The 49,009-nt window shown below is 65.3% G+C and carries 46 protein-coding genes and 1 tRNA gene; 31 read left to right on the top strand and 16 right to left on the bottom strand.

Annotation, left to right across the window (positions count from 1 at the left end; translation table 11 throughout):
* From purC to ppk2, 3 genes are all read left to right on the top strand, one after another.
* The coding region (gene purC, locus ACIP0B_RS15525; RefSeq protein ID WP_400833337.1) for a phosphoribosylaminoimidazolesuccinocarboxamide synthase at positions 1-603 on the top strand (603 nt) is incomplete at its 5' end.
* Between the two features lie 84 nt (positions 604-687).
* A tRNA-Ser gene (locus tag ACIP0B_RS15520) sits at positions 688-777 on the top strand.
* Positions 778-944: 167 nt separating this feature from the next.
* Entirely contained in the window at positions 945-1,769 is an 825-nt protein-coding gene (ppk2, locus tag ACIP0B_RS15515; protein WP_400833334.1) for a polyphosphate kinase 2, read from the top strand.
* A gap of 55 nt (positions 1,770-1,824) precedes the next feature.
* On the opposite strand, the gene ACIP0B_RS15510 is transcribed toward ppk2, so the two are convergent.
* The gene (locus ACIP0B_RS15510; protein WP_400833331.1) at positions 1,825-2,016 is read right to left on the bottom strand and encodes a YegP family protein; all 192 of its coding nucleotides are present in this window, start codon (positions 2,014-2,016) and stop codon (positions 1,825-1,827) included.
* Positions 2,017-2,294: 278 nt separating this feature from the next.
* Here ACIP0B_RS15510 and ACIP0B_RS15505 point away from each other — a divergent pair, with 278 nt between their 5' ends.
* The 6 genes from ACIP0B_RS15505 (at position 2,295) to ACIP0B_RS15480 (ending at position 7,955) form a co-directional block, all read left to right on the top strand.
* Positions 2,295-3,263 (top strand): glycosyltransferase family 2 protein, encoded by a 969-nt coding sequence (locus ACIP0B_RS15505; RefSeq protein WP_400833329.1) that lies wholly within the window; start codon positions 2,295-2,297, stop codon positions 3,261-3,263.
* Positions 3,264-3,266: 3 nt separating this feature from the next.
* Entirely contained in the window at positions 3,267-3,977 is a 711-nt protein-coding gene (locus ACIP0B_RS15500; RefSeq protein ID WP_400833326.1) for a class I SAM-dependent methyltransferase, read from the top strand.
* Positions 3,978-3,997: 20 nt separating this feature from the next.
* Positions 3,998-4,360: a GtrA family protein gene (locus ACIP0B_RS15495; protein ID WP_400833323.1), complete on the top strand. Its 363-nt coding sequence runs from the start codon at positions 3,998-4,000 to the stop codon at positions 4,358-4,360.
* Complete coding sequence (locus ACIP0B_RS15490) at positions 4,357-6,453, top strand: DUF6311 domain-containing protein (protein ID WP_400833321.1); 2,097 nt, start codon at positions 4,357-4,359, stop codon at positions 6,451-6,453. Before ACIP0B_RS15495 ends, ACIP0B_RS15490 begins: the two co-directional genes overlap by 4 nt.
* A gap of 71 nt (positions 6,454-6,524) precedes the next feature.
* On the top strand, positions 6,525-7,439 hold the full coding sequence (locus ACIP0B_RS15485) for a LysR substrate-binding domain-containing protein (RefSeq protein WP_400833318.1): 915 nt from the start codon (positions 6,525-6,527) through the stop codon (positions 7,437-7,439).
* 150 nt (positions 7,440-7,589) lie between these two features.
* Positions 7,590-7,955, top strand: coding sequence for a 5-carboxymethyl-2-hydroxymuconate Delta-isomerase (locus ACIP0B_RS15480; RefSeq protein WP_400833317.1), 366 nt, complete (start codon positions 7,590-7,592; stop codon positions 7,953-7,955).
* Positions 7,956-7,958: 3 nt separating this feature from the next.
* Here ACIP0B_RS15480 and ACIP0B_RS15475 read toward each other — a convergent pair whose 3' ends face one another.
* Together ACIP0B_RS15475 and ACIP0B_RS15470 are read right to left on the bottom strand one after the other, a co-directional pair.
* Positions 7,959-8,894, bottom strand: coding sequence for a LysR substrate-binding domain-containing protein (locus ACIP0B_RS15475; protein ID WP_400833314.1), 936 nt, complete (start codon positions 8,892-8,894; stop codon positions 7,959-7,961).
* Between the two features lie 208 nt (positions 8,895-9,102).
* Positions 9,103-10,287: a cyanate transporter gene (locus ACIP0B_RS15470; protein ID WP_400833312.1), complete on the bottom strand. Its 1,185-nt coding sequence runs from the start codon at positions 10,285-10,287 to the stop codon at positions 9,103-9,105.
* Positions 10,288-10,746: 459 nt separating this feature from the next.
* On the opposite strand from ACIP0B_RS15470, the gene ACIP0B_RS15465 reads away from it, so the two are divergent.
* The 4 genes from ACIP0B_RS15465 (at position 10,747) to ACIP0B_RS15450 (ending at position 14,990) form a co-directional block, all read left to right on the top strand.
* Positions 10,747-12,396 (top strand): phosphoethanolamine transferase, encoded by a 1,650-nt coding sequence (locus ACIP0B_RS15465; RefSeq protein ID WP_400833309.1) that lies wholly within the window; start codon positions 10,747-10,749, stop codon positions 12,394-12,396.
* 131 nt (positions 12,397-12,527) lie between these two features.
* On the top strand, positions 12,528-13,661 hold the full coding sequence (rnd, locus tag ACIP0B_RS15460) for a ribonuclease D (RefSeq protein WP_400833307.1): 1,134 nt from the start codon (positions 12,528-12,530) through the stop codon (positions 13,659-13,661).
* Positions 13,658-13,951 (top strand): YcgL domain-containing protein, encoded by a 294-nt coding sequence (locus ACIP0B_RS15455; RefSeq protein ID WP_085585079.1) that lies wholly within the window; start codon positions 13,658-13,660, stop codon positions 13,949-13,951. Before rnd ends, ACIP0B_RS15455 begins: the two co-directional genes overlap by 4 nt.
* Positions 13,952-14,057: 106 nt before the next feature.
* Positions 14,058-14,990 carry a D-2-hydroxyacid dehydrogenase gene (locus tag ACIP0B_RS15450; RefSeq protein ID WP_400833304.1) on the top strand — a complete coding sequence of 311 codons (933 nt, stop codon included), beginning with the start codon at positions 14,058-14,060 and terminating at the stop codon, positions 14,988-14,990.
* A gap of 173 nt (positions 14,991-15,163) precedes the next feature.
* Here the strand turns inward: ACIP0B_RS15450 and ACIP0B_RS15445 are convergent, their stop codons facing one another.
* Positions 15,164-15,757, bottom strand: coding sequence for a nitroreductase family protein (locus ACIP0B_RS15445; RefSeq protein WP_085585075.1), 594 nt, complete (start codon positions 15,755-15,757; stop codon positions 15,164-15,166).
* 280 nt (positions 15,758-16,037) lie between these two features.
* On the opposite strand from ACIP0B_RS15445, the gene ACIP0B_RS15440 reads away from it, so the two are divergent.
* Positions 16,038-16,487, top strand: a complete 450-nt coding sequence (locus ACIP0B_RS15440) for a YcgN family cysteine cluster protein (RefSeq protein WP_400833301.1) — start codon at positions 16,038-16,040, stop codon at positions 16,485-16,487.
* Positions 16,488-16,515: 28 nt separating this feature from the next.
* Positions 16,516-17,745 carry a hypothetical protein gene (locus tag ACIP0B_RS15435; RefSeq protein ID WP_400833300.1) on the top strand — a complete coding sequence of 410 codons (1,230 nt, stop codon included), beginning with the start codon at positions 16,516-16,518 and terminating at the stop codon, positions 17,743-17,745.
* A 221-nt stretch (positions 17,746-17,966) separates the two neighbouring features.
* Here ACIP0B_RS15435 and ACIP0B_RS15430 read toward each other — a convergent pair whose 3' ends face one another.
* From ACIP0B_RS15430 to ACIP0B_RS15420, 3 genes are all read right to left on the bottom strand, one after another.
* Positions 17,967-18,344: a DUF2892 domain-containing protein gene (locus ACIP0B_RS15430; RefSeq protein WP_400833298.1), complete on the bottom strand. Its 378-nt coding sequence runs from the start codon at positions 18,342-18,344 to the stop codon at positions 17,967-17,969.
* Positions 18,345-18,424: 80 nt separating this feature from the next.
* Complete coding sequence (locus tag ACIP0B_RS15425) at positions 18,425-18,895, bottom strand: RNA methyltransferase (RefSeq protein ID WP_085585067.1); 471 nt, start codon at positions 18,893-18,895, stop codon at positions 18,425-18,427.
* Between the two features lie 275 nt (positions 18,896-19,170).
* Positions 19,171-19,542, bottom strand: a complete 372-nt coding sequence (locus tag ACIP0B_RS15420; RefSeq protein ID WP_085585065.1) for a YajD family HNH nuclease — start codon at positions 19,540-19,542, stop codon at positions 19,171-19,173.
* A 139-nt stretch (positions 19,543-19,681) separates the two neighbouring features.
* Between ACIP0B_RS15420 and ACIP0B_RS15415 the strand changes: the two genes are divergently transcribed.
* On the top strand, positions 19,682-19,966 hold the full coding sequence (locus ACIP0B_RS15415; protein ID WP_400833294.1) for a hypothetical protein: 285 nt from the start codon (positions 19,682-19,684) through the stop codon (positions 19,964-19,966).
* Here ACIP0B_RS15415 and ACIP0B_RS15410 read toward each other — a convergent pair.
* Positions 19,963-20,436: a cyclic nucleotide-binding domain-containing protein gene (locus tag ACIP0B_RS15410; RefSeq protein WP_400833291.1), complete on the bottom strand. Its 474-nt coding sequence runs from the start codon at positions 20,434-20,436 to the stop codon at positions 19,963-19,965. The two genes, ACIP0B_RS15415 and ACIP0B_RS15410, sit on opposite strands and share 4 nt — an antisense overlap.
* 203 nt (positions 20,437-20,639) lie before the next feature.
* A complete protein-coding gene (locus ACIP0B_RS15405; protein WP_400833290.1) occupies positions 20,640-22,694 on the bottom strand; it encodes a S9 family peptidase in 2,055 nt (684 codons plus the stop codon).
* Positions 22,695-22,920: 226 nt separating this feature from the next.
* Here ACIP0B_RS15405 and ACIP0B_RS15400 point away from each other — a divergent pair, with 226 nt between their 5' ends.
* Genes ACIP0B_RS15400 through ACIP0B_RS15390 form a run of 3 tightly spaced genes read left to right on the top strand, consistent with a single transcriptional unit; the run spans position 22,921 to position 24,767 of the window.
* Entirely contained in the window at positions 22,921-23,421 is a 501-nt protein-coding gene (locus tag ACIP0B_RS15400; protein WP_400833287.1) for an MFS transporter, read from the top strand.
* A gap of 16 nt (positions 23,422-23,437) precedes the next feature.
* Positions 23,438-24,214, top strand: a complete 777-nt coding sequence (locus ACIP0B_RS15395; protein WP_400833286.1) for a class II glutamine amidotransferase — start codon at positions 23,438-23,440, stop codon at positions 24,212-24,214.
* A gap of 10 nt (positions 24,215-24,224) precedes the next feature.
* Positions 24,225-24,767, top strand: a complete 543-nt coding sequence (locus ACIP0B_RS15390) for a DUF2937 family protein (protein ID WP_400833284.1) — start codon at positions 24,225-24,227, stop codon at positions 24,765-24,767.
* A 127-nt stretch (positions 24,768-24,894) separates the two neighbouring features.
* Here ACIP0B_RS15390 and ACIP0B_RS15385 read toward each other — a convergent pair whose 3' ends face one another.
* A complete protein-coding gene (locus ACIP0B_RS15385; protein ID WP_400833282.1) occupies positions 24,895-25,809 on the bottom strand; it encodes a LysR family transcriptional regulator in 915 nt (304 codons plus the stop codon).
* Between the two features lie 146 nt (positions 25,810-25,955).
* Here ACIP0B_RS15385 and ACIP0B_RS15380 point away from each other — a divergent pair, with 146 nt between their 5' ends.
* The 4 genes from ACIP0B_RS15380 to ACIP0B_RS15365 all read left to right on the top strand — a co-directional run bounded on the left by ACIP0B_RS15380 (position 25,956) and on the right by ACIP0B_RS15365 (position 29,692).
* The gene (locus ACIP0B_RS15380; protein WP_400833280.1) at positions 25,956-27,242 is read left to right on the top strand and encodes an MFS transporter; all 1,287 of its coding nucleotides are present in this window, start codon (positions 25,956-25,958) and stop codon (positions 27,240-27,242) included.
* 76 nt (positions 27,243-27,318) lie between these two features.
* Positions 27,319-28,071: a 5-oxoprolinase subunit PxpA gene (locus ACIP0B_RS15375; protein WP_400833277.1), complete on the top strand. Its 753-nt coding sequence runs from the start codon at positions 27,319-27,321 to the stop codon at positions 28,069-28,071.
* Positions 28,068-28,772, top strand: a complete 705-nt coding sequence (pxpB, locus tag ACIP0B_RS15370; protein ID WP_400833275.1) for a 5-oxoprolinase subunit PxpB — start codon at positions 28,068-28,070, stop codon at positions 28,770-28,772. The genes ACIP0B_RS15375 and pxpB overlap by 4 nt, the downstream gene beginning before the upstream one ends.
* Entirely contained in the window at positions 28,769-29,692 is a 924-nt protein-coding gene (locus tag ACIP0B_RS15365) for a biotin-dependent carboxyltransferase family protein (protein WP_400833272.1), read from the top strand. Before pxpB ends, ACIP0B_RS15365 begins: the two co-directional genes overlap by 4 nt.
* Positions 29,693-30,008: 316 nt before the next feature.
* Here the strand turns inward: ACIP0B_RS15365 and ACIP0B_RS15360 are convergent, their stop codons facing one another.
* The 3 genes from ACIP0B_RS15360 to ACIP0B_RS15350 form a co-directional block, all read right to left on the bottom strand.
* The gene (locus tag ACIP0B_RS15360) at positions 30,009-31,187 is read right to left on the bottom strand and encodes a VWA domain-containing protein (RefSeq protein ID WP_085585044.1); all 1,179 of its coding nucleotides are present in this window, start codon (positions 31,185-31,187) and stop codon (positions 30,009-30,011) included.
* Positions 31,188-31,199: 12 nt separating this feature from the next.
* The gene (locus ACIP0B_RS15355; protein WP_085585042.1) at positions 31,200-32,045 is read right to left on the bottom strand and encodes a MoxR family ATPase; all 846 of its coding nucleotides are present in this window, start codon (positions 32,043-32,045) and stop codon (positions 31,200-31,202) included.
* 241 nt (positions 32,046-32,286) lie between these two features.
* Complete coding sequence (locus ACIP0B_RS15350; protein WP_400833269.1) at positions 32,287-33,366, bottom strand: DUF748 domain-containing protein; 1,080 nt, start codon at positions 33,364-33,366, stop codon at positions 32,287-32,289.
* A 139-nt stretch (positions 33,367-33,505) separates the two neighbouring features.
* Between ACIP0B_RS15350 and cysK the strand changes: the two genes are divergently transcribed.
* The 3 genes from cysK (at position 33,506) to ACIP0B_RS15335 (ending at position 36,915) form a co-directional block, all read left to right on the top strand.
* The gene (gene cysK, locus ACIP0B_RS15345; RefSeq protein ID WP_400833268.1) at positions 33,506-34,480 is read left to right on the top strand and encodes a cysteine synthase A; all 975 of its coding nucleotides are present in this window, start codon (positions 33,506-33,508) and stop codon (positions 34,478-34,480) included.
* Between the two features lie 187 nt (positions 34,481-34,667).
* A complete protein-coding gene (locus ACIP0B_RS15340) occupies positions 34,668-35,606 on the top strand; it encodes an aspartyl/asparaginyl beta-hydroxylase domain-containing protein (protein ID WP_400833265.1) in 939 nt (312 codons plus the stop codon).
* Between the two features lie 448 nt (positions 35,607-36,054).
* Positions 36,055-36,915: a DMT family transporter gene (locus ACIP0B_RS15335; RefSeq protein WP_400833263.1), complete on the top strand. Its 861-nt coding sequence runs from the start codon at positions 36,055-36,057 to the stop codon at positions 36,913-36,915.
* A 96-nt stretch (positions 36,916-37,011) separates the two neighbouring features.
* Here ACIP0B_RS15335 and ACIP0B_RS15330 read toward each other — a convergent pair whose 3' ends face one another.
* Both ACIP0B_RS15330 and ACIP0B_RS15325 read right to left on the bottom strand, forming a co-directional pair.
* On the bottom strand, positions 37,012-37,920 hold the full coding sequence (locus ACIP0B_RS15330; RefSeq protein WP_400833260.1) for a DMT family transporter: 909 nt from the start codon (positions 37,918-37,920) through the stop codon (positions 37,012-37,014).
* An 84-nt stretch (positions 37,921-38,004) separates the two neighbouring features.
* Entirely contained in the window at positions 38,005-39,630 is a 1,626-nt protein-coding gene (locus tag ACIP0B_RS15325; RefSeq protein WP_400833259.1) for a methyl-accepting chemotaxis protein, read from the bottom strand.
* Between the two features lie 426 nt (positions 39,631-40,056).
* On the opposite strand from ACIP0B_RS15325, the gene aceK reads away from it, so the two are divergent.
* The 5 genes from aceK to ACIP0B_RS15300 all read left to right on the top strand — a co-directional run bounded on the left by aceK (position 40,057) and on the right by ACIP0B_RS15300 (position 48,232).
* On the top strand, positions 40,057-41,778 hold the full coding sequence (gene aceK, locus ACIP0B_RS15320) for a bifunctional isocitrate dehydrogenase kinase/phosphatase (RefSeq protein ID WP_400833256.1): 1,722 nt from the start codon (positions 40,057-40,059) through the stop codon (positions 41,776-41,778).
* Between the two features lie 156 nt (positions 41,779-41,934).
* A complete protein-coding gene (hrpA, locus tag ACIP0B_RS15315; protein ID WP_400833254.1) occupies positions 41,935-45,846 on the top strand; it encodes an ATP-dependent RNA helicase HrpA in 3,912 nt (1,303 codons plus the stop codon).
* Positions 45,847-46,182: 336 nt separating this feature from the next.
* Positions 46,183-47,304 carry a beta-ketoacyl-ACP synthase III gene (locus ACIP0B_RS15310; RefSeq protein ID WP_400833251.1) on the top strand — a complete coding sequence of 374 codons (1,122 nt, stop codon included), beginning with the start codon at positions 46,183-46,185 and terminating at the stop codon, positions 47,302-47,304.
* 83 nt (positions 47,305-47,387) lie between these two features.
* Entirely contained in the window at positions 47,388-48,002 is a 615-nt protein-coding gene (locus ACIP0B_RS15305) for an RNA polymerase sigma factor (RefSeq protein ID WP_400833249.1), read from the top strand.
* On the top strand, positions 47,996-48,232 hold the full coding sequence (locus tag ACIP0B_RS15300) for an anti-sigma factor family protein (RefSeq protein WP_400833247.1): 237 nt from the start codon (positions 47,996-47,998) through the stop codon (positions 48,230-48,232). Before ACIP0B_RS15305 ends, ACIP0B_RS15300 begins: the two co-directional genes overlap by 7 nt.
* A gap of 272 nt (positions 48,233-48,504) precedes the next feature.
* Here ACIP0B_RS15300 and ACIP0B_RS15295 read toward each other — a convergent pair.
* The coding region (locus ACIP0B_RS15295; RefSeq protein ID WP_400833244.1) for a putative porin at positions 48,505-49,009 on the bottom strand (505 nt) is incomplete at its 5' end.

The following is a 49,009-nucleotide window of genomic DNA, read 5'->3' as shown; positions in this document are numbered from 1 at the left end:
AAGCGCATCGAACAGCTCGACCGCAAGGGCATGGTGAACAACAAGTTCAACGCCTTCATCATGCAGAAGCTCGAAGCGGCCGGCATCCCGACCCAATTCGACAAGCTGCTGGGCGACAACGAGTGCCTGGTGAAGAAACTCGACATGATCCCGGTCGAGTGCGTCGTGCGTAACTACGCCGCCGGCAGCCTGGTCAAGCGCCTGGGCGTCGAAGAGGGCATGAAGCTCAACCCTTACACCTTCGAACTGTTCCTGAAGGACGACGCCAAGGGCGACCCGTTCATCAACGAATCCCACGTCGTGGCGTTCGGCTGGGGCACCGCCGAGCAACTGGCGCGCATGAAGGAACTGTCCCTGAAGGTCAACGACGTCCTGAGCAAACTCTTCGACGACGCCGGCCTGCTGCTGGTGGACTTCAAGCTTGAATTCGGCGTGTTCAGCGACGGCTCCATCGTCCTGGGCGACGAATTCAGCCCGGACGGCTGCCGTCTGTGGGACAAGGACACCAAGAAGAAAATGGACAAGGACCGCTTCCGCCAAGGCCTCGGTGACGTCATCGAAGCCTACGAAGAAGTGGCCAACCGTCTGGGCGTACCGCTTTAACCGACGCAAGCATCTGATAGCACGGAAAAAATTTGCGTCAGGGGGTTCGCTTCCGGCAAAAGTGTTGTTATGATGCGCGCCGTTGGAGAGATGCCAGAGTGGCCGAATGGGACGGATTCGAAATCCGTTGTACCTTCGCGGGTACCTAGGGTTCGAATCCCTATCTCTCCGCCATTATTTGAAAAGCCCCGTAGCTGAGAAGCTACGGGGCTTTTTGTTTGCGCCGAAGAAAGCCGGCCGTACGCGGGCTTGCCTTTCGCGATAACTGACTAAACTTTCCTGTTCAAGGTCAAAGGCCGCCGGCCTCTTCCGGCAGCCATTTCAATCCGTGAGGTTTGGCCATGGCGAAAAGCAAGAAGAAGGACGTCGAAAAGGGCAGGACGGGCGAAAAGACGAAGCTGTCGAACAAGGACTACCTGGCCGAACTGCGCCGCCTGCATGTCGAGCTGGTGAAGATGCAGGAGTGGGTGACGGCCAAGGGCATCAAGGTCTGCATCATTTTCGAGGGCCGTGACGGGGCGGGGAAGGGCGGGACGATCAAGGCGATCACCGACCGGGTGAGCCCGCGGGTGTTTCGCGTGATCGCGCTGCCGGCGCCGACCGACCGCGAGAAGAGCCAGATGTACATCCAGCGCTACCTGCCGCATCTGCCGGCGGGCGGTGAGGTGGTGATCTTCGACCGCAGTTGGTACAACCGCGCCGGGGTCGAGCGGGTGATGGGCTTCTGCACCGACAAGCAGGTCGAGAAGTTTCTCCAGACCGTGCCGCTGGTGGAGCGGGCGATCGTCGATTCGGGGGTGATCCTGCTCAAATACTGGCTGAACGTCAGCCAGGAAGAGCAGACCCGAAGGTTGGAAGAGCGCATCTCCGACGGGCGCAAGATCTGGAAGCTTTCGCCCATGGACCTGAAGTCCTACAGCCGCTGGTATGACTACTCCAGGGCCCGTGATGAAATGATCGAGGCGACCGACACCGGTTATGCGCCATGGCTGGTGGCCGACTCGAACGACAAGCGCCGGGCGCGCCTGAACATCATTTCCGACCTGCTCAGCCGCATCCCCTATGAAGACGTGCCCCGGGAAAAGGTTGTCCTGCCCAAACGGCAGAAGCCTGGCGGCTACCGGGAGACGGACTACCCCTTCAAGCACATTCCGGAACGCTTCTGAAGCCATGGGCCGCTGACGCCGCCAGGGTCGGCGGCTTCGGCGGCCTGTCCTGCCGTCAGATTTCCTTGATGGGCGTCTCGCCCTGCACGCCTTTGATCAGCTCGATCACGTGCAGGCAATCCGCCTTGTTCACATACGACTCGCCGCTGGCGATCGTCTCGTGGTTTCCCGCCCTCAGTCTCCAGCGCCACTGGCCTTTGCCGGTGCTCGGGGTGCCTTTGGATTGTCTGTAGATCTCGAAATACATTCAGTTCGCTCCATGCGATTGGTTCATGGCGACACGCTGTGCCGCACCGGTGCAAGCCTAGCGGAGCGGGACTTTTTGGCTATCGGGCATTTGTTTCCAATCGTTGGCGAATGTTTCTGCAAGGCCCGGAATAGAGCCGGCGGATCGGCGTCCGGTTTGGCGGCAATGCCCTTGCTTCACCCTTGCGCCGCATCCGGCGGTGCTGCTTAATGGCAGGCGGCTCATGGCGTCGGCTCCTGTTCGGCGACCGATCGACACTATAAGAAAAGAGCAGGCCCTTGAATCATCCGCACGGAACGCAAACCGCGGGGCAGGTGACGTTGTCGCTGGTGATCCCCGTCTTCAACGAAGAGGACAGCCTCGACGGCTTTCTCTCGCGCATTCGGCAGGTTTTCGAGCGCGAGGCGCAGATCGACCTGGAACTGGTGTTCGTCAACGACGGCAGCGGCGATGCGACGCTTGAGCGGCTGCTGCAGCGCCAGTCGGAGGATGCGCGCATCCGCATCGTCGACCTGAGCCGCAATTTCGGCAAGGAGGCGGCCCTGTCCGCCGGCCTGCAGACGGCCACCGGGCAGATCGTGGTGCCGATCGACGTCGACCTGCAGGATCCGCCCGAAGTCATCCTGCAGATGATCGCCCTCTGGCGGGAGGGCCATGAGGTGGTGCTGGGCCACCGCATCAGCCGCCGCAGCGATTCCTGGGCCAAGCAGACCTCCGCCAACTGGTTCTACCGCTTGCACAACAGGATCGCCGACCAGCACCTGCCGGAGAACGTCGGCGATTTCCGCTTGATGGACCGTTGCGTGGTGGACGCGCTGCTGACCTTGCCGGAGTCGAGGCGCTTCATGAAAGGCCTGTTCGCCTGGGTCGGGTTCCGCACCACCCATGTCGATTACGAACGCCCGGAGCGCGCAGCGGGCAAGAGCAAGTTCAACGGCTGGCGGCTGTGGAACTTCGCGCTGGAAGGCATCACCAGCTTCAGCACCGAGCCGCTGCGGATCTGGACTTACCTGGGCGCGGCAGTGTCGCTGGTGTCCTTTGCCTTTGCGATGTTCATCGTGGTGCGCACCCTGATCTACGGCATCGACCTGCCCGGCTATGCGTCGCTGATGGTTGCCGTGACCTTCCTCGGCGGCCTGCAACTGATCGGCATCGGGGTGCTCGGCGAGTACCTGGGCCGCACCTACATCGAAGCGAAGCGCCGGCCGGTTTTCCTGGTGCGCCGCGTCTACGACCCCAAGGACTGACACATGGATCTCAAGGAAACCGACATCCTCGGCGACAGCATCGGCGAGCATTGGTACTACTGCTCCAAGGCGGCCGCGACCCGCCGGCTGCTGGGCGATGCGCCGATCGGACGGATTCTCGACGTCGGTGCCGGCTCAGGCTTCTTTTCCCATCACTTGCTGACCCGCACCGCCGCCCGCGAAGCCTGGTGCGTGGACATCAGCTACCCCGCCGACTCCAGCGCGAGCGCCGCCGGCAAACCGGTGCATTACCGCCGTTGCGTCGAGGCTGTGGACGCCGATCTGGTGCTGCTGATGGATGTGCTGGAGCACGTCGGTGACGACCTCGGGCTGCTCAAGTCCTACGTCGACAAAGTCCCGTCCGGCAGCCGCTTCCTGATGACCGTGCCCGCCTTCCAGTTCATGTGGAGCGGGCACGATGACTTCCTCGAACACAAGCGCCGCTACACCCTGGGGCAGTTCGAAGCCCTGGCCGCCGATGCGGGATTGCGGGTGGAGCGGGGCGCTTACTACTTCGGTGCGGTGTTTCCGCTGGCGGTGGCGTCGCGCTTGCTGCCCGGCGGCAGCCGGGGCTCGGCGCCGCGCTCGCAACTCAAGCGCCACCATCCTGTCGTCAATGCGTTGCTCAAGGCCCTGTGCAGCCTTGAGCTGCCGTTGATGGGCGTGAACCGTCTGGCCGGCCTGAGCGTGTTCGTGCTGGCGCGCAAGCCGTGACGGTCGCCGACAGAGCGGCCTTGCTCCGCCGTGGCTTGCGCTTCGCCGTGACCGGGTTGTTCGTCACGGCGCTGCATGCGCTGGTGGCGGTGCTGTTCATCAATTTCGTCAGCCCCCAGCCGCCGTTGGCCAACGGCGTGGCCTTCGCCGTGGCGACGGTGGTGTCGTATGTGATCAACACCACCTGGAGCTTTTCCGCGCGGCTGCACGGCAAGACCCTGATGCGCTTCCTGCTGGTCTCGGCGGGCGGGTTTCTGTTGGCGATGTTCGTGGCCTGGGCCGCGCAGCTTGCCGGCCTGCACTACCTGCTGGGCATCGTGGCGGTGGCGCTGACGATTCCGGCATTCACTTTCGTGCTGCACAACTTCTGGACGTACCGATGAAGGATTCACGAGCGCATCCGGCGTTTGCCGTTCTGCCTTTGCTGTTGGGCGTGCTGGCGTTTTTCCTGACGGTCGGGCCGCAGGTGCTGAACCCGCAGAACATCGCCTGGCTGGAGCAGGGCGACATGGCGACGCACTATCTGGGGTGGGCGTTTTTCCGTCATGCGCCTTGGGCATTTCCCTTGGGGCTCAACCCGTTCTATGGGCTGGAGCTGGGCAGCTCGATCATCTTTTCCGACTCGAACCCGTTGCTGGCGCTGGTGTTCAAGCCGTTCAACGCCTGGTTGCCGGACACCTTCCAGTATTTCGGGTATTGGCTGCTGGCGTGTTTTGTCCTGCAGGCCTGGTTCGGCTGGAAACTGATCGGGCTGATGACGGATCACCCGCTGATCCGTTTGCTGGGAACGGGATTGCTGCTGCTTTCACCGCCGATGCTGTTGCGCATGGGCGGGCACCTGTCCCTGGCCGGGCACTTCCTGATTCTGGCCGCGCTGTACCTGGCGCTGTTGCCGGACCTGCGCCGGCGTCGCCTGGCTTGGGGAGCGCTGCTGGCGGTGACGGCGTTGGTGCACGCCTACCTGCTGGCGATGGTGGCGCTGATCTGGGTGGCGGACCTGCTGGGCAAGGTCTTCGCTCAGCGGTTGAGCCGGCGCCAGAGCCTGATCGAGGGTGTGTCGCTTCTGGCGCTGGTCAGCCTGTGCTGCTGGCAGGCGGGCTACTTCGCCATTGCCGACGGTGTGGTGGCCGGCGGTTTCGGGCTGTACCGGATGAACCTGCTGTCGCCGGTGGATCCTGCGGGCTGGTCGCAGGTCCTGCCGAACCTGCCGAAGGCCGGCGGTGACTATGAAGGCTTCAACTACATGGGGCTGGGCGTCCTGTTGCTGGTGCCGCTGGCGCTGGTGGCGTGGCTCCGCGACCGGCAACCCTTGAACGGCACCTTGGCCGCCCGGCCATGGCTGCTGATGGCCTTGGCCGGGTTGTGGCTGTTCGCCTTGTCGAACCAGATCGGCATCGGCGCCTGGACCTTCGGGTATCCGCTGCCGAAAGCGATCCTCGGGTTGGCCAACGTCTTCCGGGCCTCGGGCCGGATGTTCTGGCCGGTGTTCTACGCGCTCATCCTGGCCGTGATTTTTTTGGTGGTGCGCGGCTATCGGCCGCGCGTCGCGATGGGCTTGCTCGCATTGGCCCTGTTGGCCCAGGTCGTCGACAGCCGCAGCGGCTGGACGGGCCTGAGGGACGGAAAAGGGGTGGCCCCCGCATCGGCCTGGGCCAGCCCGATGCGCGATCCGTTCTGGGCCGACGCCGCGGCGCGCTACGCGAACGTGCGCAGCCTGCTGCCGCAGAATCAGGGCGAGCGCTGGCAGGTGATCGCCGGTTTCGCCGCGGCCCACGGCCTGAAGACCGATGCGGTCTACCTGGGACGCATGAGCACCTCAGCGCTGGAGCTGGCGCAACAGAAGGCCCGGCGCATGCTTGCGTCGGGGCGGTATGACCAGGACTCGCTGTACATCCTCGACGATGACGTCTTGGCCGATGCCGCCAACAGCATCGTCAGCGACAACGATCTGCTGACCCGGGTGGACGGGCTCGTTGTGCTCGCGCCGGGCTGGAAGCGTTGCACGTCGTGCGTGCAGGTGCCGGACGAGGGGCGGCGGATATCGTCGGTTCCGCTCCTGCGTGCGGGTGAGGCGCTGATGTTCGATCACAGAAGCCGGCATCTGGCCGAGGGCTGGTCGACGCCGGAAAGCTGGGGCACGTGGACGGAAGGCCGGCAGGCGCAGATCGCATTGCGGGTGCGGTCCGGGGCGACCTCGATCGGGATCGAGGCATTGGCGTTCGTCCAGCCCGCGCATCCCGGCCAACGGGTGATCGTGAGCCTGAACGGCGAGCCGGTGCTGTCCACGAACCTGACGCAGTTCCAGGGCAACCGTCTTGAGATCCCGATCAGCGCCGAGCTCGGTGAGCGCCTTGCGCACGATGACCGGCTCGTGATCGGGCTGCAGCTGCCGGATGCCGTCAGTCCTCGGCAACTGGGGATCAACGACGATGCGCGGGTGATGGGCCTGGGGCTCAAGCGTTTGACGGTGAATTGACGCGCCGTTTCGATGGACGGCGCCCCCCGGGCCTTTCTACACTGCCGCCATCTGGGGACGGGGGGTGAGGGATGAACCGAAATGAACTGCGCAAGGCCGACATCAACCTGATGGTGGTGTTCGAGACGCTGATGCTCGAACGCAACGTGACCCGGGCCGCCGAGAAGCTGTTCCTCGGCCAGCCGACCATCAGTTCGGCGCTCAACCGCTTGCGCACGATGCTCAACGATCCATTGTTCATCCGCGTCGGCCACCGCATGGAGCCGACGGCCCGGGCCGAAGACATCTTCCGCCACCTCAAGCCGGCGCTGGACTCCCTCTCGGTGGCGCTGAGCCTGACCCGCGATTTCGATCCTGCCGTCAGCACCATGACCTTTCGCATCGGCCTGTCCGACGACGTCGAGTTCGGCCTGCTGCCGCCGGCGTTGCGCGCGCTGCGCCAGGAGGCGCCGAACGTGGTCTTCGTGGTGCAGCATGTCGACTACTGGCGGATCCCCGACCTGCTGGCCTCGGGCGACATCACCGTCGGCATCAGCCAGACCCGCGGCCTGCCGGCCAACGCCAAGCGCAAGCTGCTGCGGCACATCCAGCCGAGCATCCTGCGGGCGGACGCCAGCGCCACGCCGCTGACCCTCGATGAATACTGCGCCCGCCCGCACGTGCTGGTGTCCCACACCGCCAACGTCAGCGGCTACGCCGACGAGTGGCTGGCGGACATCGGCCGCACCCGTCAGGTGGTGCTGTCGGTGCCGCAGTACAGCGCGTTGCCGGCTCTGCTGGCCGGCACCGACCTGATCGCCAGCCTGCCGGACTACACGGCCGACGCGATGGCCGCCTCGGGGCTGCTGTTCAAGGAGCCGTTCCCGTTCAAGACGCCGACCCTGGACCTGTCGATGGTCTGGCTCAGCCATGTCGACAGCGACCCGGCCGAACGCTGGCTGCGCTCGCGGCTTGAGGCGTTGATGAGCGAACGGCCCGCGACCTGATCGACACCGCAGCACCTGTAGGCGCGAGCCTGCTCGTGATGGCGGCCCTGCAGTCGCAGCGATGCCACCGGTTTATGCACGGGCAGACCCGTTCCCACAGCGATTAATGATATATGTACGGCCTCTGCGCCCAATGAATGGAGTTCCCCCATGCCGCACCTGCACCTGGAATACAGCGCCAACCTGCCGCAACTGAATCCCGACCTGGCGCTGATCCGGCTCAACAATACCCTCGTGGCTTCCGGTCAGTTCGCCGCGGAGTTCGACATCAAGAGCCGTGCGGTGAAGGTCGAGACGTTCAAGGTCGGCACCGCGCCGGGCGAGCGGGCCTTCGCCCATGTGAAGTTGGCGCTGCTCAGCGGACGTTCGCCGCAGATCAAGCGGCAGCTGTCGGAGAGCCTGCTGGCGGCGCTGCAGGAGCTGTGCGAGTGGCCGGCCGGGGTCGAAGTGCAGTTGTGCGTGGAGCTGCTGGACATCGACCGCGAGTCCTACACCAAGACCGCCATCGGCGTTTGACGCTCAGGCGGCTTCCAGTTCCGAGCAGGTCTTGATGACCTGCTCGCGCAGCCAGAGGTTGGCGCTGTCCTGGTCGGCGTTGCGGCTCCATTGCATGTCGAGGGTGAAGCCGGGCAGGCCGTTGGGCGCCTCGCAGTGGTTGAACACCGCATCGTTGGTCAGCAGGCGCTGGATGCGCCGGGGCAGGGTGAGGATGAAGTCGGTGCCGGTGATCATCTTCAGCGCCGCGCTGTAGCTGTTGGAGCGGGCGACGATCTGGCGCTTCTGCGCCTGGCGCGCCAGCCAGCCGTCGACCATGTTGGTGGTGGACATCCACGGCGTGGGGAACACGTGCCGGCGCTCGGTGAAGGCCTTGAGGCTCAGGCGCGGCTCCAGCGGCGTGGCGCGCTTGTCGAAGACGCAGACCAGGTCGTCCTCCAGCAGCATGCGCGATTTCAGGTCGGCGTGCTGGCGGTGGAAGTGCGGGCCGAAGCAGATCACCAGGTCGAGGCTGCCGTCGCGCAGATCGTCGGCGGGGACGTCGGTCTCGAACTTGTGCATGTTGACCATCACCGGCAGGTCATCGAAGTCGAAGCGCTTGAGCATCCGCGGCAGGATCAGTTGCTCGAAGTATTCCGGTGCGCAGATGTTGAAGGTGACCGCCTGGGCCGTCGGATCGAAGATCGGGGCGCCGGCGTGGCACAGGTTGATGCTTTCGAGGATTTTCTGCACATGGCCGTACATGCTGTCGGCCTTGTAGGTCGGGCGCATGCCCGTGCGGGTATTGATGAAGAGTTCGTCCTCGAAACTGGTGCGCAGTTTCTTCAGGCAGTAACTGACGGTGGACTGGCTGACGAACAGCGCCTCCGACACGTCGGTGACACTGCTTTGCTCGTACACGGCGACGAACACCATGAGATCCTGCATGTCGAGCTTTCTAAGCAAGTTACTGTTCAGCATCCGTTCCGTCCTGCAGTGCTCCTTGCGCCGAACCGCGCAAACGTGTGCGGACGATGCTAACGGAACGATGGTGCCAGGAAAAACCCCCGTAGGACATTTTACGGTCAGTTGTGGGACAGAAAGTTCCAGCAATACGACGTGCTGAAGCAAACCCGGAAAAGATGGCCAGAGGCCTTGCATTCGCCGTGGCCCGGCCGAGCCATTCGGGTCAGCGGATATGGCGGGCGTAATGCTGCGGGTCGAAGCGCTGAACCATCAGCAGCATCACCGCCATCACGGCGGTCAGCGACCACCAGGCGCCTTCGAAGCTGCCCGAGCTATCGCGGATGACCCCGGCCAGCAGCGGCGAGAGGCCGGCGATCAGGTAGCCGATGCCTTGCACGAACGCGGTCAGGTTGCCTGCGCGTTGCGGGTCGTCGAGATGGTCGAGCGACACGATCAGGCTCATGGGGAACAGGCCGCCGATCCCGAGGCCCAGCAGGCAGGGCCAGAGCAGGCTCAGGTGTTGCGGGCTGAGGATCAGGCCGCAGAAGCCGGCGATGATCAGACCGAGCAATGCGCTGAGCACCCGGCGCCGGTCGCGGCTGCGGTTGGCGATGGCGGGCACCGCCAGGCCGGCGATCACCTCCATGGCGGTCAGGAAACCCAGCACCAGGCCGGCGTGCTGCTCAGTGAAGCCCTGCTCCATGTAGTACGGCGCCAGCCAGGCCAGCACGCAGGTGTAGGACGCCGTGCCCAGGCCGAAGAAGAGGGCCAGCCACCAGGCGCGGGTGTTCGAGAAGAACGTGTCTTTTCCGACGCGGGCAGCGGTGACGGATGACGTCCCCGCATCCTGGATCCACCAGGCCAGTGCGGCGAACAACGCCAACGCCGCCCAGACCGCCAGCCCTTCGCGCCAGCTGCCGCCGTGCAGCATGACCAGCGGAGCGAGCGAGGCGGCCAGCGCGGCGCCGCCCATGATCGAGGTGACGTACAGGCCCATGCACAGCGCGACGTTGTCGGCGAAGCGTGCCTTGATCAGCGCCGGCATCAGCGCCTGGATCAGCGCGATGCCGATCCCGGCCAGCACCGCGCTGACGATCAGTTGCGGCGCCGAGTCGAGAAACAGCCGCGACAGGGTCGCCAGGCCGATGACCAGCAACGACAGCAGCACCGTGCGTTGCTCGCCCAGGCGCCGGCTGACGCCGAGGCCGAAGAACATGGCCAGCCCCATCGCCATCACCGGCAACATGGTCAACAGGGACGCGAGGCTGAAACTCAGCGGGATGTCGCCGCGGATGGCCGACAGCAAGGGGCCCACCGCCGCCATCGACGGACGCAGGTTGAGGGCGACCAGCACGATGCCGAGCATCAGCCAGACGGCGGGACGGGAGGTGGTGCGCACGCTTTCCATTGGCAGGCCTTTGAGCGGGAGGCTGTCGATTAGGCGCGCGGGGCCTGCGCAGGGGCAAATCAGAAAGTCCGAAGTGGTATTTAAAAAGTCGATATCACTGCGTGGCAGTCGCCCAGGTGTCGGTTGTGCCCGCGATGGCAGTAGGTCAGGCACAGAGACATCAGCAGTGCCGGCCTCATCGCTTGCAGGCAAGCTACCACAGGGTTTTGCGATGTACGGGGAATTTGTGGGCGCCGGGATTCTCTGTGGGAGCCAGCCTGCTGGCGATGGCGTCAGAGATGGCGCCACACATTCTGGGCAAAACTTGTGAGCGAATTGTTCTCAAATACTTCAGGCCAACTAATCGTTGGCTTCTTTTTCACAAAAAATTGATGGTTGCCTGCTTAAAGTTTTCCCCGCCTTGATCAATGAAATTTTCACAATTGATCACAGCGCTTCTTTCAGGAAATGCCTCTTTTTATGTTGAAGTTAAAAGCCGTGCGCCCGGAATGGGTGACGTTGTTGGCCAGTGCCTTTCTTTTGCTCGGATTCAACGGCGTGCTCTGGCAGCATCTGTCCGATATCACGTCGGCGGACGGCAAAGGCATCGCCATGCGCATCGCGTTCGGCGTGATGATCTTCGCGGCCTACAACATTGTGCTGACGCTGCTGGCGTTCCGTGCGGTGATGAAGCCGCTGCTGAGCCTGATGTTCCTGGTCAGCGCCGGCGTGGCCTACTTCATGAGCCAATACGGTGTCCTGATTGATGCCGGCATGTTTCGCAACTTCGCCGAAACCAACGCCACGGAAGTTCGCGACCTGCTGTCCCTGAAGTTGTTTGTTTATATTCTCCTGCTCGGTGTCCTGCCGTCCTGGCTGTTGTGGAAAGTACCGGTCAACTACCGAAAGTGGCACCGGGAACTGTTGAGCAAAGTTATCGTGGGCGTCGCCTCGGCGGCGGTCATCGGCGGGGTGGCGCTGGCCAACTACCAGGGCCTGTCTTCGTTGTTCCGCAATCACCATGAACTGCGCCTGATGCTGGTGCCGAGCAACTACATCGGCGCCTCGGCCGGTTACCTGCGCGAGCAGGTCGCCTCGGCGCAGCAGCCGTTCGTCAAGATCGGCGAAGACGCCCAACGCAATCCGTCGGTGCAGAACCGTCCGCGCAAGTCCCTGACCGTGCTGGTGGTGGGGGAGAGCGCCCGTGCGGAGAACTTCGGCATTCTCGGCTATGACCGGGACACCACGCCGCAGCTGAACAAGGAAGCCGGCCTGATCGCCTTCACCGACGTGCATTCCTGCGGCACCGAAACCGCCGTGTCGGTGCCGTGCATGTTCTCCGGCATGGGCCGCCAGGACTACGACGCCAGCAAGGCGAAGAACCAGGAAGGGTTGCTGGACGTGCTCAAGCGCGCCGGCCTCGACGTGATCTGGCGCGACAACCAATCGGGCTGCAAGGGCACCTGCGACCGGGTCACCGTGCAGGACGTCAGCAACCTCAAGGACCCGGCGCTGTGCGCGAACAGCGAGTGCCGCGACGAAATCCTCCTGCAAGGCTTGCAGGGCTTCATCGACCGCCTGGACAAGGACACCGTGCTGGTGCTGCACCAGATGGGCAGCCACGGCCCGGAATACTTCAAGCGTTACCCGAAGGAATATGAGCACTTCACCCCGGTGTGCGAAAGCAATGCCCTGAACAACTGCAGCCGCGAAAGCATCGTCAACGGCTACGACAACACGCTGGTCTACACCGACCATGTGCTGTCGAGCCTGATCGACGTGCTGCGCAGCAACCAGGACAAGGTCGACACCGCCATGCTGTACCTGTCCGACCACGGCGAGTCCCTGGGCGAATACAACCTGTTCCTGCACGGCACGCCGTACATGCTCGCGCCGGAGCAGCAGAAGCACGTGGCGATGCTGGCCTGGTTCTCCGACAGCTACCAGAAGGCCTTCTCGGTCGACACCCACTGCCTGCAACTGAGCCGCGACAAGCCGTTGAGCCAGGACAACCTGTTCCACTCGATGCTCGGCCTGCTGGAAGTGCAGAGCAACGTCTACCGGCATGACCTGGACCTGTTCGCCGGATGCCGCGGGGCGGTGATCGACGGCGTGCTGGCCAAGGACTGAGCCTTCAGATACGTCCTGTCAGACTATTCTTGCTCTCAAGCAGGAGATTTCATCCAAGCTCCTGCCCTGCAGAGGCGCGGAAAGCGCCGGCGGCGATATATACTGCGCGCCATTCTTCAAGGGAGAGCCGTGTGGCCATCGATATTCACTGGATTCGCGACAACGATAGCCTGGCGCGCCTGTGCGCCGAGTGGCAGCAGTTGCCCTTCGTGGCCCTCGACACCGAATTCATGCGGGTCGACACCTTTTACCCGATCGCCGGCCTGCTGCAGGTCGGCGACGGCCGGCGCGCCTACCTGATCGACCCGCTGACCATCGACGCCTGGCAGCCGCTGGCCGCGCTGCTGGAGAACCCGGCGGTGGTCAAGGTGCTGCATGCGTGCAGCGAAGACCTCGAGGTCCTGCTGCGCCTGACCGGCAGCCTGCCGGCGCCGCTGTTCGACACCCAACTGGCCGCCGCCTACCTGAACCTGGGTTTCTCCATGGGCTATTCGCGGCTGGTGCAGGAAGTGCTCGGCATCGAGTTGCCCAAGGGCGAAACCCGTTCCGACTGGCTGCAGCGGCCGTTGTCCGAAACGCAGATCAGCTACGCCGCCGAAGATGCCGTGCACCTGGCGGAAGTGTTCGTGAAGCTGCGTCCGAAACTGTCCGACGAACGTTGCGCCTGGGTGCTGGAGGACGGTGCGGAACTGGTCGCCAACCTGCGCCGCGAAACCGATCCCTACGACGCCTACCGCGAGGCCAAGCTGGCGTGGAAACTGTCCCGTGCGCAACTGGCCGTGCTGCGTGAGCTGTGCGCCTGGCGCGAGCGGGAGGCCCGGGCCCGCAACCAGCCGCGCAACCGCATCGTGCGCGAGCAGTCGCTGTGGCCGCTGGCCCGCACGCAGCCGGACAACCTCGGCGCCCTGGCCAAGATCGAAGACATGCACCCGCGTACCGTGCGTCAGGACGGCGAATTTCTGCTTGATCTGATCAAGCGCTCTGGCAGTGTCTCTCCTGACCAGTGGCCGCCGGCCCTGCCCGAGCCGCTGCCGATCGAGGCCGCCGCGCTGATCAAGCGGTTGCGCGCCATCGGCCAGGCCGAGGCCGAGCGCCTGGCGATCGCGCCGGAACTGATGCTGCGCAAGAAAACCCTCGAAGCGCTGGTCAAGAGCGGCTTCCCCGAGGGGCCCTACCAATTGCCTGATTCGCTGCGTGGCTGGCGCCGCGAATTGATGGGCCAGAAGCTGCTCGACAGCCTGGCCTCCGCCGGAGAACAGCCTTGAAACAGATTTGCTCGATCTACCGCAGCCCGAAGAAAAACGAAATGTACCTGTACGTGCTCAAGAGCGACGCGCTGGAGCGCGTGCCGGAGCCGCTGCTGGCCGCTTTCGGCAAGCCGCAGCACGCCTTTGACCTGGTGCTGACCCCGGAGCGCAAACTGGCGCGCGAGGACATCGCCGTGGTGCTGGAGAACCTCGACAAGCAGGGCTATCACCTGCAGATGCCGCCGGCCGAGGACGAGTACATCGAACACCTGCCCGAAGAGTTGCTGCGACGCAACGACCCGGTCTGATCCGCGGGGCCCGGTCCCGGGCCCCGGCTTCCCCTGGAACTGATTTTCACGGCGATGGCTGCCACGAAGCGGGCGGCCGTCTGCACGGTTTGCGAAAGGTTTGAACATGCGCGTTCTGATTGCCGAACACGACCACGCGGTATATGCCCGACTGTTGCGTCAGGCGGCGCCCGGGCTTGAGGTGCTGACCAGCGGCGACTCCGCCGAGCTGGCCCGCCAGGCCGTCGACTGCCCGGTGTGGCTGGGCCAGCCGGACCTGTTGGCGACCCTGCTGCGCCAGGGCCACCGGCCGCGGTGGCTGCAATCGACCTGGGCCGGCATCACGCCGCTGCTGGCCGACGGCCTCAACCGGGATTACCGGCTGACCCGTGCGGTGGGCATCTTCGGCCAGGTGATGGCCGAGTACGTGCTGACCTACATGCTCGGCCACGAGCGCGAAGTGCTGGCGCGGCTGGTCAGCCAGGTCGAGCGCAAGTGGGACAGCCGTACCGGCCAGAGCCTGGTGGGGCGCAAGGTGCTGATCGTCGGCACCGGCGACATCGGCCAGAGCGTGGCGCAGTTCCTGCGGCCGTTCGGCGTCGAGCTGTACGGCATCGCCAGCAGCGCCCGGGAGCAGGCGCCGTTCGTCGAGGTCGGTTCGATGGCCGATCTGCCGCGCCTGGTCGGTGAGGTGGATTACGTGGTCAACCTGCTGCCGAACACCCCGCAGACCCACGATATCTACGATGCGGCGCTGTTTCGGCAGTTCAAGCCGACGGGGCTGTTCATCAACGCCGGACGCGGCGTGGCGGTGGTCGACGGGGATCTGGTGGAGGCCTTGAAGGAAGGGCACCTGGCCGGCGCGGTGATCGACGTCTGCCGTCAGGAGCCGTTGCCGCAGCGGCATCCGTTCTGGACCGCCTGGGGCCTGCTGCTGACCGGGCACAGCTCGGCGCCGACCTCGCCGCCGATGATGGTGCAGCTGTTCCTGGAGAACCTGAAGGCCTATGAGGCCGGAGAGCCGCTGCGCGGAGAAGTGGACTTCGCTCGGGGCTACTGATGCGCGATGGACGATAGACGCGGTGGGGGCTGACTTGCCTGCGATCACGGCGTGTCAGTCACCGCTGAGGTGTCTGGCGAATCGCGATCGCGAGCAGGCTCGCTCCCACATGGGATCTGCATCCCTGTGGGAGTCAGCCTGCTGGCGATGGCGTCAGCGAGGAAGCAAAGGCCTCAGAGGGTGAAATCGCCCTCGGCGGCCAGCTCGCTCAGCGGACGGCGCGGGCTCGGCACCTCGCGGGCTTGCAGGTATTCGGCCAGGGTGGCCTTGTCGCCCAGCTTGCCCACGGCAACGGCCGCGTGCAGCGCGTAACCTTCCGGAATGTTCAGCTCCTTGCGGGTCAGCTCCTGGTCGAAGCCGGCCATGCCGTGGGTGTGCCAGCCGCTCAGGCTCGCCTGCAGCGCCAGGTGGCCCCAGGCCGAACCGGTGTCGAAGGTGTGCCACAGCGCCGGGGTCTCTTCGGCGGCGCCCGGTGCGGTGAAGGTGGTCTTGGAGATCACGATCACCAGGGCCGAGGCGTGCTGTGCCCAGGCGCGGTTGAATTCGTTGAGCAGGCCCAGGTAACGCTCCCAGTTCGGCGTGTCGCGGCGGGCGTAGAGAAAGCGCCACGGCTGCGAGTTGTAGGCCGACGGCGCCCAGCGCGCGGCTTCGAAGAAGCTCAGCAGGGTTTCCTCCGGGATCGCTTCGCCGGTGAAGGCACGGGGCGACCAGCGGTCGGTGAACTGCGGGTGAATGGCGTAATCGGCAACGCGAGGGTTGGCACTCATCAAGAGATTCCTTGCTACGTTTGAGTAAGAGAGTCGAACCGGAACCCGGCGGGACCAGGCGGACTGGTCGATGGGGTTCCGTTGAGCCGTGCGGTTCGCCGGACGGCAACGCGGTCGAGCGTTGATGGCACCCGGGCGGGGCTTGTTGCGACAGGCAAAGCTACTTGGCCCCGCGGGAACTGACAAGCCCGGCGCAACCGGCAGTCGCCGACGCTTGGTCCGCCGGGCCTTGGGCACTAGACTGGCGGCCTTTTCACCACCTGATGTTGATGCTTGAGCCATGGCCGCCAAAGTCGAACCGTTCTGGATACGCAAAACCCTCGATCAGCTCGATCCGGAGGAATGGGAATCGCTGTGCGACGGCTGCGGCCTGTGCTGCCTGCAAAAGCTTGAGGACGAAGAGGACAACAGCGTCTACTACACGCGCATCGCCTGCAAGCTGCTGGACCTCAAGACCTGCCAGTGCAGCGACTACCCCAACCGCCGCGACTTCGTGCCGGACTGCATCCAGCTCACGCCGGGCAAGGCCGACGAGTTCAAATGGCTGCCGCCGACCTGCGGCTACCGCCTGGTCAGCGAAGGCAAGGACCTGCCGTTGTGGCACCACCTGGTGTGCGGCGACCGCGACGCGGTGCACCACGAACGCATTTCCCAGTCCGGGCGCATGCTCGCCGAAGGCAGCGTGCCGGAAGACGACTGGGAAGATCACCTGATTTTCCGCGCCGGATAAACCTTCACGGATTCGCAAGGGAGTATGCATGGCTTCGGGATGGCGTCAGGTAATGGCCGCAGGCCTGCTGGTTGTGGGTGCACCGGTATGGGCGGCGCAGAAAGTCGAACTGGATTACCGCGTGCGCCTGTTGCCGCAGAGCGACCAGGCCGAAGTGCGCCTGACCCTCGCCAAGGGCGAGGCGGTGCGCAGCCTGGATTTCGACCTCGGCGACGGCAGCCGCTACAGCGATTTCAAGGCCGACGGCCAATGGCAGCTGAATCCGGGCAAGCAGGCGCGTGGCGTATGGCGTCCGGCGGCGGACAAGGCCAGCCTGACCTACCGCGTGCGCATCAGCCACGGCCGCAAGAGCGGCAGCTTCGACACGCGCATGACCCCGGCCTGGGCGCTGCTGCGCGGCGATGAACTGGTGCCGCCGGCCCGGCTCGATCAGCAGGACGGCACCGAGCTGGTCTCGCGCCTGCAATTCGATTTGCCCGACGGCTGGAAAAGCGTCGAGACCGCCTGGCCGCGCATCGGCAAGGACAAGTTTCGCATCGACAACCCGTCACGCCTGTTCGACCGCCCCACCGGCTGGATGCTCGCCGGTCACCTCGGCAGCCGCCGCGCCCGGCTGGGGGAAACCGAAGTCACCGTGGCCTCGCCCAAGGGCCAAGGCATGCGGCGCATGGATGTGCTGACGTTGCTGACGTTCGTTTGGCCGCAGGTGCAGGCGCTGTATCCGCAGCATCCCGGCAAGCTGCTGATCGTCGGCGCCAACGACCCGATGTGGCGCGGCAGCCTGGGGGCTCACGGTTCCGTTTACCTGAACACGCGTTTACCGCTGGTCAGCGAAAACGGTGCCAGCGCCGTGCTGCGCGAACTGAACCAGGTGATGGGCCGGATCAACGACGGGCAGCGCAGCGACTGGATCAGCGAAGGGTTCGCCGAGTATTACGCCGTCGAACTGGTGCGCCGCGCCGGCGGCATGAGCGACGACCGGTATCAGGCCTGGCAGGCGAAGCTGACCACGGACAGCCATGGCGTCACCACGTTGCGCGGCGCCCAGGCCAGTGCGGCGCAGGTGGCCAAGGCCGTGCTGCTGTTGCAGGAACTGGACCGCGAGATCCGCCTCAAGACCCGCAACAAGCGCTCGCTGGACGATGTGCTGCGCGGGGCGATGCAGGCGGGGCGGGTGGATGCCCCGGCGTTCGTGCAACTGGCCGAGGGCGTCATCGGCGAGTCGTCCAGGGTGCTCGACAGCGCATTGCTCCAGTAACGCCGCCATCGCCAGCAGGCCGGCTCCCACAGGGTTGAGTGGTGCACACCGATTCTGCAGACACTTGCATTCTCTGTGGGAGCGGGCTTGCCCGCGATGGCTGCAGCCCACCCAGCATCGATGCATCAGACAGAAATCGCCGGCAGGCCGGCTCCCACCCTTTCCCCTGTGGGAGCCAGCCTGCTGGCGATAGGGCCATTCAGCTCAATGCAGGTCCCGGGTCAGACCCCGGCCTTCGGGGACTTCACCGACTCGTTGCCGGTCACCGTCGCCGTGCGGGTCGCGGCCTCGGCATTGGCCTTCAAGGTGCGCAACTCTTCGCCGGCCCGCTCGATCTTCGCCCGCACGTTGTTCATGTCCTGACGGCTCTTATCCAGCAGGCTCTTCACCGAACTGTGGCCGGTGAGGCCGCGGGCCATGGCCGCGCCGCCGATGGCCACCTGGATCAGGCCGAACACGCCGCCGCGGCGCAGGCCCTTGCCGACCATCAGCACGCCGCCGGCCAGCGAGCCGATGCGTTCCCAGCCCTGGACGTTCTGTTCGGAACGGCTCTGGAACGGGGTGGATTCGATGCGTTCGACGCGTTTGAGTTCGCTCATGATCTGTCTCCGGGCGTTGGGTGGGGATATTCAAGCTGACTGCACGGGCGGTCGGCTCGTTCCGTCGGATGTGCGGCGCCTCAGCGGAATTTCGGCCCGGAGCGGGTGTTCAGGCCCTTGGCCATGCGGTCGTAGAGCACAACGTTGACCGTGGCGGCCAGGTTCATGCAGCCGGTGGTGGGGATGTACACGACGTCTTCGCACCAGTCGCGGATCTCCTTGTCCAGCGAGCCGTCTTCGGGGCCGAAGATGTACAGGGCGCGATCCGGGTGGGTGTACTCCGGCAGGGCGCGGGCGCCGTCCACCAGCTCCACCGCGACCGGCACGCAGCCCAGCGGCAGGATCTTCTTCAGGTCGTCGATGCCGATCAGCGGGATGTCGTAGTGCACGCGCTTGGTGTCGGTGACGAAATCGGCGGCGCGCTCATAGCGCTTGCCGGTGTAGAACACCGACGCCACGCCGTAGCAGCCGGCGGCGCGCATCACCGAGCCGACGTTCTCCGGTGATTTGGGGTTGAACAAACCAATGCAGCTGTACCGTTTGTCTGCCACGAGCGGGGTGCCTTCGGAAAAAAGAGGGCGATTATACGGGGATTGGGGAGGAGGGGGGCAGGTTCGGGATCTGTGGTGTCTGTCCCGGCCCCATCGTCGGATCGCCGCCCGCGGCAAGCCCGCTTCGGCATGGGGACTGATGCCGGACATGAAATGTGGGAGCCAGCCTGCTGGCGATGGCGTCAGTGAGGGCGCCATCGCCAGCAGGCTGGCTCCCACAGTGTCATGTGCACCGCCGTTGGCCTGTGACGAAGCCTGCAAGCCAGCGAAGAACCTCAGTCGTCCTTCTTCATCATCCCGGCCAGCGCCGCAAACGGGTTGTGCGTGGCCTTGGCGATCTTCGGCGTGCTCAGCGAGCCTTCGCCGAAGTACTGCTGATCGGTGTAGCGCGAATGTTCGTTGTCGTGGCAGTACAGGCACAGCAGCTCCCAGTTGGAGCCGTCCTGCGGGTTGTTGTCGTGGTTGTGGTCGCGGTGGTGCACGGTCAGTTCGCTCAGGCGCTTGCCGGAGAACTCCCGGGCGCAGCGTCCGCACACGTGCGGGTACATCTTCAGGGCCTTGTCGCGGTAGCCCATTTCCTTGTCGCGCTGGTTGTCGGCGAGGATGCGGTCCAGTTTCGAGGTGTTGGTCGGGGTCGACGAACTCATGGGTTCACCTTGGTAAAAGACTAATGACGGTTACAGCAGAGTTTAGCCCAGGGGCCGCAGGATCCTGCAAGAAAGGACAGGCAGCCGGATCCGGTTGGGAGTAGCCTGTGCACAGACTCAGGCCAATACGGAGCCCTGAATGAAGCGCACCATTCTAGCGGTCATTGCGATGGCCGCAATCTCGATCCCGCAGGTCCAGGCCCAGCAATCGGTTCCGGTGGCGCCGCCCGGCCAGCCCGGTTCGCCCGGCACCGCGACGCCGACCCCGTACCCGCAGATCAGCCCTGTGCCGGTGCCCAAGACCGGGCCCGGCAGCGGCGGCCCGCCGCTGGTGCCGATCGAAATGCCCAGCCCGCCGACCAAGGATCAACCCTTGCCTGGGCTTGAGCCGAATGACGCCAAGGGCAAGTCCCCCGGCGGCTAGATCTGCTGCGCCGCCAGTTGCCCGTCGGCCATGCGCAGGCGTTTGGACAGCGAGACGGCGAGGGCGCGGATGATCTTGGCGGCGATCTTGGGCGCGTCGTTGAGCATCTTCTCCAGGGAGTCCTTGCCCAGGTTGAGCAGCTGGCAGTTGCTCGCCGCCACGCAGGTGGCCGAGCGGCGTTCGCCGTCGAGCACGGCCATTTCGCCGAAGGCCCGGCCGCTGCGCAGGGTGGCCATGGTCACGGTCTGGCCGTCGCCGTTGGTCTTCTGCACCGCCACCTGGCCTGTGTGAATGATGCACATGAAGCTGCCGGCATCGCCTTCGCGGAAAATCGCTTCGCCTTCGGCCACGGTGCTGATGCTGAAGTAGCCCGAGGCGGCGGCGAAGTCCGCCGGCTGCAGTTGGTCGAACAGGCCGCAGTCCATCAGCCAGTCGCGGATTTCGTTGTTGAGCAGGGTCGGTTCTGACATGTCGTCGCGGTCTTTTTTGTTTTCACGGTTTCCAGGCATCGCACAGCCCGTTGCAGGCGCAAGCCTGCTCGCGACAGCGTCCTGCCAGTCCCCCTCGAGGTGAATGACAGATGGCTATCGCGAGCAGGCTCGCTCCCGCAGGGCTGTATGAACTATCGGCCTGCGGTGTCGGGAATTAAGACCCGACTGACCGGCGGAGTTCCTCAGGCGATCCCCAGGACCTTGAAGAGAAATGCATATTCGAGGGCTGCGTCACGCAATCCCTGATAGCGCCCGCTCATGCCGCCATGGCCGGCGCCCAGTTCGGTCTTGAGCAGCAGGAGGTTGTCGTCGGTCTTGGTGGCGCGCAGTTTCGCCACCCACTTGGCCGCTTCCCAGTACTGCACGCGGCTGTCGTTGTAGCCGGCGATCACCAGTGTAGCGGGATACGCCCGGGCGGTGACGTTTTCGTAGGGCGCGTAAGCCTTGATCCGCGTGTACACGTCCGGCTCCTCGGGGTTGCCCCACTCGTCGTATTCGGTGACGGTCAGCGGCAGCTCCGGGTCGAGCATGGTGTTGAGCACGTCGACGAACGGCACTTCGGCGATCGCCGCGCCGAACAGTTCCGGACGCTGGTTGAGCACCGCGCCGATCAGCAGCCCGCCGGCGCTGCCGCCGCTGATCGCCAGTTGCGGCGAGGAGGTGAAACCCTCGGCGATCAGGTGCTCGGCGCAGGCGATGAAGTCGCTGAAGGTGTTGTGCTTGTGCTCCTGCTTGCCGGCGCGGTACCAGGCCTCGCCCAGTTCGCCGCCGCCGCGCACGTGGGCGATGGCGAAGGCCATGCCGCGGTCCAGCAGGCTCAGCCGTGCGTGGGAGAACCACGGGTCGAGGCTCGAGCCGTAGGCGCCGTAGCCGTACAGGTACAGCGGCACCGGCTGGCCGAGCTTCTCACGTTTGACCACCAGGCTGATCGGCACCTGGGTGCCGTCCGGCGCCGTGGCCCACAAGCGCTGGCTGACGTAGGCGTCGGCATCGAACGGGCCGAGCACCGGGGTCTGCTTGAGCACGGCCTGTTCGCCGCTGGCCAGGATCAGTTGGCGCACCTGGGCCGGTCGGTTGAGGGCTTCGTAGCGCAGGCGGATGCGGTCGCTGTCGAACTCCAGGCTGTTTTGCACATAGAGGCTGTAGGCCGCGTCCGGCAATTGCACGCGGTAGGGCGCAAGGCCCTGCGGGCGGACTTCGATGACCGGCAGGCCGCCTTCGCGCAGGCTCAGGGTCAGGGCGCCGGCGTTCAGGCTCAGGCCGTCGAGCATCACCGTGTCGCTGTGGGGGATCAGGTTCCGCCAGTCGGCTTCGACCGGGGCGCGGCCGGTGTCGGGGGCCTGGTACAGCGCGAAGTTGATGCCGTCGCGGTTGGTGCGGATGAACCACGTCCACTGGCCGTCGAGCTGGCCGTGGTCGACGTCGTACTCGTGATCCTCGACCCGCGGCGCCAGGCAGGCGAACGCCTGCTGCGGCTGGTCGGCATCGAGCGCCCAGACTTCGCTGGTGGTCTTGCTGCCCAGGGACAGCAGCAATTGCCGCTCGGAGCTTGCCCGGTAGCAATGCAGGAAGAAGCGCCCGTCCGGCTCGTGGAACACCTCTTCGGCGGCGGTGCCGTCCAGCCGGTAGCGGAACAGCTTGTACGGGCGGTGGGTGTCGTCGAGCGTGCCGAAGAACAGGGTCAGGCTGTCGTTGGCCCAGGTCATGCTGCCGTCGCAGTCCTGGAATTCCAGTTCGCTGACCTTGTCGCTGGACAGTTCCTTGACGAACAGGGTGTAGATCTCATCCCCCGAGGCATCGACGCTGTAGGCCAGGCGCTGATGGTCCGGGCTGACGCTGAAAGCGCCGAGGGAGAAGAACCCGCCGTTGGCCAGCGCATTCGGGTCGAGCAGCAGTTGCTCGCGGCTTTCGTCCAGGGTCAGGCTGCCGTCGGCCGGGCGCGGGCAGCGGTAGTGGCGGGCGTATTCGTCGCCGGCGGTGGTGCGGGTGTAGTACAGGAACGGCCCCCAGGGCGAGGGCAGCGACAGGTCGGTTTCCAGGATGCGGCCCTTGATCTCCTCGAACAGGGTTTCGCGCAGGCCTTCCTGATCGGCGGTCTGCGCCTGCTGGTAGGCGTTTTCGGCCTTGAGATAGTCGAGCACCGCGTCGGTGTCGCGCTCCTGCAGCCAGGCGTAGGGGTCGGCTCCGGGGGCCTTGCGGGCGATCGGGGCGCTGGGGGCGTTGACGGATGCGGGCATGGAGGGCTCCAGGACAAAATTCGGAAATGGGGTGTTCGCAGGCCGGGCCGGCATGGCCGACCCCTTGGGAGCCCGCCTGCCGACGGTGGCGGACAGCCAGGCAGCATCGGCGCCGAATGCGCCGGCCTCATCGCCGGCAGGCGGACTCCCGCAGGTTGCATGTCTTATGGAGCAAGCCTGCCGTGCGAAAAGCCGTTACTATAAGCGCCTCTTTGCCTGCCTTGCCATGGACACCATGACCGAGAACGACTATCTGATCGCCTGGGGCCTCTACGCCTTCGCCGCCTTGGGCTGCCTGCTGGTGTGGATGCGCATGACCCGTTGGATGTGGCGCTGGCTGCGCGAGCCGCTGCGGCTGCTGATGGCCGTGCTGCTGTTCGCCCCGACCATCATCGACCCGGTGAAGGAAAAATACGCCCCGGCGGTGGCCATCACCGCGTTGGACCTGCTGTTCAAGGTCGGCAATAACGCCTGGCGCGCGATTTCCGAACTGCTGATGTACGGCATGATCGCCTTCGGCATCTACCTGATTTTCGTGCTGATCCGCTTCCCGATCGAACGGGCCTCCAACGCCCGCAAGGAACAGGCCGAAGCCGCCCGTGCAGCGGCCCGCGCCGAAGACGAGCGGGACGCCGACCGACCGTTCGGCGGTGCCGGCGACGACCGCTACGGCCGTCCGCCCGTGCCGGGCAACCCGCAGCGCATGCGGGTCGAGCCGCGTCTGTAACCACGGGAATCCGCACATGTGTGAACTATTGGGCATGAGCGCCAACGTGCCGACCGACATCGTGTTCAGCTTCACCGGGCTGATGCAGCGCGGCGGCCGCACCGGGCCGCACCGCGACGGCTGGGGCATCGCGTTCTATGAAGGGCGCGGGCTGCGGCTGTTCCAGGATCCGGCGGCCAGCTGCGAGTCGGAAGTGGCCAACCTGGTGCAGCGTTACCCGATCAAGAGCGAAGTGGTCATCGGCCACATCCGCCAGGCCAACGTCGGCAAGGTCTGCCTGTCCAACACCCATCCGTTCGTCCGCGAGCTGTGGGGGCGCAACTGGTGTTTCGCCCACAACGGCCAGTTGGCGGACTTCGCGCCGGTGCAGAGCTTCTACCGCCCGGTCGGCGACACCGACAGCGAGGCGGCGTTCTGCGATTTGCTCAACCGCGTGCGTGCAGCTTTTCCGGAACCGGTCGATATCGAAGTGCTGCTGCCGGACCTGGTCGCCGCCTGCGCCGAATACCGCGGCAAAGGCGTGTTCAACTGCCTGCTCAGCGACGGCGACTGGCTGTTCTGCTATTGCTCGACCAAACTGGCGCAGATCACCCGGCGCGCGCCGTTCGGCCCGGCGCGGCTCAAGGACGTCGACGTGATCGTCGATTTCCAGGCCGAAACCACGCCCAACGACGTGGTCACGGTGATCGCCACCGAACCCTTGACCGAAAACGAAACCTGGACCCGCTACGAACCGGGCCAGTGGAGCCTGTGGCGGCGCGGCGAATGCGTCAGCCACGGCAAGACCGAATAAGGATCCTGCGATGTTGCTCAGTTATCTGCGGCTGGTGTTGTTTGCGGCGGGCCTGTTGGTCGGTGTCCAGGTGCCGGGGTTCATCAACGACTACGCCAAGCGGGTCGAGGCCCACCTGATCGAGGCGCAGACCGGTCTGCGCGGCTTCCAGGGCACCGCCGAGCAGTTCTTCAAGGGTGACCTGCAGGCGCTGGTCGCCCACTACCGCGCCAGCGAAGACCCGGTGTTCCGCAGCGACGCCGACAGCCTGAGCACCTTGCTCAACCGTCAGCTCGCGCTGGACAAGCAGTTCCAGGCGATGCAGGGGCCGTGGTACATCCGCTTCCTGCAAGTGGTGCTGGCCGCCGACCCGGACATCCGCAAGGAAACCTGGAACGGCTACAGCTACCAGATCCTGCTGACCCCGGAGGCGATGATCTGGGGCATGAGCGGGGCGATGCTGCTGTCGTTCGGCCTGGAATGCCTGTTCCGCCTGATCGACTGGGTGGTGCTGGGCGGCAAGCGCCTGCGCCAGAGCCGGCCGATCGAGGAGCGCGACCTGCGCGGCCTCTGACCAAGGGAGCTTGCCGTAGTGAGGGGCTTGCCGTGGCGAGGGAGCTTGCTCCCGCCGGACTGCGCAGCAGGCCCCTTTCTTTGCGGCTGCTGCGCACCCGAGCGGGAGCAAGCTCCCTCGCCACAGGTCATTTCGACAGGACGATGTAACCCTCGCCGACCTTGCGCGCATAGGCCTCCAGCACTTGCTGGCACAGGGTCACGATCTCCTCGACCCACTCCACCCCGATCCGCCACGACACCACCACCTGCAAGTCCTGCGGCCGCTGCCCGATGTCGAGCAGGGTCAGTTCCCCCCGCGCCAGTTCCTCGGCCACCAGCACCGGCGGCAGGGCGCCGATGCCGAAGCCGTCGCGCAGCAGGCGGGTGATCGCCGACACCGAGTTCACGCAGTTCAGCCGAGGCGCCGGCACGCCCTCGGCCTGCATCAGCGCGAGGATGTCCTGGTGGGGCCGGGAGTTCTTCGAGTAGGTGATGATCCGTTCCTGCGCCAGGTCCGCCAGGCTGGTGTAGTCACGGTTGTAGATCGATTGGCTGGCGACGATCCAGCCGACGGGATGGCTGGCCAACGCCAGGCTGCGCACGCTTTCCTGGCGCACCAGGTCAGTCTGCAGGATCAGGTCAAGAAAGCCTTTTTGCAGTTGATCGCAGAGGTTCAGCGACGTATCCGCCACCAGCTCGATTTCCACCCGTGGATACAGGTCGGTCATCTGCGCCACCAACGGGCTGAGCCAGGTGTGGATCACCGTGTCCATCACGCCGATGCGCACCCGGCCGACCTTGCTGGAGCGGGTTTCGATCGACTGCTTCAGCGCCTGCATCGTGTCGAGCATCCGCTCGGCGTACTCCAGCACCTTCAGGCCTTCGGGCGTCAGGCTGACGCCCCGGGAGTCGCGCACGAACAGTTTCACCCCGAGTTCGCCTTCGAGCACCGCGATGCGGCTGGAAATCGAGGCCTGGGTGGTGAACAGCTTGTCGGCGGTCAGGCGAAAGCTCTTCAGGCGGGCGACCCAGACAAAGGTCTCGAGAAACTTCAGGTTCATGGGATCAAATTTTTCTTATGGCTAGGGCGGGTTTTTATTCGTTGGACGCAGCAGGGCGGTGCGCCCAAGAATCGGCGCATGCGGTTCCCACGATAGGCGTCGTCGGGACTACGAACAAGACCAATAAAAGCCTGCGGAGACTTGCCATGAGTGCGCCCGACACCCTCGACCTCCCCAAGACGACGGCCCGCCCCGGCCCGTTCGACTGGTACCGCAACATCAACCAGCAAGAGCGCCGCACCTTCTGGAGCTGCAAGATCGGCTACGGCCTCGACGGCATGGACACCCAGATGCTCAGCTTCGTGGTGCCGACCCTGATCGCCATGTGGGGCATCACCACGGGCCAGGCCGGGCTGATCCACACCAGCACCCTGATCGCGTCGGCCATCGGCGGCTGGGTGGCGGGGATCCTCTCCGACCGCATCGGCCGTGTGCGCACCCTGCAACTGACGGTGCTGTGGTTCGCCTTCTTCACCTTCCTCTGCGGCTTCGCCCAGAACTACGAGCAACTGCTGATCGCCCGCACCTTGATGGGTTTCGGTTTCGGTGGCGAATGGACCGCCGGCGCCGTGCTGATCGGCGAGGTGATCCGCGCCAAGGACCGCGGCAAGGCCGTGGGCATGGTGCAGTCGGGCTGGGCCCTGGGCTGGGGGCTGACGGCGATCCTGTATGCGCTGCTGTTCTCGGTGCTGCCGGCCGAAGACGCCTGGCGGGCGCTGTTCATCCTCGGCATCGTGCCGGCGGTGTTCGTGATTTTCGTCCGGCGCCTGGTGAAGGATCCGGAGATCTACCGCGAAGCCAAGGCCGCGCAAACCCCGGAGAACCCGTCGAAGTTCTATGAGATCTTCGCCCCCGGCATGCTCTTCACCACGTTCCGCGCCTCGTTGCTGACCACCGGTGCGCTCGGCGGCTACTACGCCATCACTTCCTGGCTGCCGACGTTCCTGAAGAACGAGCGCGGCTTGAGCGTGCTCGGCACCGGCGGATACCTGGCGATGGTGATCGTCGGCTCCTATGCCGGCTACGTGATCAGCGCCTATCTGACCGACCTGCTGGGGCGCAAGAAGAACTTCATCCTGTTCGCGGTGGGTTCGTTCACCATCGTGCTGCTCTACACCCAGGTGCCGGTCAGCAATGGCGTGATGCTGTGGCTGGGGTTCCCGCTGGGCTTCTTCGCCTCGGGGATCTTCAGCGGCATGGGCGCGTTCCTGACCGAGCTGTTCCCGACCCGCATCCGCGGCTCCGGCCAGGGTTTCTGCTACAACGTCGGCCGGGCGCTGGCGGCGCTGTTTCCCTTGCTGATCGGCCTGCTGAGCCAGAAGGTGCCGCTGAGCCTGGGCATCGGCGCCTTTGCGGCGGTGTCCTACGGCGTGGTGATCCTCGCGGCGCTGAGCCTGCCGGAAACCCGTGGCAAGCAACTGGACGCGCAGTAACTGATAACCTGCGGGACGCGGCCTGATGGCAAGCGTCCTACGGCAGAAAAAGATCAAAGCTACAGGAGTGTTCACCGTGAACCGCCTGCTATTGAATTGCGACATCGGCGAGAGTTTCGGCAGCTGGACCATGGGGCTGGATGCCGAAGTGATGCCCTTCATCGACTGCGCCAACATCGCCTGCGGTTTCCACGCCGGCGACCCCGGCATCATGCGCAAGACCGTGAGCCTGGCCCTGAGCCACGGGGTGAGAATCGGCGCGCACCCGGCCTATCAGGACCTGGTTGGGTTCGGCCGGCGCTCCATGGCCTACAGCGCCCAGGAACTGCAAGACATCCTGCATTACCAGATCGGCGCCCTCGACGGCATCTGCCGCGCCCAGGGCGGGCGGGTGAGCTACGTCAAACCCCACGGCGCGATGTACAACGACATGATGGCCAACCCCGCCCAGCTGCGGGCGGTGATCCAGGCCGTGGCGGCGTATGACCGCTCGCTGCCGCTGATGCTCATGGCCACCCGCGACAACTCGGCGGCGCAGCAGTTGGGCGACGAGTACGGCGTGACGCTCTGGTTCGAGGCCTTCGCCGACCGCGCCTACGACAGCGCCGGGCGGCTGGTGTCGCGCCAGTTGCCGGGCGCGGTGCATCACGATCCGGAAACGGTGGTGCGCCAGGCGCTGACCATCGCCCGCGCAGAGCCCCTCGTCGCCAGCGACGGCACGGATCTGCTCCTGCACGCCGACACACTGTGCGTGCACGGCGACAACGCCGCTTCCGTGGCCGCCGTGCAGCGCATCCGCCAGGCCTTGAACGAGCAGGGCGCAGCATGAACCCACGGGTGGAAGTGGTGGCGCTGGATTGCCTGATGGTGCGCCTGTTCGATGAGATCGCCGAAGCCAACATGCCGTGGATGCTGGCCGCCGCCGAGCGGTTGCGCGCGGTGTTCGGCGAAAGTCTGATCGATCTGGTGCCGTCCTACACGACGCTGATGGTGCATTACGACCTGACGGCCCTGAACCCGGTCCAGGCGCGGGAGCGGATCGCCGAGGCCTTGCGCGGGCTGTCGCCGAACACGGGTTCCGCAGGCCGCTGCCATGTGCTGCCGGTCTGGTACGACCTGAGCGTCGGCCCGGAGTTGAGCCTGCTGTCCCGGCGCAGCGGGTTGGCGGTGCAGGAGGTGATCCGCCGCCACAGCGCGCGGGAATATCAGGTGTTCGCCCTCGGTTTCGCCCCCGGTTTCGCCTTCATGGGGCTGGTGGAAGAGGTGCTGGCCGCGCCGCGGCTGGACACGCCGCGCAAGAAGGTCGCCGCCGGCAGTGTCGGCATCGCCGAGCGCCAGACTGCGGCGTATCCGGCGGTGTCCCCCGGCGGATGGAACCTGATCGGCCGCACCCCGGCCAGGCTGTTCGACCGTGACCGCGAGGGTTACAGCCTGATGCAGCCCGGCGACACCGTGCGGTTCGAGGCGGTGGACCATGCCGAGTTCATCCGCCTCGGCGGTGACGACACGCCACTGGAGGCCCTGGCATGAGCCGACTGTCGATCGAAGCGAGCACGCCTTTGTGCCAGTTGCAGGATGCGGGGCGGTTCGGTGTGCGCCATCTTGGGGTGACCCAGGGCGGCGCGGCGGACTGGCGCTCGATGGCCTGGGCCAACTGGCTGCTGGGCAACGGGCTTGACCGGCCGGTGATCGAGATCACCCTCGGCGGTTTTGCCGTGGCGGCGCAACAGGACTGCGTGCTGGCGCTGGCCGGGGCCGACCTCGGCGCCCGGATCGACGGCGAGCCGCTGTTGCCCTGGCGCAGCTTCACCTTGCGTCGGGGGCAGACGCTGCAGTTCACCCAGCCGTTGAGCGGCGCCCGCGCCTATCTGGCGGCGCCCGGCGGTTTTGCGGCGGCGCAGGTGCTGGGCAGTTGCTCGACGGTGGTGCGCGAAGAACTGGGCGGTCTGGAGGGGCGGGGATTGCCGTTGGCCAGAGGCGCGCTGCTTGACTGTCACGACGCCACGTTGCCGCTGCGTGAGGTGCCGCCGGAGCATCGGCCGGACCTGGCCCTGAAGGCGCCGCTGGATCTGGTGCTGGGCGCGCAGATTGGCGAGTTCAGCGGGCAGAGCCTGTTCGATGCGTTCAACAGTGCCTGGACGCTCGACAGCCGGGCCGACCGCATGGGTATCCGCCTGCTGGGCACGCCGTTGCAGTATCAGGGCCGGCCGATGATTTCGGAGGGCATTCCCCTGGGGGCGGTGCAGGTGCCGCCGGACGGCCAGCCGATCGTGCTGCTCAATGACCGGCAGACCATCGGCGGTTACCCGCGGCTGGGAGCGTTGACGCCGTTGGCGCTGGCGCGGCTGGCGCAGTGCCTGCCGGGGGCGCAGGTGCGGTTGCGACCGGTGGTGCAGGAAACCGCGCACCGTGAGCAGGTCGAGTATCTGCGGCGTTTCGTCGAACGCTGAGCGCTTAGCCGGCAGGTTCTGTCGGCGGGCAACTGTTGCGGCGTCATCACCGACGCCATCGCCAGCAGGCTGGCTCCCACAGGTTTCGTGGCGTACGCAAGGTTTGTGGACGGCCGGGATCACTGTGGGAGTGGCGGTGCGACGATTCGACTTGCCCGCGAAGAGGCCGGGGCATCCGGCACCGGGGTGTCAGACCGGTCGCCATCGCCGGCAGGCTGGCTCCCACAGGTTTCGTGGCGTACGCAAGGTTTGTGGACGGCCGGAACCTCTGTGGGAGCCAGCCTGCTGGCGATGACGTTCGTCCGGGCGACCAGGATTATTTGGACAGGAACCGCATCCCTTCCTCCAGCCCGCGCAACGTCAGCGGGTACATCTGATCCTCGATCAGGTCGCGCACGATGTTGGTCGAGGAGGTGTAGCCCCAGGTGTCTTTCGGGTACGGGTTGATCCAGATGAGCTTCTTGTACTTCTCCATGAAGCGCTGCATCCACACGTAGCCCGGCTCTTCGTTCCAGTGCTCGACGCTGCCGCCGGCCTGGGTGATCTCGTAGGGCGCCATGGCGGCGTCGCCGATGAAGATCACCTTGTAGTCGGCGCCGTACTTGTGCAGCAGATCCATGGTCGAGGTGCGCTCGGAGGTGCGGCGCATGTTGTTCTTCCACACCGACTCATAGATGAAGTTGTGGAAGTAGAAATACTCCAGGTGCTTGAACTCGGTCTTGCAGGCCGAGAACAGCTCCTCGCAGATCTTCACATGGGCGTCCATCGAGCCGCCGATGTCGAACAGCAGCAACAGCTTGACCGTGTTGCGCCGCTCCGGACGCATCTGGATGTTGAGCAGGCCGGCGTCGCGGGCGGTGTGGTCGATGGTGCCGTCGATGTCCAGCTCCTCCGCTGCGCCCTGGCGGGCGAACTTGCGCAGGCGGCGCAGGGCGACCTTGATGTTGCGGGTGCCCAGCTCCACGGAGTCGTCGAGGTTCTTGTACTCGCGCTGATCCCAGACCTTCACGGCCTTGCCCTGGCGCTTGCCGGCGTCGCCGACCCGGATGCCCTCGGGGTTGAAGCCGCCGGAACCGAACGGGCTGGTGCCGCCGGTGCCGATCCACTTGTTGCCGCCGGCGTGGCGTTCCTTCTGTTCTTCCAGACGCTTCTTGAACTCTTCGATCAGCTTGTCGAGGCCGCCGAGGGATTGGATCTGCGCGCGTTCCTCGTCGGTCAGCGAGCGCTCGAACTCCTTGCGCAGCCAGTCTTCGGGAATCAGCGCCTGGAGGTGGTCGTCGAGCTTCTCCAGGCCGTTGAAGTAGGCGCCGAAGGCCCGGTCGAACTTGTCGAAATGGCGCTCGTCCTTCACCAGGATCGCCCGGGACAGGAAGTAGAACTCGTCCATGTCGGCGAAGGTCACGCGCTGCTTGAGCGCGTTGATCAGGTCCAGCAGCTCGCGCACCGACACCGGCACCTTGGCTGCGCGCATTTCGTTGAACAGGTTGAGCAGCATGGCGTCAGCCTCTTAGCGGGTGCCGCGACGGCTCATGAAGGCCAATCGCTCAAGCAGTTGCACGTCCTGCTCGTTCTTGACCAAGGCGCCGGCCAGCGGCGGGATGGCCTTGGTCGGATCGCGCTCGCGCAGCACCGCTTCGCCGATGTTGTCGGCCATCAGCAGCTTGAGCCAGTCCACCAGTTCGGAGGTCGAGGGCTTCTTCTTCAGGCCCGGCACCTTGCGCACGTCGAAGAACACGTCCAGCGCTTCGCTGACCAGGTCCTTCTTGATGTCCGGGTAGTGCACGTCGACGATTTTCTGCAGGGTGGTGCGGTCGGGGAAGGCGATGTAGTGGAAGAAGCAGCGGCGCAGGAAGGCGTCCGGCAGCTCCTTCTCGTTGTTGGAGGTGATGATGATGATCGGGCGCTTCTTGGCCTTGATGGTCTCGTCGATCTCGTAGACGTAGAACTCCATCTTGTCGAGTTCCTGCAACAGGTCGTTGGGGAACTCGATGTCGGCCTTGTCGATCTCGTCGATCAGCAGGATCACCCGCTCCTCGGACTCGAAGGCTTCCCAGAGCTTGCCCTTCTTCAGGTAGTTGCGCACGTCGTGCACCTTGTCCACGCCCAGCTGCGAGTCGCGCAGGCGGCTGACCGCGTCGTACTCGTACAGGCCCTGGTGGGCCTTGGTGGTGGACTTGATGTGCCAGGTGATCAGCTTGGCGCCGAACGACTCGGCCAACTGCTCGGCGAGCATGGTCTTGCCGGTGCCCGGTTCGCCCTTGACCAGCAGCGGCCGCTCCAGGGTGATGGCGGCGTTGACCGCCAGCTTCAGGTCATCGGTGGCGACGTAGGCCTGGGTGCCTTCGAACTTCATCTGCTAATCCTCGAACGGTGACGCCGGCCTGAACGGGCAGGGCGGGGGCGAAAAAAACGGATGACCCGACTATAACGCGCAGCCCGGCCGACTGTGAACGCAGACGGCGTATTCAGTCTCTGAATGGGGCGTCACATGTTGACTGGGTTTCGGCCGATGGATGGCATCGGCGACGGCGGCTTGAACGGTCTGCCCCTGTGGCGAGGGCGCTTGCTCCCGCTGGGCTGCGCAGCGGCCCCCGTCAGTCACCCGCATCGGGTTTCGGCCGTTCATACCGGGCATTGAACGCCTGGATGAAGCCGTTGCGCAGGATCTGCACAAACGCCTCGAACGCGCTGATGTCCTGGCGGTGGACGCTGCCGTTGAGTTCGACGCGGGTGGCGAACTGGTTCTTGCCCTGGTTTTTCAGCACGGTTTCGGTGCCGCCCACCAGCGCTTCCCAGATCGAGCGGAACAGGCCTTTGTTCTGGTCTTCCACGTCCTGCTGCCAATTGAACACGTCGACGTCGCGCAGCAGCGGCTTGATGTAGCCGCTGAGCCGGGCCTTCTCGGCCCGGGCCTCGATCACCACGTCGCCGTGGCCGGCGTTGAAGTCGAATTTGCCGTAGGCCGAGGCGAAGTCGTTCAGGCGCCTGAGTTCGATGTCGCGGGCGCGCAGGCGGAACTCGAAGTCTTCGAAGTTGCTTAGGGGATCGAACGTCGCCAGGGTTTCCAGCGGCGCGTGGCCCAGCAGCAGGGCCTTGCCCTCCAGGCGGGCGTCGCGCTTGCCTTGGGTGTCCGCCACGTTGGTGAGGTTGCGCACGCTGGCCTGGACGTGGGTGGCGCTCATGTCGACCGGTGGCTTGGCGTTGAAGTTGCGAAAGCGGATGCGTCCGTCGTCGATCTGCACTTCGTCGAGGGTGATCGGCAGCAGCTTGCCCAGTTGGGCGCGCCAGTCGGTGCCTTGGCCGGTCTGGGAATTCTGCTTGTTGGCGCCGCCATCGACGAAGTTCACCTCGGGTTTGACGAATTTGACCCGTGCCACCACCGCATGGTCGTGCCACAGCGAACGCCAGCTGACCGACAGGTCGATCAGCGGCGCGTCGACGAACGGCACCGGCACCATGCCCGTGACCTTGACGATCTTCAGGCCGTTGATCTTGTAGGCGCCGCGCCACAGGGCGAGGTCGACGTCGGTGATCCGGCCGCGGTAGTCGCCCATGTCCGCCAGTTTGTCGTTCAGGTAGTCGCGCACCAGCCAGGGCAGGGTGACGTGCAGGGCGACCAGCAGCGCCACGACGGTGGCGAACGTCCACAGGGGCCAGCGGTAGCGGCGCTTCATGACGGCAATTCCCGCAGGGTTTAAAGCGATTGACTGCCGCCCGCCGCAGTCGTTCGGCCGGATGGGGCCGGGCTGGACTGGCCGGTGCAACAGGCTTACCTTGGAGAGCTGAATTCAACGCTGTCTTAAGGACCCAGCCATGAGCCGCATTTTCGCTGACAACGCCCACTCCATCGGCAACACGCCGCTGGTGCAGATCAACCGGATCGCCCCGCGCGGCGTGACCATCCTGGCCAAGATCGAAGGGCGCAACCCGGGCTACTCGGTCAAGTGCCGGATCGGCGCGAACATGATCTGGGACGCCGAAAGCAGCGGCCGGCTCAAGCCGGGCATGACTATCATCGAGCCGACCTCGGGCAACACCGGCATCGGTCTGGCGTTCGTCGCGGCGGCCCGCGGCTACAAGCTGATGCTGACCATGCCGGCCTCGATGAGCATCGAGCGGCGCAAGGTGCTCAAGGCGCTGGGCGCCGAGCTGGTGCTCACCGAGCCGGCCAAGGGCATGAAGGGCGCCATCGAGAAGGCCAACGAGATTGCCGCCAGCGATACGGGCAAGTACTTCATGCCGGCCCAGTTCGACAACCCGGCCAACCCGGCGATCCACGAGAAGACCACCGGCCCGGAGATCTGGAACGACACCGACGGCGCCATCGACGTGCTGGTGGCGGGGGTGGGAACCGGCGGAACCATCACCGGTGTCTCGCGGTATATCAAGAACACCCAGGGCAAACCGATCCTGTCGGTGGCGGTGGAGCCGGTGGCGTCCCCGGTCATCACCCAGGCGCTGGCCGGCGAGGAGATCAAGCCCAGCCCGCACAAGATCCAGGGCATCGGCGCCGGTTTCGTGCCCAAGAACCTGGACCTGTCGATGGTCGACCGGGTCGAGCAGGTCACCGACGACGAGTCCAAGGCCATGGCCCTGCGGCTGATGCAGGAAGAGGGCATCCTGTGCGGCATTTCCTGCGGCGCGGCGATGGCGGTGGCGGTGCGGTTGGCCGAGACCCCGGAGATGCAGGGCAAGACCCTCGTCGTGGTGCTGCCGGACTCCGGTGAGCGTTACCTGTCGAGCATGCTGTTCAGCGATCTGTTCACCGATCAGGAGAACCAGCAGTAAGGCCAAGGTTGATTCAAGTCAGCCAAGGTTCAGGACGCGTATGTTAAGAAGTGCTTTGTTGCGCAATCCTTAACACTGAATCTTGGCTTGGGCGGGTTTTTCCCGGCGCCGGTAGTGTTTATCATGGCCGGCTGCCATGTCGGGCAGATGGCATTGCGCAGCGTTGTCTATTTTCAAGGAGTTGTTGATGACCTTTCCGTTGGCCGCCAAGGTGTCGGTGCTGTTGCTGTTTGTGGGCAGCATTCTCTACGTGCATTTGCGCGGCAAGGCGCGTTTGCCGGTGCTGCGTCAGTTCGTCAACCACTCGGCGCTGTTCGCCCCGTACAACACGTTGATGTACCTGTTCTCGGGCGTGCCGTCCAAGCCGTACCTGGACCGCAGCAAGTTCCCTGAGCTGGATGTGCTTCGCGACAACTGGGAAACCATCCGCGACGAGGCCATGCACCTGTTCGACGAGGGCTACATCCGCGCCGCCGAAAAGAACAACGACGCCGGTTTCGGCTCGTTCTTCAAGAAGGGCTGGAAGCGTTTCTACCTCAAGTGGTACGACAAGCCGCTGCCGTCCGCCGAGGCCCTGTGCCCCAAGACCGTGGCGCTGGTGAGCGCGATCCCCAACGTCAAGGGCGCGATGTTCGCGCTGTTGCCGGGCGGCAGCCACTTGAACCCGCACCGCGATCCGTTCGCCGGCTCCCTGCGCTACCACCTCGGCCTGTCGACGCCCAACTCCGACGATTGCCGGATCTTCGTCGACGGCCAGGTCTACGCCTGGCGCGACGGTGAGGACGTGATGTTCGACGAGACCTACGTGCACTGGGTCAAGAACGAGACCGACAAGACCCGCGTCATCCTGTTCTGCGACATCGAACGTCCGCTGAGCAACCGCCTGATGACCCGCATCAACCGCTTCATCAGCGCCTGGCTGGGCCGGGCCACGGCTCCCCAGAACCTGGACGACGAACGCGTCGGCGGGATCAACCAGGCCTACGCCTGGAGCAAGAGCTTCAGCGACACGTTCAGCGGCGCGGTCAAGCAATGGAAACGCCGCAACCCCAAGGCCTACCGCGTGATGCGGCCGGTGCTGGCGGTGGTGGTGCTGACGTTGCTGGGGTATTGGCTGTTTGGGTGATACCCGGCCGGAAACGAAAAAGCCGCTCCCGACGAGCGGCTTTTTCATGCCCGCGAATCCGGGGCGACGTGCGCGGCGTTCGGTCGTCGCGCCCAATCGTTGCATTCTGTGTCACCGGCTGGTTATAGTCGGCCTCCGTGAGCCTTCGGCTCACCCTCTCAATCTGCAAAGAAGATCAGCCCAGATGCCTGCATCCCCTGTCAACGCGGTAGTCGATCCGGCGGTCAACGCTGGCGTCGTGCCGTGCGGGAACCGGCAGCCTGTGCAGATCAGTCATTACCCTCCACCACCTGTCAGTGGCACGCCGGTGCGCGCAGTCGCACCGCCACCGGGCGTCGTGGTTTCGGGCTGATCGGCGTTTTCTGCCGTCTCCCGTGCCCGCCCGGAAAAACCTACTGAATTTCAGCTTCGGCTGAGTTGGCTATTTGCCTGACTACAGGTGGCATGCATGTTTGTCCTTTCGAAAAAATCCGCGCTCGCGGCGGCGTCCACGAGCCTGTTCGTCCTGCTGTGGAGCAGCGGGGCGATCTTCTCCAAATGGGGCCTGGCCCACGCGTCGCCCTTTGCCTTTCTCCTGCTGCGTTTTGTGATCGCCCTGTGCGGGCTGGCGTTGCTGGTGCCGTTGCTCAAACTGAGGCTGCCCAAGGGCGGCAAGCCGATGCGGTATGCGATGGCCACCGGCGTGGTGTTGCTGGGGGCTTACCAGATCTTCTATCTGCTGGCCCTGGACTGCAAAGTCACGCCGGGAGTAATGGCGACGATCATGGGGGTGCAGCCGATCCTGACGGTGGTGATCATGGAGCGGCAGCGCTCGGCCTCACGGCTGTTCGGTCTGGCGCTGGGGCTCGCGGGGCTGGTCATGGTGGTCTATCAGGGCATCGGCCTGGCCGGCCTGTCGTGGGCCGGCATGCTGTTCGGCCTGCTGGCGCTGGCGAGCATGACGTTCGGCTCGATCATGCAGAAGCGCATCACCGACAACCCGCTCGGCACGCTGCCGGTGCAGTACCTGGCCGGGTTGCTGCTGTGCGGGATCTTCGTGCCGTTCCAGCCGTTCCACTTCGAGCGCACGGCCGGGTTCGTCGTGCCGGTGCTGTGGATGGGGCTGGTGGTGTCGGTGCTGGCGACGCTGTTGCTGTACCGGCTGATCGCCCGGGGCAATCTGGTGAACGTCACCAGTCTGTTCTACCTGGTGCCGGCGGTGACGGCGGTGATGGACTATCTGATCTTCGGCAACCGTTTGGCGATGCTGAGCGTGCTGGGGATGGCGCTGATCATCGTCGGCCTGGCGTTCGTGTTCCGTAAGGCCTGATGACGGTCGTCGCTCGCAGGCAGGTTCCCACAGTGTTCTTGCGATCTCTGTGGGAGCCGGCCTGCCGGCGATGACTGATTCGGTGCCTCTGCCGGTCTAGCGTGCCGGCGCTTCGGCAGGTTTCACCGCCGCCGGCTTCAGCACCAGCCACAACGCCACCGCAATCAACACCCCGCCATACACGTGCGCCATCGACAGCGGCTCATCCAGGAACAACGCCCCCCACAGCACGCCGAACGGCGGAATCATGAAGGTCACGGTCATCGATTTGACCGGGCCGATCGAACTCAGCAGGCGGAAATAGAGGATGTAGGCGAAGGCGGTGCACGCCAGGCCCAGGCCCAGCAGCGACAGCCAGACGTTCCACCCGCCCCAGCTCGCCGGCGGCTGGGTGAGGGCGCTGTAGCCGAACAGCGGCAGCAGGAACAGGGTGGCGCCGAGCATGCTGCCCAGCGCCGACAGGCGGCTGTCGAGCCCGCCGGCCTGATCCAGCCAGCGCCGCGCCAGGAACCCGGCAAAGCCGTAGCAGGTGGTGGCCAGCAGGCAGGCGAGGGCGCCCATCAGCAGCGGCAGGTCGAACGCCACCGGGCCCGCGCGGGTGAGCACGCCGACGCCGAACAGGCCGAGAAACACGCCGCCGAGCTTGGCCGCCGTGAGTTTTTCGCTGAAGAACAGCCCGCCGATCAGCACGCCCATCAGCGGCGTGGTGGCGTTGAAGATCGCCGAGTACCCGGCCGGCAGCACCTGGGCGGCCACCGAGTACAGCGTGGCCGGGATCCCGGAGTTGATCAGGCCCAGCAGCATCACCGTCTTCAGCTTGCCCTTGAAATCCCAACTGATGCGCATCAGGCCGAGGATCACCAGCAGCCCGACGGCGGCGATCGAAACCCGGAAGAACGCCGTGGGAATCGTGCCGATCACCGGCGCGATGATGCGCATGAACAGAAAACTGGCGCCCCAGATGGCCGCCAGCGACAGTAACCGGAAAATATCGACGGGGCTCACGGCGCACCTCCTCCTGCAAAAGGGACGAGAGTGTTGCCGACGGCCCCGGCGATGGCAACCGCTGTTCGGGCATTTAATTCCCGGTCAGAGCACGAAGCGCGTGACCAGGCCGTTGAGATCCACCGCCAGGCGCGACAGCTCCTGGCTGGCGGCGGAGGTCTGGGTGGCGCCGGCGGCGGTCTGGGTCGAGAGGTCGCGGATGGTCACCAGGTTCTGGTCGACCTCGCGGGCCACCAGGGCCTGCTGTTCGGCGGCGCTGGCGATCACCAGGTTGCGCTGGTTGATCTGCGAGATCGAGGCGGTGATCTTCTCCAGCGCCTGGCCTGCGCTGTTGGCCCGGCGCAGGGTCTGGCCGGCCTGTTCGGCGCTGCTTTGCAAGGCGCTGACGGTGGCGTCGGTGCCTTGCTGGATGCTGCTGATCATCAGCTCGATCTCTTCGGTGGAGTTCTGGGTGCGCTGCGCCAGCGAACGGACCTCATCGGCGACCACCGCGAACCCGCGCCCGGCCTCGCCGGCCCGTGCCGCTTCGATGGCGGCGTTGAGGGCCAGCAGGTTGGTCTGCCCGGCGATGCCGCGAATCACCTCCAGCACTTTGCTGATGTCCTGGGCCTGGGCCGCGAGGCCCTCGGCCTGCCCGGAGGCGCCGAGCACGGCAGTGACCAGCGCCTGGATCGAGCGGACGGTTTCGCTGACCTGCACGTGTCCGTGCTTGCTGTCTTCGTTCGAGGCTTCGGACGCCTCGGCGCTGGACACCGCGTTGGCGGCCACTTCGTCCACCGCCGTGCTCATCTCGGTGACGGCGGTGGCGGCCTGTTCGATCTGATCGTTCTGCTGTTGCAGGCCCCGGGTGCTTTGCTCCATCACCGAACTCATTTCCTCGGCGGCGGAGGCCAGTTGCTGCGCCGATTCGCCGATGCCGCGGATGGTCGAGCGCAGGTTGTCCTGCATGCCGGCCAGGGCGTCGAGCAGTTGGGTCGCCTCGTCCTTGCCGGCGCTGTCGATCCGGCCGCTGAGGTCGCCGGCGGCAATCCGCCGGGCCACGTCCAGGGCCTGACCGATCGGCGCGGTGATGCTGCGGGTCAGCAGCCAGGCCAGCGACAGCGTGACGATCAGCGCGATGCCCATGATCGTCCCGACGATCCACAGCGCCCGTTGGTACAACGCATCCGCTTCGTCGGAGGCCGCGTCAGCGCCTTGCTGGTTGAGGCCGATCATGGCTTCGAGCAGCCGGTCGAGCACCGCGCCCTGGGGCGCCAGCTCATTGTTCAACCGCGCATTGGCCTGTTCGCCCTGGCCTGCATCGATCTGCACGACGATCTGGTCGAGGATGCTCAGGTACTTGCCGACGGCGCCCTTGAGCTCATCGAGCATCGCGCGCTCCTGCGGATTGGCCACCAGCGCCTGGTGATCGTCCAGGCGCTTGAGCAGCTCCTGGCGCTGGGCCTTGAGGATGGCTTTGCTCCTTTCGCGGATGGCGGGTTGGGCGGTGGCGATCAGGCGCAGGGATTCGAGGCGGATGCTGGCGATGTTCGCCGCGCTGTCGTGAATGCTCTCGATGCTCGGCATCCACGATTCTTCAATCACCACGGCGCTGGCGCGCAGGGTTTTCATCTGGCCCAGGCCGAACAGGCCGACCACTGCCAGCAGGCTGGCCAACACGGCGAAACTCAGGCTGGCGCGCAAACCTATGCGCAGATTCCGGATAGACATCAATGTGCTCCTTGGGCGAATGAGGGGGGGGCGTCCCCGTGACCGAGGATCTTGTTGTGGGGCAGGCAAGGCGATGGCTGTATATCAAAGTGCCACTATCTTGGTAAGGGCCGTTCCGCAGGAGTCCAGGCCAAGAGGGCGGCCAGGGGAAACACGCGACAAAGGCTTGTCCCAGAGCGCTCGGCGATAGATTGGATCCGAAACCCAGGGAATCCGCGGGCTGGCGATGAATCGATTCAGGGCAGGCGGTGGCGGCGCAGCGCTTTAATTTGACCGAACGGTCGATTAAAAAAACTTTGATAAAAACTGTGTCGCTGTACAACCCGGCGGCGGATTTGGCCGAAATTGCGCTTCTCCTGCGCAGGCTTCCGTGGCTAAGCTCAGGCTTTCGAGCACAGATCCCCAATTCCCGCAGAGGTCTCATCTATGCCGCAGCAATGGCCAGCCACCGATATCGCCCGCATGATCCTCGATGGCTTCGACGATTACCGCGAGCATTTCCGTCGGATCACCGACGGTGCGCGGGAGCGCTTCGAGCAGGCGCGCTGGCAGGAGACGCAGACCGCCTCGGCGGCGCGGATCAACCTGTACGAGGAGAAGGTCGGCGAGACCGTGGCGCGCCTGCGCGAGCACTTCGAGGCGCCGGTGCTGATGGACGTCAGTTGCTGGCCGCTGGTCAAGAGCGCCTACATCGGCATCATCGACCTGCGCTTCGACGATGAGCTGTCCGAGACCTGGTACAACTCGATCTTCTGCGGGCTGTTCAGCCACGACCTGATCAGCGACGGCTGCATGTTCATCCACACCACCCGGCCGAGCCTGCGCCGCGCCCGGGCCGCGCAGACGCGCATCTATCGCCCCGAAGGGCAACTGTCGGGGATGCTCGCCAGCATCTTCGCCGACTACCGCTTCAGCGAAGACTACGCCGACCTGCCGCGGGATCTGCAGCGCCTCGAAGCGCAACTGCGGGAAAACCTGCCGGACTGGGTGTGCAAGGATCCGGAGCTGAGCGTCGAGCTGTTCTCCTCGGTGCTGTACCGCAACAAGGGCGCGTACCTGGTGGGGCGCCTCTACACCAACGACGACCAGTGGCCGCTGGTGATTCCGTTGCTGCACCGCGAAGGGCGCGGGATCCAGATCGACGCGCTGATCACCGATGAGGCGGAGGTGTCGATCATCTTCTCCTTCACCCGTTCGTACTTCATGGTGGACGTGGCGGTGCCGGCGGAATTCATCGGCTTTCTGCGGCGCATCCTGCCGGGCAAGCACATCGCCGAGCTGTACACCTCCATCGGTTTCTACAAGCACGGCAAGTCGGAGTTCTACCGCGCGCTGATCAACCACCTGGCCAACACCGACGACCGTTTCATCATGGCGCCGGGCGTGCGCGGCATGGTCATGAGCGTGTTCACCCTGCCGGGCTTCAACACGGTGTTCAAGATCATCAAGGACCGTTTCTCGCCGTCGAAGAACGTCGACCGCGCCACGGTGATCGAAAAGTACCGGCTGGTGAAAAGCGTCGACCGCGTAGGGCGCATGGCCGACACCCAGGAGTTCGCCGATTTCCGGTTCCCCGTGAGCAAGTTCGACCCGGCGTGCCTTGAGGAACTGCTGGAGGTCGCGCCTTCGACTGTGTCGCTCGAAGGCGAGACCGTGCTGATCCGCCACTGCTGGACCGAGCGCCGGATGACCCCGCTCAACCTCTACCTGGACAACGCCAACGAAGCCCAGGTGCGCGAGGCACTGGAGGACTACGGCCTGGCGATCAAGCAACTGGCGGCGGCCAACATCTTCCCCGGCGACATGCTGCTCAAGAACTTCGGCGTCACCCGCCATGGCCGGGTGGTGTTCTACGACTACGACGAGATCTGCTTCCTCACCGAGGCCAACTTCCGCCACATCCCGCCGCCGCGCACCCCGGAGGACGAAATGGCCTCCGAGCCGTGGTATTCGATCGGGCCGCTGGACGTGTTCCCGGAGGAATTCCCGCCGTTCCTGTTCGCCGACGCCGGCCAGCGCAAGCTGTTCGACCAGTTGCACGGCGAGCTGTACAACGCCGACTACTGGAAGGGTCTGCAGGAGGCGATCCGGGCGGGGAAGGTGATCGATGTGTTCCCGTACCGGCGCAAGGGGCTGGATAACGAATAAGGCAGCCGTAAGCGGCAAGTCACAAGCTGCAAGCGGTAAGCTTCAAGCTGCAAGCCGAAGGTCGCGTTCATCTTGCGGCTCACAGCTTGCCGCTTGCCGCTGCTTTTCTGCGACAATCGCCCCCTTGCGCCACCAGACCACCGAATTGCGTACCCGATGACCGACGAATCGCCCTCCATCGACAAACTGCTGAAGAACCTCGACCACGCCATGCTCGCCGACCGCCACCGGTTGCGCCGGCAGTTGCTTGAGCAGCGCAAGAAACCCGACGAGGCCAAGCTGGCCCAGTGGGTCGCGCGCATGCAGGCGTCCTGCGACCAGGTGCTGGCGCGCAAGGCCAGCGTGCCGGCGATCCGCTACGACGACAGCCTGCCCATCGCCGCCAAGCGTGACGAGATCAAGAAGGCGCTGGAACAGCATCAGGTGCTGATCATCGCCGGCGAGACCGGCTCGGGCAAAACCACCCAGTTGCCGAAGATCTGCCTGGAGATCGGCCGCGGCCGGCACGGCCTCATCGGCCACACCCAGCCCCGCCGGATCGCCGCGCGCAGCGTCGCCAGCCGGGTCGCCGAAGAGCTCGGCACGCCGCTGGGCGCGCTGGTCGGCTATCAGGTGCGGTTCGAGGACCAGAGCGATTCCAGCACCCTGATCAAACTGATGACCGACGGCATCCTGCTGGCGGAGACCCAGAACGACCGCTACCTGGAACGCTACGACACGATCATCGTCGACGAGGCCCACGAACGCAGCCTCAACATCGATTTCCTGCTCGGCTACCTGAAGACCCTGCTGCCGCGCCGTCCGGACCTGAAGGTCATCATCACCTCGGCGACCATCGACCTGGAGCGTTTCTCCAAACACTTCGACGATGCGCCGATCGTGGAAGTCTCCGGCCGCACCTTCCCGGTGGAGACCTGGTACCGCCCGCTGACCCTGGAGCAGGACGAAGAGGGCAACCGGGTCGAGGACGACCTGACCGTGGATCAGGCGATCCTCGCCACCCTCGACGAAATCGCCGCCTACGAGCGCAGCGAGCGCCGCAGCCCCGGCGACGTGCTGGTGTTCCTGCCGGGCGAGCGGGAGATCCGCGACGCCGCCGACATGCTGCGCAAGGCCCAGCTCAAGCACACCGAAATCCTGCCGCTGTACGCGCGCCTGTCGCCGGCCGAGCAGCAGCGGATCTTCCAGTCCCACCCGGGCCGGCGCGTGGTGCTGGCGACCAACGTCGCCGAAACCTCGCTGACCGTGCCGGGCATCCGTTACGTGATCGACAGCGGCACCGCCCGCATCAGCCGCTACAGCTACCGCGCCAAAGTGCAGCGCCTGCCTATCGAGGCGGTCTCCCAGGCCAGCGCCAACCAGCGCAAGGGCCGTTGCGGACGGGTCGAGCCGGGCATTTGCGTGCGCCTGTACAGCGAAGAGGATTTCCTAGGCCGGCCCGAATTCACCGACCCCGAGATCCTGCGCACCAACCTGGCGGCGGTGATTCTGCAGATGCTCCATCTGCGCCTCGGCGACATCACCGCGTTCCCGTTCATCGAGCCGCCGGACGGCAAGGCGATCAGCGACGGCTTCAACCTGCTGCAAGAGCTGTCGGCGGTGGACCGCAACAATCAGCTGACCCCGATCGGCCGCCAGCTGGCGCGCCTGCCGGTGGATCCGCGCATGGGCCGCATGCTGCTGGAAGCGGCGCGCCTGGGCAGCCTTCAGGAAGTGCTGATCGTGGCCAGCGCCATGTCGGTGCAGGACCCGCGCGAGCGTCCGCCGGAGCGCCAACAGGCCGCCGACCAGGCCCACGCGCAGTGGAAGGACGCCGATTCGGACTTCGCCGCGCTGGTCAACCTGTGGCGCGGCTTCGAGGAGCAGCGCCAGGCGCTGACCGCAAGCCCGCTGCGCAACTGGTGCCGCAAGAACTTCCTCAATTACCTGCGCCTGCGCGAATGGCGCGACGCCCATCGGCAACTGAGCCTGATCTGCCGCGACCTTCAGCTGAGCCTGAACAAGGAGCCGGCGGACTTCGCGAAGTTCCACAAGGCGGTGCTGGTGGGGCTGCTCAGCCAGATCGGCCAGAAGACCGAGGAGGGCGATTACCTCGGCGCCCGCCAGCGGCGCTTCTGGATCCACCCGTCGTCCGGAATCGGCAAGAAGCGCCCGCAGTGGGTGATGGCCGCCGAACTGGTGGAAACCACCAAGCTCTACGCGCGGATGGTGGCCAAGATCGACGCCGACTGGATCGAGCCGCTGGCCGGGCACCTGATCAAGAAGAACCACTTCGAACCGCATTGGGAGAAGAAGCGCGGGCAGGTGATCGCGTTCGAGCAGATCACCCTGTTCGGCCTGATCGTGGTCGGCCGCCGCCCGGTGCATTACGGCCCGGTGGATCCGGTGGTCTCGCGGGAGCTGTTCATCCGCGAAGGGCTGGTGCGCGGGGAGATCCAGTCCCGCGCCAAGTGCCTGACGGCGAACAAGCAACTGCTGGAGCAGCTCGACGAACTGGAGGCCAAGGCCCGGCGCCGCGACATCCTGGCCGACGAAGAGACCCTCTACGCCTTCTACGACGCACGGCTGCCGGCGGAGATTCACCAGACCGCCACGTTCGACAGCTGGTACCGGGTCAACAGCCAGAAGGATCCGCAACTGCTGATCATGCGCGAAGAGGACGTGCTGGCCCGCGAAGCCAGCGAAGTCACCGCGCGGGACTACCCCGACACCCTGCACATCGGCGACCTGGAGCTGGCGCTCAGTTATCACTTCGAGCCTAACCACCCCCGCGACGGCGTGACCCTGCGGGTGCCGGCGCCGCTGTTGCCGATGCTGCCGCCGGAGCGCCTGGAATGGCTGGTGCCGGGCCTGATCGAAGCCAAGTGCATTGCGCTGGTGCGCAACCTGCCCAAGGCCCTGCGCAAGAACTTCGTGCCGGTGCCGGACTTCGTCAGGGCCGCGTTGCAGCGCATGACGTTCGCCGAGGGCTCGTTGCCCCAGGCCCTGGGCCGCGAACTGTTGCGCATGACGGGTGCGCGGGTCAGCGACGAAGCCTGGGCCGAAGCCGAGCAGCAGGTCGAAGGGCATCTGCGGATGAACCTGGAAATCGTCGACGGCCAGGGCAAGTTCCTCGGCGAAGGGCGTGACCTGGCCGAGCTCACCGCGCGTTTCGCCGAAGCCAGCCAGGCGGCGCTTGCCGTGCCGCAGAGCGCCAAGGCCCAGCAGCCGGTGGAGGCCAAGGTCTTTGCGCCGGTGGCGGAAAAGACCCAGCAGAAGATCGCCGGGTTGTCGATGACGGTATACCCGGCGCTGGTGGAAGAGGGCGGCACGGTCAAGGAAGGGCGCTTCTCGACGCCGGCCGAAGCCGAGTTCCAGCACCGCCGCGCGTTGCAGCGGCTGTTGCTGCAACAGTTGGCCGAGCCGGCCAAGTTCCTGCGCGGCAAGCTGCCGGGGCTGACCGAGCTGGGCCTGCTGTACCGCGAACTGGGGCGGGTGGAGGCGCTGGTCGAGGACATCCTGCTGGCCAGCCTCGACAGCTGCATCCTCGACGGCGAAGACCCGCTGCCCCGGGACGGCGCCGGTCTGGCGGCGCTGGCCGAGCGCAAGCGCGGCGCCTGGACCGAGCATGCCGAACGGGTGGCGCGCCTGGTGCTGGAGATCCTCAAGCTCTGGCACGGCCTGCAAAAGCGCTTCAAGGGCAAGATCGACCTGGCCCAGGCCGTGGCGCTGAACGACATCAAGCAGCAGCTCAGCCAGTTGGTGTATCCGGGCTTTGTGCGGGAAACGCCGATGCTGTGGCTCAAGGAACTGCCGCGCTACCTCAAGGCGGTCGAGCAGCGGTTCGAGAAGCTCGGCGCCCAGGTGCAGAAGGACCGGGTGTGGAGCGGCGAGCTGGCCGGACTCTGGACGCAGTACCAGACCCGCGCCGCCAAGCACGCCCAGGAAGGCAAGCGCGATCCGCAACTGGAGCTGTACCGCTGGTGGCTGGAGGAATACCGGGTTTCGCTGTTCGCCCAGCAGTTGGGGACGAAGGTGCCGGTCTCCGACAAGCGCCTGAACAAACAGTGGACGCAGGTCGAGGCCTAGCCTTCGGGTACACGGCTTGCCCTGCAGGCGCGGGCCCGCTCGCGATGGCGGAGCATCAGGCAACGGATTGATCGATTGTCTGACAGTCCCTCGTCGCGGGCAGGCTCGCTCCCACAGTCAATCGTCTGTTGTGCGTGGGACAGAGGCCAAAACCTTGGGTTTATGGCACACTTCGCGACCATAAACGCCGGTTTCACGGCCTAGAGCCTCCGGCGCAGGATGCGCTGCGCAATAAAGCGTCACCCGGTTTTTGCGTCTACCGGACGGGAATCGACCCTTTGCGTGTTGGCACGTCGGTGCCAGCACTTTCTGCCTGAACAGATCAGAGAAACGACCATGCATAACGTCGTCATCAGCGGCACCGGCCTGTACACCCCGGCCAACAGCATCTCCAACGAAGAACTGGTGAACTCGTTCAACACCTACGTTGCGCAGTTCAACGCCGACAACGCCGATGCCATCGCCCGCGGCGAGATCCAGGCCCTGACCGAATCCAGCGCCGCGTTCATCGAGAAAGCTTCCGGCATCAAGAGCCGCTTTGTCATGGACAAGGAGGGCATCCTCGACCCTGCGCGCATGACGCCGCGCCTGCCGGAGCGCTCCAACGACGAATGGTCGGTGCTCTGCCAGATGGCCACCGCCGCCGCCGAACAGGCCCTGCAGCGCGCCGGCAAGACCGCCGCCGACATCGACGGCGTGATCGTCGCCTGCTCCAACCTGCAGCGCGCCTATCCGGCCATCGCCATCGAAGTCCAGGAAGCGCTGGGCATCCAGGGCTTCGGCTTCGACATGAACGTGGCCTGCTCCTCCGCCACCTTCGGCATCCAGGCCGCCGCGAACAGCGTGCAGCTGGGCCAGGCCCGGGCGATCCTGATGGTCAACCCGGAGGTCTGCACCGGCCACCTGAACTTCCGTGACCGCGACAGTCACTTCATCTTCGGCGACGCCGCCACCGCCGTGGTCATCGAGCGCGCCGACCTCGCGACCTCCAAGCACCAGTTCGACGTGGTCAGCACCAAGCTGCTGACCAAGTTCTCCAACAACATCCGCAACAACTTCGGCTTCCTCAACCGCGCGGCGGAAGAGGGCGTCGGCGCCCGCGACAAGCTGTTCGTGCAGGAAGGCCGCAAGGTGTTCAAGGACGTCTGCCCGATGGTGGCCGAGCTGATCGGCGAGCACCTGGAGGAGAACAAGCTCAACGTCGGCGACGTGAAGCGCTTCTGGCTGCACCAGGCCAACCTGAGCATGAACCACCTGATCGTGCGCAAGCTGCTGGGCCGCGAAGCCACCGAAGAAGAGGCGCCGGTGATCCTCGACACCTACGCCAACACCAGCTCCGCCGGTTCCGTGATCGCGTTCCACAAGCACCAGGACGACCTGGCCAGCGGTTCGCTGGCGGTGCTCAGCTCGTTCGGCGCCGGCTACTCGATCGGCAGCGTGATCCTGCGCAAGCGCTGAGTTCGTGCTAAAAGATCGCAGCCGGCGCCCGTACCGCAAGGTACGGGCGCCGGCTGCGATCTTTTTTTGCCCGTGAGGAACCGATGGCCGCAACGGATGACACCCAATTGCTCCAGCGCCTGCTGGCCGGCGAGCAGCAGGCGTTCAAGGAGTTGGTGAACACCTACCAGAGCGCCATGCGCGCCGTGGCCTATGCCATCGTCGGCCAGCGCCATGTCGAGGAAGTGGTGCAGGACGCCTGGCTGTCGGTGGTGCGCCACCTCGGCAGTTTCGAAGGCCGCTCCAGCCTCAAGACCTGGCTGCTGACCATCACCGCCAATTCGGCCAAGAGCCGCTACAAGCGCAACCGCCGCGAGGTGCTGCTGGACGACCTGCCGTCGCCGCACGGCACCCTCGATGACGACCGCTTTTCCGCCGGCGATGGCCATTGGCTTGTGGCGCCGTTCGCCTGGCACCATGACACCCCCGAGGCGCTGCTGACCGAAAGCGAGCTGCGCGACTGCCTGGAGCACACCCTGCTCAGCCTCTCGGAGCTGCAGGGCAGCGTGTTGACGCTGCGCGAGCGTCAGGGCCTGGAGCTGGAGGAGATCTGTAACCTTCTGGACATCTCGCTCTCCAATGTCCGTGTGCTGCTGCATCGGGCACGCCTGAAGGTCTTTGCGACCGTGGAGCATTTCGAGGAGACCGGCGAATGTTGACCTGCAAGGAGCAAGTGGCGCGATCCAGCGATTATCTCGATGGCCGGCTGAGCTTTCGCGAGAAGCTGATGGTGCGTCATCACCTGATGTTCTGCCGCAATTGCCGGCGGTTCATCCGTCAGATGCGCCTGATGCAGGCGACGCTGCGGGCGATGCCGCCCAAGCCTGAGGAGGGTGTCGATGCGCTGGCCGAGCGCCTGGCCGAGCAACGCCGCAAGGATCTGCCCTGACGGGCGGAATTGATCTGTGGCGAGGGAGCTTGCTCCCGCTGGGGCGCGAAGCGGCCCCCGCTTTATGTAAAGAAGGGGATTGCTGCGCAATCCAGCGGGAGCAAGCTCCCTCGCCACAGGCATGGGGACAGCACAGTGCGGATGACACGAACGGATGATGGGGATCGTCCCACCCGCACCGGGCTTGAGTCGCAAGTTCCAGGCCGCAGGCTTCGGCTGCAAGTCGAGGCATTCAACTTGCAGCTTGTGGCTCAAGGCTTGTCGCTGCTTCTTTAGAACTTCGCTTCCGCGTCCAGCTGCAGGGTGTTGGTGTCTGCGTCGCGCTGGGTGCGGCTGGAGAAGTCGGCCTTGGTCAGGAAGTACGTGGCGCCGATGGCGAAGTTCTTGTCGATGTCGTAACCGACCTTGAACTTGTGGCCGCGGGAGCCGGTGGTGCCGTTGGCGAAGTCCGAGTCGGTGAAGGCGCCGACCACGGCGTCGCGCTGCACGTCGCGGTAGTTGTAGTCCAGGTTCAGGCCGAAGACCTTCGACTTGGCGCCCACCAGCCATGCGGTGTCCGCATCGGTCACCGCATCGTTGTTCTTCACGTACTGGCCGTAGAACGACAGCGGCATCGGCAGGCCGCCGATGTCGATCTGGCTGAAGCCTTCGTACAGGCGGAACTGGTTGTTGGCCGAGTTGCCGTTGACCGACAGGGCGCACGGGGTGGAGGTGCCGGTGCAGCGGCTGTCTTCGTCGTTCTGGTAGGCGTACACGCTGCCGCCCAGGGTCAGTTTC

It is taken from the genome of Pseudomonas sp. NPDC089534, assembly GCF_044749305.1.
In the GTDB taxonomy this organism is placed as follows: Bacteria; Pseudomonadota; Gammaproteobacteria; order Pseudomonadales; family Pseudomonadaceae; genus Aquipseudomonas; species Aquipseudomonas ekonensis.
The sequence above is the reverse complement of the archived record's forward strand: the minus strand, read 5'-3'. Positions and strand labels throughout refer to the sequence as shown.

What these genes read in the sequence shown, in the direction of transcription:
- ACIP0B_RS15305 (WP_400833249.1), top strand. Translation starts at nt 47,388, where the DNA reads ATGGCCGCAACGGATGACACCCAATTGCTCCAGCGCCTGCTGGCCGGC.
- ACIP0B_RS15430 (WP_400833298.1), bottom strand. Translation starts at nt 18,344, where the DNA reads ATGAGCGAACTCAAACGCGTCGAACGCATCGAATCCACCCCGTTCCAG.
- ACIP0B_RS15470 (WP_400833312.1), bottom strand. Translation starts at nt 10,287, where the DNA reads ATGGAAAGCGTGCGCACCACCTCCCGTCCCGCCGTCTGGCTGATGCTC.
- ACIP0B_RS15490 (WP_400833321.1), top strand. Translation starts at nt 4,357, where the DNA reads ATGAAGGATTCACGAGCGCATCCGGCGTTTGCCGTTCTGCCTTTGCTG.
- ACIP0B_RS15510 (WP_400833331.1), bottom strand. Translation starts at nt 2,016, where the DNA reads ATGTATTTCGAGATCTACAGACAATCCAAAGGCACCCCGAGCACCGGC.
- cysK (WP_400833268.1), top strand. Translation starts at nt 33,506, where the DNA reads ATGAGCCGCATTTTCGCTGACAACGCCCACTCCATCGGCAACACGCCG.
- ACIP0B_RS15420 (WP_085585065.1), bottom strand. Translation starts at nt 19,542, where the DNA reads ATGAGTTCGTCGACCCCGACCAACACCTCGAAACTGGACCGCATCCTC.
- ACIP0B_RS15410 (WP_400833291.1), bottom strand. Translation starts at nt 20,436, where the DNA reads ATGTCAGAACCGACCCTGCTCAACAACGAAATCCGCGACTGGCTGATG.
- ACIP0B_RS15325 (WP_400833259.1), bottom strand. Translation starts at nt 39,630, where the DNA reads ATGTCTATCCGGAATCTGCGCATAGGTTTGCGCGCCAGCCTGAGTTTC.
- ACIP0B_RS15465 (WP_400833309.1), top strand. Translation starts at nt 10,747, where the DNA reads ATGTTGAAGTTAAAAGCCGTGCGCCCGGAATGGGTGACGTTGTTGGCC.
- pxpB (WP_400833275.1), top strand. Translation starts at nt 28,068, where the DNA reads ATGAACCCACGGGTGGAAGTGGTGGCGCTGGATTGCCTGATGGTGCGC.
- ACIP0B_RS15385 (WP_400833282.1), bottom strand. Translation starts at nt 25,809, where the DNA reads ATGAACCTGAAGTTTCTCGAGACCTTTGTCTGGGTCGCCCGCCTGAAG.
- ACIP0B_RS15500 (WP_400833326.1), top strand. Translation starts at nt 3,267, where the DNA reads ATGGATCTCAAGGAAACCGACATCCTCGGCGACAGCATCGGCGAGCAT.
- ACIP0B_RS15300 (WP_400833247.1), top strand. Translation starts at nt 47,996, where the DNA reads ATGTTGACCTGCAAGGAGCAAGTGGCGCGATCCAGCGATTATCTCGAT.
- ACIP0B_RS15440 (WP_400833301.1), top strand. Translation starts at nt 16,038, where the DNA reads ATGGCCGCCAAAGTCGAACCGTTCTGGATACGCAAAACCCTCGATCAG.
- ACIP0B_RS15485 (WP_400833318.1), top strand. Translation starts at nt 6,525, where the DNA reads ATGAACCGAAATGAACTGCGCAAGGCCGACATCAACCTGATGGTGGTG.
- ACIP0B_RS15435 (WP_400833300.1), top strand. Translation starts at nt 16,516, where the DNA reads ATGGCTTCGGGATGGCGTCAGGTAATGGCCGCAGGCCTGCTGGTTGTG.
- ACIP0B_RS15335 (WP_400833263.1), top strand. Translation starts at nt 36,055, where the DNA reads ATGTTTGTCCTTTCGAAAAAATCCGCGCTCGCGGCGGCGTCCACGAGC.
- ACIP0B_RS15350 (WP_400833269.1), bottom strand. Translation starts at nt 33,366, where the DNA reads ATGAAGCGCCGCTACCGCTGGCCCCTGTGGACGTTCGCCACCGTCGTG.
- ACIP0B_RS15450 (WP_400833304.1), top strand. Translation starts at nt 14,058, where the DNA reads ATGCGCGTTCTGATTGCCGAACACGACCACGCGGTATATGCCCGACTG.
- ACIP0B_RS15390 (WP_400833284.1), top strand. Translation starts at nt 24,225, where the DNA reads ATGTTGCTCAGTTATCTGCGGCTGGTGTTGTTTGCGGCGGGCCTGTTG.
- ACIP0B_RS15310 (WP_400833251.1), top strand. Translation starts at nt 46,183, where the DNA reads ATGCATAACGTCGTCATCAGCGGCACCGGCCTGTACACCCCGGCCAAC.
- ACIP0B_RS15405 (WP_400833290.1), bottom strand. Translation starts at nt 22,694, where the DNA reads ATGCCCGCATCCGTCAACGCCCCCAGCGCCCCGATCGCCCGCAAGGCC.
- ACIP0B_RS15355 (WP_085585042.1), bottom strand. Translation starts at nt 32,045, where the DNA reads ATGAAGTTCGAAGGCACCCAGGCCTACGTCGCCACCGATGACCTGAAG.
- ACIP0B_RS15475 (WP_400833314.1), bottom strand. Translation starts at nt 8,894, where the DNA reads ATGCTGAACAGTAACTTGCTTAGAAAGCTCGACATGCAGGATCTCATG.
- ACIP0B_RS15360 (WP_085585044.1), bottom strand. Translation starts at nt 31,187, where the DNA reads ATGCTGCTCAACCTGTTCAACGAAATGCGCGCAGCCAAGGTGCCGGTG.
- ACIP0B_RS15445 (WP_085585075.1), bottom strand. Translation starts at nt 15,757, where the DNA reads ATGAGTGCCAACCCTCGCGTTGCCGATTACGCCATTCACCCGCAGTTC.
- aceK (WP_400833256.1), top strand. Translation starts at nt 40,057, where the DNA reads ATGCCGCAGCAATGGCCAGCCACCGATATCGCCCGCATGATCCTCGAT.
- ACIP0B_RS15380 (WP_400833280.1), top strand. Translation starts at nt 25,956, where the DNA reads ATGAGTGCGCCCGACACCCTCGACCTCCCCAAGACGACGGCCCGCCCC.
- ACIP0B_RS15400 (WP_400833287.1), top strand. Translation starts at nt 22,921, where the DNA reads ATGGACACCATGACCGAGAACGACTATCTGATCGCCTGGGGCCTCTAC.
- ACIP0B_RS15415 (WP_400833294.1), top strand. Translation starts at nt 19,682, where the DNA reads ATGAAGCGCACCATTCTAGCGGTCATTGCGATGGCCGCAATCTCGATC.
- ACIP0B_RS15480 (WP_400833317.1), top strand. Translation starts at nt 7,590, where the DNA reads ATGCCGCACCTGCACCTGGAATACAGCGCCAACCTGCCGCAACTGAAT.
- ACIP0B_RS15395 (WP_400833286.1), top strand. Translation starts at nt 23,438, where the DNA reads ATGTGTGAACTATTGGGCATGAGCGCCAACGTGCCGACCGACATCGTG.
- ACIP0B_RS15340 (WP_400833265.1), top strand. Translation starts at nt 34,668, where the DNA reads ATGACCTTTCCGTTGGCCGCCAAGGTGTCGGTGCTGTTGCTGTTTGTG.
- hrpA (WP_400833254.1), top strand. Translation starts at nt 41,935, where the DNA reads ATGACCGACGAATCGCCCTCCATCGACAAACTGCTGAAGAACCTCGAC.
- ppk2 (WP_400833334.1), top strand. Translation starts at nt 945, where the DNA reads ATGGCGAAAAGCAAGAAGAAGGACGTCGAAAAGGGCAGGACGGGCGAA.
- ACIP0B_RS15365 (WP_400833272.1), top strand. Translation starts at nt 28,769, where the DNA reads ATGAGCCGACTGTCGATCGAAGCGAGCACGCCTTTGTGCCAGTTGCAG.